Below are 57,671 nucleotides of genomic sequence, written 5' to 3'. Positions count from 1 at the left end.
GTTGCAAAACATAACGGGTTTAGTGGTCAGTGAGTTCTCATCATTACATCCCGCGGTTGGGCTATTAGGTGGATCTGTATCTTTAAGTGGCGGGCATGGCACAGCTATTGCCTGGGCTGAAATTTTTGAAAATAAGTTTGCAATTACTAATGCCATCGAGATTGGTATTGCTTGTGCTACTTTTGGACTTATTTTTGGCGGTATTATTGGCGGCCCTATCGCCAAGTTTTTAATTAAGCGCTATCAGCTCAACCCCGCAGGCAACGCTGCTATTGCCCTTGGCGGTGAATATAGTCAAGGAGAAAGGATTCATGTTGATACGGTATTGCATTGCATTATAGTCATTAGCATTGCGATTGGTATTGGCTTAGAGCTTAACCAAATTTTATTATCTTTTGGTTTAATTTTACCAGAGTTTGTTACTTCCTTATTTGCAGGCATTATATTAACAAATACAGTTCCTTTTATTTTAAAGAAATGGAGTTGGCCATCAGGTACGCATTCTTTAAATTTAATCAGTGAATTAAGTTTAGGGTTGTTTTTAGCAATATCGTTAATGAGTTTGCAGTTGTGGACACTGCTTGGACTGGCTGTTCCAATATTGCTGATACTTTTAGCGCAGGTTTTTGTTATAACAATATTTGTTATTTTTGTGGTATTTAGATTGTTAGGTAAAGATTATGATGCAGCAGTTATTGCTGCAGGCTATGAAGGCTATGCAGGTTTAGGTGCAACGCCGACTGCTATTGTTAATATGAATGCCGTTACCGAGCGGTTTGGCCCATCAGAAAAAGCATTTATAGTTGTTCCTTTAGTAGGTGCTTTTTTTATTGATATAGCAAATACATTTATTATTCAATTATTTATAAGTATATTATAAATAATTACAGTTAAAATATATTAATGATATGACGTGCTATAGCATAGTCATTATAGAGCTTTAAAAAACTCTACCGAACTGTTTGATTCTTACTATAAGCATATTTTTATTTAAATTATCCTGTGATCGAATCATGTTAAGTATAAAAGAAAGTAATACATGGTTGCTCAACCTCAAAGTATTAATTCATTACCTCGAAAGTGGCTAAAAATAGTCGTTTTATCACCTTTATCACCTTTATTAAATTTAATACCAAGTAGGGCATAACTCATCTATAGCAGGTAGGTGTATATTCCTGCTATATAAATTTATTCAAGAGTTTACATATTGTTTTGTATAAAATATCCTAACGGTGTAGCATTCCTGCCCGCTCAGGCTGATAGACAACTTCCTTTATTTTCACTTTAAGTACACCGCCACCTGGCTTAGACCACTCAATTTCATCACCTTGTGATAGACCAAGTAAGGCGCTGCCAACAGGGGCTAAAATTGATATTTTATCAGTACTTGCATCAGCATTTTTTGGATACACTAAGGTCTTAGTAAATTTTTCTTTAGTTGATTCAACGATAAAGTTTACGGTTGAGTTCATTGTAACCACTGTCGAAGGCATATCTTTTGGCTCAACAATTGTTGCACGACCAAGTTCAGCTTCAAGTTCTTTTTCGCCAGCGAAGCTTCCTGCTGGTAATGATTCCATTAAATCATACAATCTATCTGCATCGAGTGATGAGATGATCAGTTCAGGCTTTTTATTCATCTTAATATCCTTAATTATGTTAAATAAAATTTACTCTGAGTATAGTTTGCTTCGTAGTTCAGGTACTGCAATACGCTTAAGTCATTTTATTTGCTACTTTATCGTTGCTCTTAAAGCTAAAAACCCAGCCGAAGCTGGGTTTTATTTGAGCTAGATGGTTAGGGGATGAATTACATCATGCCGCCCATACCACCCATGCCGCCCATACCACCCATATCAGGCGCACCCGCATCATCCTTAGGGATTTCAGCGACCATTGCTTCGGTAGTGATCATTAACCCAGCAATCGAGCCTGCAAACTGAAGAGCAGAGCGCGTTACTTTAGTAGGGTCTAGGATACCCATTTCAATCATGTCGTTGTATTCGCCAGTGGCTGCGTTGTAACCGTAGTTACCTTCACCAGCTTTAACTGCATTAATAACGACGGATGCTTCATCGCCTGCGTTTGTAACGATTTGACGAAGTGGTGCTTCCATTGCACGAAGTGCCACTTTAATACCGTGGTTTTGATCTTCGTTATCGCCAAGTAGTGCTGCTAGTTTACTTGCTGCACGAACTAGAGCAACACCACCGCCAGGGACTACGCCTTCTTCAACCGCTGCGCGCGTTGCATTTAATGCATCTTCAACGCGATCTTTTTTCTCTTTCATTTCCATTTCGGTTGCAGCGCCAACTTTAATTACCGCAACACCGCCAGCTAATTTAGCCATACGCTCTTGCAGTTTTTCTTTGTCGTAATCTGAAGTTGCTTCTTCAATTTGCGCTTTAATTTGTGAAACGCGACCATTAATGCCATCTTCTTCACCAGCACCGTCGATGATAGTCGTATCATCTTTAGTGATAATGACGCGTTTAGCAGTACCTAGGTCTTCAACCGTTGCTTTTTCAAGCTCTAGGCCGATTTCTTCAGAAATTACAGTACCGCCAGTTAACACGGCGATGTCTTGCAGCATAGCTTTACGACGATCGCCAAAGCCAGGTGCTTTAACCGCTGACACTTTAACAATGCCGCGCATGTTGTTAACTACTAGTGTTGCAAGCGCTTCACCCTCAAGGTCTTCAGCAATGATTAGTAATGGCTTACCTGCTTTAGCAACCGCTTCTAATGTTGGTAGTAATTCGCGGATATTAGATATTTTTTTATCTACAAGCAAAATATACGGGTTATCTAGTTCAACCGTGCCTTTTTCTGCGCTGTTAATAAAGTAAGGAGATAAGTAACCACGGTCAAACTGCATGCCTTCAACAACATCCAATTCGTTTTCAAGTGATTGACCTTCTTCTACAGTGATAACACCGCTGTTACGGCCTACTTTTTCCATTGCTTGTGCAATGATGTCGCCAATCTCTTTATCAGAGTTAGCTGAAATAGTACCTACTTGTGCAATGGCTTTGGTATCAGCACATGGTACAGAAAGCGCTTTAAGTTCTGCCACTGCAGCAATGATTGCTTTATCAATACCGCGTTTGAGATCCATTGGGTTCATACCCGCAGCAACCGCTTTAAGCCCTTCATTTACAATAGATTGAGCAAGCACTGTTGCCGTAGTTGTTCCATCACCCGCAGCGTCATTTGCTTTAGACGCTACTTCTTTAACCATTTGCGCGCCCATGTTCTCAAACTTGTCTTCAAGTTCGATTTCTTTTGCCACAGATACGCCATCTTTGGTGATAACTGGTGAGCCAAATGATTTGTCTAGTACGACGTTACGACCTTTAGGGCCTAATGTTACTTTTACTGCATTAGCTAGGATATTTACGCCAGTTAGCATTTTAGCGCGTGCATCACCTGCAAAAAGTACTTCTTTTGCTGTCATTTTTATTTCCTCTAAATTCTTAAATGTATGTTAAATGAAAAGTAGCTTTAGCCTACAATGCCTAAAATATTGTCTTCACGCATGATCAGGTACTCTTGACCTTCGATCTTTTCAGTTTTTTCAACATATGAGCCAAATAACACAGTGTCACCGGCTTTCACTTCTAATGCTCGAACGTCACCGTTTTCTAAAACGCGACCATTACCAACGGCAACAACTTCTCCGCGAGTTGATTTTTCAGCTGCAGAGCCAGTTAGTACAATACCGCCAGCAGACTTGGTTTCTTCTTCTAGACGCTTGATGATTACGCGATCTTGTAAAGGACGAATGTTCATGTTTTTAGTTCTCCTAACAGTTTCTGAACAATACAGAAAAAAGTGTTTCTAAGTTGCATTCAATAATGGGGGTGGAGTCAAAAATTCCAAGAGAAAAAACGATAAATTTTTAATCTTTTCGCTCAAATTCGCCATCTATTGTTTTGGGGCGTTTTTCATCTTGCTCATGGTGCATTGATTGATGAGGTTGTGAAAACCCTGAAGAGCTCGTTTGATGCATGCTGGCGCTCATTCTCACTGTTGCTTGGCTGGCAAGTCCTGCAGCTAGTTTGTTACGAATAGCAGGAGTAAGAAGGAGCAAGCCAAATACATCAGTCATAATGCCGGGTGTTAATAAAAGTACCCCAGCAATAATGACACAAATACCAGTAAATAATTCTTTCGCCGGCATTTGTCCTTGAGCCATTTGTATTTGTACGTTTTTTAGTGCGTCCATTCCTTGCTGTCTCACCATTTTCGCACCCACAATGGCAGTTAATACCACCAAGGCAATTGTTGCAAAGCCACCTATCACATCACTAACCTGAATTAGTAAAGCAATTTCAATAATAGGGATGATGATAAACAGCAAAAATAAAATTCTAAACATAAGACTCTCTAAAAATGACACTCATTAAGGTGTTAATGAAATATAAATGAGGGTTGTCGGGTCTATTTTCAAGCAAATACAGCCAAATTATAAACTTTAATGTCAGTTAAGTTATAAATAGTGGGTTTAAACCAATTTATAACAACAACCTAAAACGTCAACAGTGTTAGTGTCTACACATTACACCCGCTATCAGCTACTATGGGGCTAGACCCCTGTAAACAAGTAAAGGTTCACTATGACAACGCAATTTAAACTTATTTTTACCACTTGCAAAGATAACGATGAAGCCCGTTTATTGGCTACGGCACTAATTGAAAAAAAATTAGCTGCTTGTGTAAACATTTTACCAGCCATGACTTCTATTTACATATGGGATGGTGAAGTAGCCGAAGCAACAGAAGTGAAACTGCTAATAAAAACAAAGTCTGACAAGATGAACGATGTATTTTTAACTTTAAAAGATCTTCACAGCTATGAAGTGCCTGAGATACAAGTAGTCGATGTATCAACTGGTAATTTGGCTTACTTTAACTGGATGGACGAGGTGCTTCATTAATGCGCTTTATTTTATTTTTTTTATTGAGCATTTTAATGGCGCCTGTTTGGGCAACACAAAATAGCCTAGATGATTTTTTAAAACCAGCGCAGCATAGTTTTTTACCGGTAAATGAAGCGTTTGTATTTGATTTTGATCAGCAAGGCAGTACATTATTTATTGGCTGGGATGTTGCTGATGGTTACTACTTATACAAAGACAAAGTAGAAATTATTGCCAAAGGTGCGAACATTGAAGTCCCAGAGCTAGGCGCTGGTGAAATAATTGAAGATGAGTTTTTTGGTAAAACCGAGGTGTTTTTTAATTCCCTCAGTATCATCAGCAAGCTTAGTAATGTAAATGAAAATGCCGTTGTAAAAGTGCGTTACCAAGGCTGTGCAAAAGCAGGGCTGTGTTATCCCCCAGAGATTATTAATGTTCCATTAAGTGCGCTAGCAAGTGAAGCTAATACTGAAAAAAATACAGCAAGCAGTGCATTTGCAGCACTTAGTCAACCTGCAGAAAAACCAACGACTGCCGCATCACCTAAAAAAGAACTCACATTTACAGAGCAGTTAGCCAGTCAGAGCTTAATGGTTAACTTAGCGATATTTTTTGCTGTGGGTGTAGGTTTAGCATTTACGCCCTGCGTATTTCCGATGTTTCCTATTTTATCTAGCCTAATTGCAGGTCAAAAGAATCTGTCTACCAAAAAAGCATTTGCGCTATCATTTGTTTATATTCAAGGTATGGCAATGACTTATGCCGCATTAGGGTTGGTGGTTGCTGCATTAGGCGGCCAAGTGCAAGGATACTTACAACACCCATATGTATTAATAAGCTTTAGTTTGTTGTTTGTATTGCTGGCTATGTCGATGTTTGGTTGGTACCAAATTAAATTACCCAGTGGCATGATGAATAAACTGACCCAAGTAAGTAACAATCAAAAAGGCGGTAATTATATTGGGGTGTTTTTGATGGGGGTTTTATCAGGGCTTATTGCATCACCCTGTACCACTGCGCCTTTATCAGCTGCGTTATTATTTGTTGCGCAAAGTGGCGATTATTTAGTCGGCGGGCTAACGCTTTACGTGCTCAGTTTAGGAATGGGGTTACCACTGTTACTTCTTGGTACATCTGGAGGTAAGTTATTACCTAAGGCTGGCGGCTGGATGGAGCAGGTTAAAACCTTGTTTGGTTTTATTATGTTAGTTGTACCACTTATTTTACTAGAGCGAATTATTGATATTGAAATAATTATGCTACTTGCTGGGTTGTTAGCTATCGCTACAGCGCTTTATTTACATTACTGGCAAAGTGCTCAATCGCAAGGGAAGTTAAAGACCTTATTGTGGTTTATGGCTGTTTTATTAGTGCTTACGGGCTTTAACTTAACCAAAAGCTATTTTTGGCCAACACCCGTCGTGAGCTTACAAACAACCGCACAAAGCAATGAGTTTAAACACGTTGCTAACTTAGCAGAGCTAAAGCAAGCGGTATCACAAGCAAATAGTGAAGGGCGCATGGTAATGGTTGATTTATATGCTGACTGGTGTATTGCGTGTAAAGAGTTTGAACATTACACATTTCCTGACTCGCAAGTGCAAGCTGAGTTTAGTCATTATCAACTGATTCAAATTGACCTAACTCAAAGCAATAATGACACAATTGAGCTGATGGAAGCTTATTCTGTATTTGGTTTACCAAGTATTTTATTTTTTAATACTCAAGGTGAAGAGCTAAGTTTACAACGTGTTACCGGTTTTTTAAATGCTGATGATTTTGCTAAGCACCTTGCTGCAGTGCGTGCCAGCGCTGAATAATCTTTTTATATGGCACAACATGATTATTCATGTTGTGCCGTTATTCCTCCCTTAAAATCCGTCCCCAGAATAGAGATTAGACCAGTATTTTGCTGCTATTTACTTCGAAATCACTATAATAGTTGGTTAACGTGAGAAATTGTTGCTATCTTGCTTTTTTCAGCTTACTTTTTAGTGAAAAATTAGCTGGTAACCGCTTAACTCATTACTTATAGGATATATCGCGTATTATGACTGCAAAATTGAAGATTTTAGTTATAAATGGCCCAAATTTAAACATGCTAGGAAAGCGTGAACCCGATAAGTACGGTTCGCAGTCTTTAGAGCATATTATGAGCGAGCTAAACAGCGCTGCTAATAGTTTAGATGTGGCGCTAACGCATTTTCAAAGTAATAGTGAGCAAGCGCTCATTGAACGCATTCATGATGCTTGGCAAACGGTTGATTACATAATAATTAACCCAGCAGCATTTACGCATACAAGCGTCGCATTACGTGATGCATTGCTAAGCGTTGATATTCCGTTTTTTGAAGTGCACTTAAGTAATGTGCATGCACGTGAAACGTTTCGTCACCAGTCTTATTTTTCTGATGTGGCGCAAGGCGTTATTTGTGGATTAGGTGCAATGGGTTATCACGCTGCTTTAAATGCAGCAGTAAGTCGATTGCAAAACTCAAACTAAATTTAAACTAACAAACTAATAGGCGGGCCGTTTATGGATATTCGCAAGATCAAAAAACTAATTGAATTAGTAGAAGAATCAGGTATTGCAGAGCTAGAAATCACTGAAGGTGAAGAATCAGTACGTATTAACCGCAACAATATGAGTGCCGGTCCTGCTTATGCACAATTTGCACCACAGCAATACGCTCCAGCACCTGCGCCAGCAGCGGCTGCACCATCAGCACCTGTAACCGCTGAGCCTGAAGCACCAGCAGGCCCTTCAGGTTATCAAGTTAAATCACCTATGGTGGGTTCTTTTTATGCGGCAGCTTCACCAGAGGCACCAGCCTATGTGGAAGTGGGTTCTCAGGTTAAAGTTGGCGATACATTATGTATCGTTGAAGCAATGAAAATGATGAACCAAATAGAGTCAGATAAAGCCGGTACAGTGAAAGCAATTTTGGTAGAAAACGGCGAGCCAGTAGAATTTGATCAACCTTTATTCATTATTGAATAATAGCGCAACGTAAAAGGTCAACTCTTATGTTAGATAAAGTAGTCATTGCAAACCGAGGTGAAATTGCACTTCGTATATTGCGCGCCTGCAAAGAGCTTGGGATCAAAACAGTTGCTGTACATTCAACGGCTGATCGCGATCTTAAGCATGTATTGCTAGCAGATGAAACCATTTGTATTGGTAAACCTGCGGCAACTGATAGTTACTTAGACATTCCTCGTATTATTGCTGCCGCTGAAATTACTGATGCGGTTGCTATTCACCCAGGATATGGTTTTCTTGCAGAAAATGCAGACTTTGCCGATCAAGTTGAGCAAAGTGGTTTTGTATTTATTGGTCCTCGTGGCGATACAATTCGTCTTATGGGCGATAAAGTATCGGCAATCGAAGCAATGCGTAAAGCCGGTGTACCGTGTGTACCTGGTTCTGATGGTCCAGTATCGGATGATAAAGAACGCAATATGCAAATTGCCAAGCGCATTGGTTACCCAGTGATCATAAAAGCAGCTGGTGGCGGTGGTGGTCGTGGTATGCGTGTTGTTCGTAATGAATCAGAGTTAATCGATTCAATTGCGCTGACGCAACAAGAAGCTAAACAGTTTTTTGGCAACAGCATGGTTTACATGGAAAAATTCCTTGAAAATCCACGCCATATTGAAGTGCAAGTATTGGCTGATGGTCAAGGTAATGCAGTTCACTTAGGCGAGCGTGATTGTTCAATGCAACGTCGCCATCAAAAAGTAGTGGAAGAAGCGCCAGCACCGGGTATTACTGCAGAAGTGCGTAAGTTTATTGGTGAGCGTTGTACGCGTGCATGTATTGAAATTGGTTATCGTGGTGCGGGTACGTTTGAGTTTTTATACGAAAACGGTGAGTTTTACTTCATCGAAATGAACACCCGCATTCAGGTTGAGCACCCAGTGACTGAAATGGTTACCGGTGTTGATTTAATTAAAGAGCAGCTAAAAATTGCTGCTGGTCAGCCTTTATCATTTACGCAAGACGATGTTGTTATTCGTGGCCATGCTATTGAGTGTCGTATTAATGCTGAAGATCCAGAAACCTTTATTCCATCGCCTGGTAAAATTACCCGTTTTCATCCAGCAGGTGGGTTAGGTATTCGTTGGGATAGTCATATTTACGCTGACTACACAGTTCCTCCGTATTACGATTCAATGATTGGCAAGCTGATAACGTATGGTGAAAACCGTGATGTGGCGATTGCCCGCGCCCGTAATGCACTTAACGAACTGGTAATCGACGGGATTAAAACCAATACTTCACTGCATAAGCGTATTCTTGCAGATGAAAATTTCAAAAACGGGGGGACTAATATCCACTACCTCGAGAAGAAATTAGGGTTATAATTTTTTAGTGATTAAAAACCGAACCGGCTTAGGCCGGTTTTTTTATCTTTAAAAACGAGGCGGTATCACCTTAAATAAATAATCTGGTATGATTAACAAATATGCGCTTTTCGTAAAATTTTGAGGTAATCATGTCGTGTAGTTTTGATTTTCATTTAGTTGATGAAATTGCCACTGTTACTATGGGTAATAAATTAGCTGCCATAATAGAGCAAGGGGCAGTTATTTATTTGCACGGTGATTTAGGGGCCGGTAAAACGACATTTACTCGCGGTATAGTGCAAGGCTTTGGTCATACAGGTAAGGTTAAAAGTCCAACATATACATTAGTGGAGCCTTATGAGCTTGCGCGCGGTAATGTTTATCATTTTGACTTATACCGATTAGGTGACCCTGAAGAACTTGAATTTATGGGTATTCGTGATTATTTTTCAACGGATGCAACATGTATCGTCGAATGGCCAGAAAAAGGTGGAGAATTTATTCCTGTTCCTGATTTAAATATTACGCTAAGTTATGTCGGTGATGAGCGTCACATTGTAATTAACAGTGCCAGTAAGCGTGGTGCCGCAATTGTTGAAAAACTAAAGTATATAATCAAATAGTTAAGGCAGTAATTATCAAAATGACTAGTGGTTTAGTTAAGCTCTTTATTTACCTCATGGTGTTAACAGTGAGTTTGCCATTGTGGGCGCAAAACACGATTAATAGCGTGCGGGTATGGCCATCACCTGATAGTACACGGGTGGTATTTGATTTAGATGATAAGCCTGACTTTAGTTATTTTATGTTAAAAAATCCAAGTCGCTTAGTCGTGGATTTAGAAAACACCGATAAACTAAAAATATTGCCAAAGGTGCCAGCTAAGCATCAAATTGTGAGTAAATTACGTTACTCTAAGCCTAAAAATAAAGACAGTGTTCGCTTAGTGTTTGAATTAAGTGGTCCAACAAAACCGGTTATATTTGCACTTGCCCCCACAGGCCCTTATAAAAACAGATTAGTGGTTGATATATACGATAAAAGCCAGGCAAGCGATACAGTAACCCCCGCACAGACGGCAGCTAAAAAACGTCGATTAAGCCAAGAACGCGACATCATAATTGCAATCGATGCAGGGCATGGTGGCGAAGATCCGGGTTCAATTGGTCCTTCGGGTACTTATGAAAAAGATATTACATTACAAATAGCTAAACGTTTAGAGCGAATGATTGATGCGGAACGTGGCATGATTTCGCGCATGGTTCGCAGTGGTGATTATTTCGTTAAGCTTAATACGCGAACAAATCGAGCGCGTGAGAAAAAAGCCGATTTTTATGTTTCTATTCATGCTGATGCTTTTACTAGTCCCGGACCTAATGGTGCCTCGGTGTGGGTTTTATCGCTGCGACGCGCTAATTCAGAGATTGGTAAGTGGATGGAGGATAAAGAAAAGCACTCTGAGCTACTAGGCGGGGCTGCGGATGTAATTAAAGACACGGCTAACGAAAAGTATCTAGCGCAAGCACTGCTTGATATGTCTATGGATCATTCTATGAAAACAGGGCTAAGTGTTGCTGACGAGGTAATAAAAGAATTAAAAAAAGTAGCCAAAATGCATAAAAAAGCACCTCAACATGCAAGCTTAGCCGTGCTTAAATCGCCAGATATTCCGTCTATTTTGGTTGAAACTGGGTTTATATCTAACCCAAATGAAGAGCGGTTACTCAAAAGTGCTAACCACCAAGAGCGTCTCGCTAAGGCGATGTTTACTTCTATTAAAAACTATTATTTGCGTAACCCGCCCGATGATTCATTGTTTGCTAAATTAAAGTCACAATACCCCACAAAACATAAGGTTCGACCCGGTGAATCATTAAGTATGTTAGCTGGGCGATATCGCGTTAGCATTCATCAAATAAAGCAAGTTAATAAACTCAGTTCAGATACTTTATTCATTGGTCAGGAACTTGATATTCCACAAAGCTAATTTACAAGCGCATAACATTTAAGGTTTTTATGAGTATTGAAATATTACCTGCGCGCTTAGCAAACCAAATTGCGGCGGGTGAGGTTGTCGAACGTCCTGCTTCGGTGGTTAAAGAGTTAGTCGAAAATAGCCTTGATGCAGGTGCAACGCGAATTCAAATTGACATTGAGCGTGGCGGTCATAAGCTTATTCGTATTCGGGATAATGGGGTGGGTATTGCAAAAGAGGAGCTTACTTTAGCGCTCTCTCGTCATGCAACCAGTAAATTAAAGTCACTCGATGATTTAGAAAATATTTGCTCTCTTGGTTTTCGAGGTGAAGCTTTAGCCTCAATTAGCTCCGTTTCGCGTTTAACTTTGAGCTCTAAGCCCGAAAAACAAGAAACTGCATGGCAGGCTTTTGCACAAGGCCGCGATATGGCGGTTGAGGTGAAGCCTGTAGCTCACCCTGTCGGTACTACTATCGAAGTAAAAGACTTATTTTTTAATACCCCAGCACGGCGTAAGTTCTTACGTACCGAAAAAACGGAATTTAGCCATATTGATGAGCTAATTAAACGCATAGCGCTGAGCCGGTTTGATGTATCTATTACGCTCACTCACAATGAGAAAGTAGTCAGGCAATATCGCGCTAAAACAGACCCAGCTCAAGCAATTAACCGCGTAGCACAAGTCGCGGGCAAGGCATTTGCAGAGCAAGGGTTACATATCCAATCGGGTGAAGGCGGGCTGCAGCTACATGGCTGGGTACTGCCTGTCGGCTCGGCTAATACCACTCAATATACCTATGTTAATAATCGCATGATGCGCGACAAGCTTATTTTGCATGCCATTCGCCAAGCGTTTGAAGAAGTCAGTGGTGAGCAAGAGCTCCCTGGGTTTGTGATTTACATTGATATAGACCCACGCCAAGTGGATGTTAACGTGCATCCCGCTAAGCATGAAGTGCGCTTTCATCAAGGGCGCTTAGTGCATGACTTTATTTTACAAGCCATTAAACAAGTTGTGGTGCCGCTTCAAACTGAATGTGCACATTCGCCAGTAGTGCAAACCAATGACTCATCCTTGGCACCATTTAACTCACAAAATACTGCCAGTAGTGAACTGTTCGATTACCCCAAGTCGTCATTACAATCTAATCATACATCATCGAAGAGTGGTTCCTCTTATGGTGGCAGTCGTCAGGGCGCGAGCAATCAGTCGCGTGCTGAAAGTCAAAATTATCATGATGTAAATGCGTTTTATCAAGGCGTGAGCGAGCAACAAGCACAGCACTTTGATAATGCGGCCACAATTGTGCAATCTAATAAGACGCAAGTATCAGATACCGCATTTAACACTGTCGATATAATTAGTATTGAACAGGGCGCTTGTGTATTTAACGATGAAAACCAACTTTATTGCTCACATTTTAAATATGCGCTTACTGATGATTGGCTTACACAAATTAAAGAGCACGGCAGCCTTGAAGGCAAAGCACTTTTACTGCCAGTACGTGTTAATCTATCAAAACAAGACACTGAGCTACTTGTATCTCAACAGTCTTGGTTTACGTTACTTGGTTTTGAGTTATTAATAGAAAAACAATTCGTTATGGTAAAAAAACTGCCTATTTGTTTGTATTTACTCGATGTTAGTATTGCAGTAGATGCATTACTTGATGGGTGTCAGTCTCAATTTGAAAATGTTGAACAGTGGCTCGCATGGCAGGCAAATGCAACCCCTACACGGTTTTATGCAAGCAATGCTTTTTTAGAGCAGCAAACGCGCTTACAAAATAATGTGCAAACAATTGAACGTTTACGGCAAAAAGCAGTTAAAATAGACTTAACGTCTTATTTAGCGCAATTTAATTAAGGTATTCGTGTTGAGTAATTTACCGGTCATATTTTTAATGGGCCCCACTGCTGCTGGTAAAACAGCATTAGCAATGTCATTGTGTGAACACTTAAATACAGAAATTATTAGTGTTGATTCGGCACTGATCTACAAAGGTATGGATATTGGCACCGCTAAACCTAATTCTGATGAATTAGCACGCGCTCCGCATCACCTAATTGATTTACTGGATCCAAGCGAAAGTTATTCAGTGGCTGATTTTAGACGCGATGCAATAGAAAAAATTGATAAATTTCATCAACAAGGTAAAGTGCCTGTACTTGTTGGAGGTACAATGATGTACTTTAAAGCCTTAATTGATGGATTATCTCCTTTACCTGAGGCTGATGAGCAGATAAGAGCCGAGCTTGAAATGCAGGCAAATCAGCATGGCTGGCCGCATTTGTATCAAGAGCTACTAGCAATAGATCCACAAGCTGCGCAAAAAATGAGTGAAAATGACTCACAAAGAATTAATCGCGCTTTAGAAGTCTTTCGTATAACAGGTAAGACAATGACTGAGTTGCAAAAGCAAAAGCAGCCACCTTTATCTTATACTTTTTATCAATTTGCTATTGCACCAGATGATCGTAGTGAACTACATGATCGAATTGAAAAAAGGTTTAAAATAATGATTGATCAGGGGTTTGAAAATGAAGTTTCGGCCCTATATCTACGTGAGGATTTACATCCCAATATGCCTTCTATTCGTTGTGTAGGTTATAGACAGATGTGGGATTACCTTGCGGGTGAAATCGATCATGATGAAATGGTTTTTCGCGGTATAGCTGCCACTCGTCAGTTGGCCAAGCGTCAATTAACATGGTTAAGAAGTTGGCCAGATGTTACATGGTTAACAACCGGTGATGAAGAAAACTTGCATCGTGTAGTAAGTTCGCTAAGCTAGTAGTAGTTGGACAAAATTTAGCTTTGTTAAATCAGTTCAATCACTTAATTATAATAACACCTAGAACGAAGGAATAATAACATGGCAAAAGGCCAATCGTTACAAGACCCATTTTTAAATGCACTGCGCCGTGAGCGTATTCCAGTATCAATCTTTTTGGTAAATGGCATAAAATTACAAGGTAAAATTCAGTCATTTGACCAATTTGTAATTTTACTGGAAAACACTGTAAATCAAATGGTGTATAAACACGCAATTTCAACAGTTGTACCTGCACGCGCAGTCAACTTCCAAGGTGTTCTGGGAAGTGAAGACACTGAAGAACCTGAAGTCGGAAATTCTTAAATTAGGAGCGTAATGCTTGTTTGACCGCTATAAATCTGGCGAACAGGCGATCTTAGTTCATATTGACTTGCCTAAAGAGGGGGATCGCGAAGATCTTCACGAATTAGAAATGTTGGTATCTTCTGCTGGTGTTAGTAGTTTGGCGGTTGTGCAAGGCAGCCGTCAAGCACCACATCCGAAATTATTTGTCGGTACTGGCAAAGCAGAAGAAATAGCTGAAATCGTCAAAATCCACAACGCCGATGTTGTCATTTTTAACCATCAGTTAAGTCCGTCTCAAGAACGCAATTTAGAGCGTGTTTGCCAATGTCGTGTACTTGACAGAACTACACTTATTCTTGATATTTTTGCTCAGCGAGCGCGTACTCATGAAGGTAAACTTCAGGTTGAGTTGGCGCAACTTCGTCACATGTCAACGCGTTTAATCCGCGGATGGACTCACCTTGAACGTCAAAAAGGCGGTATTGGTTTGCGTGGTCCGGGTGAAACACAGTTGGAAACCGATCGGCGCTTATTACGAGCACGTATAAAAAATATTCGTGCACGGCTTGCTAAAGTGGCTGTACAGCGAGAGCAAGGACGACGCGCTCGTACTCGTAACGAAATACCAACAGTGTCGTTGGTAGGTTATACTAATGCGGGTAAATCAACGTTATTTAATTATATTACCCACTCAGATGTATATGCAGCCGATCAGTTATTTGCAACACTCGACCCCACACTGCGTAAGTTAGATATTGGTGATGTAGGTTCGGTGATTTTAGCGGACACAGTAGGGTTTATTCGTCATTTACCCCACGATTTAGTGGCTGCATTTAAAGCAACCCTAACCGAAACGCGAGAGGCTGATTTACAACTACATGTGATTGATGCAGCTGATGCTCGTCGCAAAGAAAATATCGAGCAAGTACAAGCTGTACTTAAAGAAATTGAAGCCGATGAGGTTCCACAATTATTAGTTTATAATAAAATCGATGCCATGGATGATGTGAGCCCTCGTATTGATCGTGATGACCAAGGCCAGCCTATAAGAGTATGGTTGTCAGCAAAAACCGGTGAAGGCTGTGAATTACTCAGTAAAGCAATAAGTGAACTGTTGGCAAAAAAAATGCTTAACGAAACTCTATTACTTACGCAAAAGTATGGACGTTTAAGAGCATCTTTATTTAATTTGAACGCAGTTCAGAATGAGCGTTTTGATGAGCAAGGTAATTGGCTGCTAGATGTGCGCTTACCTGTGATTGAGTGGAACCGATTGCTTAAAGATTTTGGTCCTGAAATTGATGGTTTTATCAACAGTGACTAAAAAAATAAAAGATTAATGTCGGTTTTAGTATAAGAAATGCGGAAGATTTGTTAGATTTAACACAATTTCCTAATTTATTTAGATAACAATGGAGTATAGCTATGGCCTGGAATGAACCGGGTAATAATGGCAATGATAAAGATCCGTGGAATAAAAAAGGCGGACGAGATCAGGGCCCACCAGATTTAGACGAGGTGTTCCGTAAATTCAGTAACAAGTTCAACGGGCTATTTGGCGGTAAAAAATCCGGCAATAGTGGCGGCGGGCTTGGTGGAGCTGGTATTTCATTCATACTTGTTATTGCCATTATCGTGTGGGCATTAAGTGGTATTTACACCGTTAAAGAATCTGAACGAGGAATTGTGTTGCAGTTTGGTCAGTACGATCGCATTGCAGAACCAGGTTTACGCTGGAAAATGACATTTATCGAAAAGGTTGTGCCAATAAACATTGAAGCAGTTCGTTCGTTATCTACATCTGGTTTTATGCTTACCGAGGATGAAAACCTGGTAAGCGTTGAATTTGAAGTTCAATATCGTGTGATAGACCCATTTACCTATAAGTATAGTGTTACAAATGCTGATAGTAGTTTAGCTGAGGCATTAGATAGTGCGCTTCGCTATGTTGTCGGTCACTCTAAGATGGATCAAGTTTTAACTGACGGAAGAGAAGTTGTTCGCCAAAATACGTGGGATGAGCTTAGTAAAATCATTGAACCATACAGCTTAGGTTTAATTGTAACTGATGTTAACTTTAAAGACTCTCGCCCTCCTGCTCAGGTTAAAGATGCGTTTGATGATGCGATTGCTGCTCAAGAAGATGAACAACGTTTTATCCGAGAGGCTGAAGCGTATGCACGTGAAATTGAGCCGCGCGCGCGCGGTCAAGTTACCCGCATGACTCAAGAAGCTATAGGTTATCAAGAGCGTATAACGCTTGAAGCACAAGGTGAAGTGGCTCGTTTTGAAAAGCTTTTACCGGAATATCAAGCGGCGAAGCAAGTAACACGTGAACGCTTATATATTGATACTATGCAAGAAGTGCTTAGTAACAGTTCAAAAGTGATAGTTGATGTTAAAGGGGGTAATAATATGATGTACCTACCGCTTGACAAAATAATGGAAAAGCAGGGTTCAGCAACACGCGTAGCACTACCAAGTTCAAGCGACATTAATGATTTACGTAATAAAGTAGATACGTCGCAAAACAGTAGTGTAAACAGTGGCGGTGACCGCTTTAACAACGACCGCTTTAATGATGGGAGATAAGCACAATGAAAAACTTTAGTTTAGTCGTCTTATTGGTTGCTATTGTTATGTCATTCTCATCAGTATTTGTAGTGTCTGAAGGGGAAAGGGCAATTGTACTGTTGTTTAGCAAAGTACAAAAAGACAGCAATGATGAAGCGGTTGTTTATGAGCCTGGCTTAAATTTTAAAGTACCGTTTTTTAGCCAAGTAAAAATTATAGATGCACGTATTCAAACCCTTGATGGTGCACCGGATCGCTTTGTAACTAGCGAGAAAAAAGACTTAATCGTTGACTCGTATGTGAAATGGCGAGTAGTCGACTTTAGCACTTTTTACTTGCGTGCTCGTGGCGATAAACAATACGCTGAAACCTTACTTAAACAAAAAGTAAATAATGGTTTACGTACTAACTTTGGTACCCGTACTATTCGCGAGATTGTGTCTGGCGAACGTAGTGAGCTGATGGAAGAGGCGTTAGTGCAAGCTTCGGAAAGTGCTGGCGAATTAGGGATTGAAGTACTTGATGTGCGCGTTAAGCAAATTAATTTACCCGATGAGGTAAGTAGCTCTATTTATCAACGCATGCGTGCTGAGCGAGCAGCTGTTGCTAAAGAGCACCGATCTGAGGGTAGAGAGCAAGCGGAAATAATCCGTGCCAATGTTGATCGTCGGGTAACGGTTATGCTTGCTGATGCAGAGCGTAATGCTCTTACCGTGCGTGGTCAAGGTGATGCTGATGCAGCTGGTATTTATGCAAATGCTTACAATAAAGATCCTGAGTTCTTTAGCTTTGTCCGATCTTTAGAAGCGTATAAACAAACTTTTAAAGGCAAGCAAGACGTTATGGTGTTATCACCCGATAGCGACTTCTTCCAATATATGAAAGGCGCTAAAGTACAGTAAACACTGCTTTGCTAAATTTTGAAAAGCCCTGCAAGTGCAGGGCTTTTTGTTATCTGCATTTTAAGCCTATAAATTATTGTTATTTATGTGATTATTAGCCAAACATTGATGTTGACTACGTGCGCGAGGAAAAAATAAGCTAAACGGGGTGAACTTTGCTTTAGTTTTCTGGTAAAATCTCGTCCTAATTTTCTCTAAGTGAATTTGCAATGGGTAAAAACGTTGTTGTACTAGGCACCCAATGGGGTGACGAAGGTAAGGGTAAGGTAGTTGACCTCCTTACAGATAAAGCATCTTTAGTAGTTCGTTATCAAGGTGGTCATAACGCTGGCCATACCTTAGTGATCGACGGTGAAAAGACAGTTCTACACCTTATTCCATCGGGTGTATTACGTGACAATGTTAAATGTGTGATTGGTAATGGTGTTGTTTTATCACCAGAAGCGCTAATGAAAGAAATTGGCATGCTTGAAGAGCGCGGTGTACCTGTACGCGAGCGCCTTTTAATCAGTGAAGCATGTCCGCTAATTCTACCTTTCCATGTTGCATTAGATGTAGCGCGCGAAACTGCGCGTGGCGATAAACCAATCGGTACAACGGGTCGTGGTATTGGTCCTGCGTATGAAGATAAAGTAGCACGTCGTGGTTTACGTGTTGGCGATTTATTCAATCCTGAATTGTTTGCTGCCAAGTTAAAAGACGTACTGGAATACCACAACTTCACATTAGTGAACTACTACAAAGTAGATGCAGTAGATTTTCAAAAAACGTTTGATGATGCAATGGCTGTTGCTGATATTTTAAAAGCCATGGTGGTTGATGTAACTGAGCTTTTAGATCAAACGCGTAAAACTGGCGACAACATATTGTTTGAAGGTGCACAAGGCACACTGCTTGATATTGATCATGGTACGTATCCTTATGTAACCTCTTCAAACACTACCGCTGGTGGTGTTGCTACCGGTGCGGGCTTTGGTCCATTACACCTTGATTATGTACTAGGTATCATTAAAGCGTACACAACACGTGTAGGTTCAGGTCCTTTCCCTACAGAGCTATACGACGGCCTTGAAAAACAAGATCCAGTAGGTAAGCATTTAGGTGAAAAAGGTCATGAGTTTGGTGCGACTACGGGTCGCCTGCGTCGTACTGGTTGGTTAGATGCAGTGGCAATGCGTCGTGCAGTCCAAATCAATAGCATTTCAGGGTTTTGTTTAACTAAACTTGACGTTTTAGACGGTTTAGAAACACTTAAAATCTGTACGGGCTACAAACTTGAAGATGGCACTATGACCAACGTCACGCCATTAGCTGCCGAGGGTTACGAAAAAGTAACTCCCGTATATGAAGAGATGCCTGGCTGGTCTGAAAATACAGTAGGTGTAACATCGCTTGAGGGTTTACCTAAGGCTGCAATTGATTACATTAAACGTATCGAAGAAATTACTGGCGTGCCTATAGATATTATTTCTACCGGTCCAGATCGAGTTGAAACCATGATACTGCGTAGCCCATTTGCATAATTGGCTATATATTGAAAAAAGCTGCCAAGTGCAGCTTTTTTTATGCTCATAAAAAAGTGTCGCTGTTAATAGTGGAACAATCTTTGTATATTATTTGGTAAGTTTATTTTTAAAGTGGTTAATATGCATTTATCTTCTCATTGTTTAGTTTGCTCATTGTCAATGTTTGTATTTTCTTTATTTAATATAAGCAATAGCTTAGCCGAAGAAAGTCCCGCAGCGGTGCCGTTGTATACGGAATCTGAGTTAATAGCTTTAATTAATGAAAATACCCATTTAGCCCGTGTAAAGGCAGATAATTGCCAGTTAGTGCAAGATATTGAAGCGCGAGCCAATAAAATGGCATTGCCATCCTATCAATTTTTATATGGTGATATGCTCGCTTATAAGGTATGCGTTGACCGTGATGTGGCTCTAGGTGTGTATTACATGAAAAAAGCGGCTGAGCAGGGCTTAGCGGCTGCATTAGAGCAGCTAGGTCGTTACTACGATGTAGGGCAATTAGTCCAACAAGACAAAACCATGGCAATAACCTACTTACGTGAAGCATCAGCGCAAGGTAATTTAAAAGCGCAGCTGAGGTTAGTTGGTTTGTTTAATCAAGGCTATGGCAGCCCTAGAGATTTTGAAGATGCTTATCGTTGGTTGTTTAATTCGACGGTAGCCGATAAAGCGACACATAAAAAAATAGAGTACGCATTAGCTAAGCTTGCTGAAAAAATGCCAGCCAGTGTGGTTACCCGCGCGCGCTTACCTATGTAAATAAAAGGCGAGAGCGCTTTTTGCTGCACTCTCGCTTTTTGTTTGCCCAGCGAAGCTGGCAAACCCGTCAGGTTGAAAGAAATCTGAATCACCCCGACTGAGGGGAAGATAATCCGAATCGTAAGGGCGTTGCTGGCCAACGGCAGGGTCTGAAGGAAGCGATAGGAAGTTAACAGTACACAACGCAAGTGAACCTGTTTCGGCAGTGTAGGTGGGTAAGCGTGCAAAATAGCGCAAAGCCCGATACTCAGTCAGACCTATACTGTGCTTGAGGGTGGGATTGTTAACAGGGAGCCAGCACAGTAACTGGGGAAGCCTGGCATCTAAACTTAGTGTAAATAAGTGGCCTAAACTCAAGGGGAAACCCAAGGTTTAACGTCGGTGTGAGGTGGCAGATGAACCCGTAGTAGTGAGTAAGGCTAGGCCGATGAAAGCCAGTAATGGTGTGGAGGGCAAAACCAAGCCGACTATCAGCAGTGTGTCTGATAGGGTCAATTTAAATCAAAAGTTTTAATTGATTGCGAAGGGGGGAAGTATTCTTTAAGAGTATGAAAATCAGGAATATCGACGTATAGGTTCACATGTATTTCGACGGAAATAGGCAAGAGATGACGGCTAAGCAGGAATGTGGACGCTGAGAATTAAAGGCCGAGCACGGGAGTAATGATTGACCACTTAGGCAGATTGCCACTGGGCTAGCACACCTAATGTCATCATGAAGGACACCACTATACATCAATGTGAAACGACAGACATACCGCAAGCAAAGGCAATTGATGACAGTTTACTACAGCTTGTATGGGCAATTATTAGATATTAATAACCTGTACAAGGGATTCAAAAAAGTGAAAACAGCAAAAGGAGCTGCCCCTTTTTATTGAAGAAAGTGATGGGCAGTCCATAGCCGCGTTCGCCTTGAATTTAGAAGAAAACTTGAAACAACTGCAACGTGAACTGCAGAGCAAGCAGTATCGCGCGCAGCCGGTCAAACGGATAGAAATACCGAAAGACGATGGCGGCGTGAGATTGCTGGGCATTCCAACAGTTCGCGATCGCATAGTACAACAAGCGCTATTGAACATTCTCCAACCGATCTTCGACATCGACTTTCACCCATCAAGTTATGGGTACAGGCCGAAACGAAGCTGCCATGATGCCATCAGCAAAGCCACGGTATTTATTCGTAAATATCAGCGTGAGTGGGCGGTTGATATGGATCTGTCGAAGTGCTTTGACCTGTTAGATCACGATTTAATTATTAGCAGCGTCAAACGTAAAGTGACAGACGGTAGCATTTTAAAGCTGCTCAATCAGTTTTTAAAAAGTGGGGTAATGATAGGCAATCACTGGGAAGCGAGTGAGGTAGGGAGTCCACAAGGAGGGGGTTATTAGTCCATTGTTGGCGAATATCTACCTAGATGCGTTCGATCAAGAAATGAAAAAGCGAAATCACAGAATAGTGAGGTACGCCGACGACATTTTGATCTTATGCTGCAAAGAAAAAGCAGCGAAACATGCACTCACTGTAGCAACTCAGATACTGGAGAAAGACTTGAAGTTAACAGTCAACCAAAAGAAAACCCATATAGCGCATAGCAGTGAAGGGGTAAAATTTTTGGGAGTGGAGATAGGATGTAATTGGACATGGATCCAAAGGTCAAAACTCAAAGGCTTCAAACAAAAAGTTAAACGATTAACAAAACGAAATAGCGGCATGAACTTAGTTGAAATAATAAAAAGACTAAACCCAGTGGTGCGTGGTTTTGTAAATTATTTCAGTATAGCCAATTGTAAACGAGCATTAACTCAGCTGGCGGGGTGGTTAAGACGCCGATTAAGGGCCATTCAGTTAAGGTTGTGGAAAAATCCAGCGAGATTGCATAAACGACTAAAACAATTAGGGAAAAAGCCGCCATGTAAGTTTATAAAAATGAACTCATGGCGAAACTCCCTAAGTCCATTATCGAGTGTAGCAATGCCAAACCAATGGTTTGAAGAGCTAGGTTTATATTCAATGGAAAAAGTAAGTACAGGATGGCTTGCTCAATCGGCGTTTAGTAAATAAGCCGAAGGGATAGAAGAATACAGGAGCCGTATACGAGGTCCGTACGTACGGTTCTGTGAGAGGGATGAGGCAAAAGCCTCACCCTACTCGATAGGGTCTGTTTACCTTTGCAAATTTAATCTTGAAAGGTAAACCGACCCAGTTATTGCTCGTCTTTTTTATTGTCTTTAGCTTTACTATTGGCTGGATCTTTTAATAGCGATATTTTAGGGGGTTGTAATGCAATTACGCGCTCACCTTCTTGGGGTGGCTTTTCCATATCACTGGTAAAAGGTCTAATTTTAATAGGCGCATCTTCATCACTGTCTTTATCTCCTTTGAGAATAAACAGCGGGATGGCTTCAGAATTCATTTCTAGATACTGTTGCCAGCTAAACTCTTCTGATATTCGCGTTGAACTTACTTTGCCGCCTTTGGCAATTAAACTGCTTAAGCGGGCGTAGGCTCCGTTTTCACCAAATAGAATTTGTCTTGATAAAAAAGTGGCGCTGTCTTTATTTGCTTTAGCGTGAAAAGAGGATGAGCGCAGTGAAAACACATTTTTTTCATTTAATAAATGAGAAAAATATTGTACACCTAGTGCATTATGATGACGATTAGGTGAAAGCGCTAAAACACTGCGGATGGTAGTCAAAGGTAAATAGCGTTCGGCATGTTCTGACTGTGGGTTACCATAATAGCAAGGTAGGCCATCCATACGCGCCATTTTACAGTTTTCCCATGCCGGATCTGATAGATAAACGGGAATGTTTTGCTCTTTTAAACCACGCGCTATGGCGCGGGATACATGATTTGCGCCAATAATTAAAATAGTGTTTGGAGAGGGTTGACGTACCCCGAGTAACTTAGCAAGCGGAATAGCGGTTAAACTTTGTAATACCACAGTAACAATAATGACAGTAAATATGAGTGGCACCATTTTTTCGGCATCGGCCACTCCTGCTTCCATCATACTTAGCGCAAATACAGATCCTACTGCTGCGGCAACTATACCGCGAGGGGCAATCCAAGCAAGCACTAAACGCGATTTCATCGGTAAGTCTGTGCCAAATGTGGATATGGCAATACACAATGGCCGCGCAATAAACAACACAATGGCTAAAAATATAAATACCTTGCTATCAAGCATCATTAAATCAGAAAGCTGTAGCCTTGCCGCTAATAAAATAAACAAGGTTGAAATTAAAATCATCGACAAATCTTCTTTAAACTCAAGTACTGAGTCTATTTCTAAGTCATCTTGATTAGCCAACCAAATACCAAACACAGTTACAGCGAGTAAACCTGACTCATGGCTAATGTAGTTTGAAATAGAAAAACTAATTAACACTAAGGCTAAAATACCAAACTTATGCAGTTCAAATGGCAGCCACTGCCGGCGTATCAATTGCGTTGTAAGCCAGCCTGAAAAAATACCGATACTTAGACCTACGCCAACGGTTTTAACCAGTGCAATTATAGTATGGCTCAATACTTCACCTTGACCTACTAGCATAACGGCTTCAAACACTAACACGGCGAATAAAGCACCAATAGGGTCTATTACAATTCCTTCCCAACGTAATATGCGATCGATATCTTGAGTTGGGCGCATTGAGTTAAGTAACGGGGCAATAACGGTTGGTCCAGTTACAACAAGCACGGCGCCTAGCACAGCAGCCACTCGCCAATTGAGCGCCAATAACCAATAGGCGCTCAAACTGATAACAATACACGTCATGAGCATACCTATAGAGCATAGGTTCCTCACTACTTTGCTTATTCCTTTGAGTTCTCGAAAATGAAGCGTTAATGACCCTTCAAATAAAATCACAGCGACACTTAAAGACACCACAGGAAAAAGTAAATCACCTAAAAGTGCATCAGGGTCTAAAACGCCACTAAATGGCCCCAATAAAAGCCCTGTAAGCAACAAAAACAGAATAGCGGGTACTCTGAATGCCCAAGCTATCCATTGGGCTAGCACTGAACATAGTGCAATACCGGCTATAAAAATTGCTGACATAGAGTGAAAACTCCTTAATGTTAATAGTATTTAAAAGTATAACTGTAAGCTCACAGTAATGCAGCGGGTATATGGGTGTAAATTAAATTCAATTAATAAATATATTTAGTGTTAACGTCTGTTTTTAAAATGTTATCAAATTTATAATCTGTATAATTACTATTTATAGTAGTCTAACTTTATGATTTTTATCATAAAAAATACTTCCCTTACCAATGGCGACCCACTTAGATTGAATTTTAGCCTTGATCTAAACAGCTGTTTTAGCGTATTATACTTCGTGTTCGAATAATTAGTTATCTAAAAAAAGTTTATTGTTAAATAAAGTAAACGTGTTAAAAATAAACATCTTAACCTTCTTAGTTATTGTTTCATCGATGTTTTATATTACTCGAACATAAATTATCATTTACCGAACTCTTTGGTATAGTTTTGCTCAAGGTGTTTATTTGCTAATAGCGTATAAATTAAAGTTTGAGTTGAATTATTGCCTTTCAATATTTAATCCCCATCGTGGCGGTTAAATCTCGGTCCTTAAGTCATCACCCTATCTGTTGGTGTATCAGACTTAAGAGGCTCTATGTATGTTGTTAATAAAAAAGCCACACACAGCTTTTTACAGCGATACATAAACAACACTTTATATTCTTTTAGTTAGTTCGATTCAATTTTTTATTGGATTGATACTATTTATTTTTTGCATCTTAATCTAAATTAAATGTTTTAGAGGTGGTGAACGTGTGTCTGATAAAAGTGTGAGCAATGATAAATAAATTCGACGCTGTGTTTTAAACATAGCGACTTAGTTTCATTCATCTGTGTGATGAATACAAATAAAATGGAAAGTTGAGCATTTATGCAAAAGTTAAATTGGCGACGTATCGTACTTAAAGTGGGCAGTGCCTTGATAGCACCCGATCAAGATGGCTGTCGTTCACGTTACATATTAACCATCGCACAGTTTATTGTTCATTGCCGATCGCGTGGTATTGAAGTTATTTTAGTTTCATCAGGGTCTGTGGCGGCAGGCTCACATTTATTCCCATCAGACAAACCACGCTCAGTGGTAATGAAAAAAGCGATGGCAGCAGCAGGACAAACCGAAATGATAGCCATGTGGGATCGCTTCTTTGACTTCCCTTCTGCGCAATTACTACTGACGCATGCCGACTTGCGTGACCGTGAACGTTACCAAAGTATTCGTGAAACTGTATTTACATTACTTGAACACGGAGTACTGCCTATCATTAATGAAAATGACGCGGTAACAACGGAAGACTTAAAAGTAGGTGATAATGATAACTTATCAGCGATGGTTGCCGCTGCAGCTGATGCCGATGCGTTAATGATTTTTTCAGATGTTGACGGTCTTTTTGATAAAAACCCAAATTTGCATGATGATGCAATATTACTGCCTGAAATAAAATCAATCGATGATTCTATTTATGCCATGGCCGGGTGCGCTACCAGTGCCGTTGGTACAGGTGGTATGAAAACCAAAATTGAAGCGGCGGAAAAAGCCACATCACATGGTATTGCAACTTATATTATTAATGGCTTTAAAGAAGAAACCTTCACCCGTTTATTAGCAGGCGAGAATCCTGGAACTGTATTCTTGCCTTATGAAAAACCAATGCAAGACTCTATCCATTGGATGACACACACCGCAAATGAGCAAGGTGAAGTCGTTGTTGATGGTTCATTTGACGAGTCATTGGAAGGAGAAACCGGGTGTTTACGTGGCGACGAGATAAAAGAGGTTCATGGTGAGTTTGCCGTGGGTGACACTATCTTAGTACGTAGTGAAGATGGTACGCGTTTAGCGAAGGCTACGGCAAATTACAGTAGCTGCTTGTTAAACTTTATTGCAGATAACGAGCAGAGTGAGTTCAGCGAAAAAATGCAGGACTCAATTGGACCAATTATTTCAGAAAAAGACATCGCATTATTGGAGAAGTCATGAGTTTAATTACGGATATATCACGCCAAGCTGCAAAAGCGGCACATACACTTGCTTTACTCGATACCGAGACTAAAAATAAAGTGCTAATTGACATGGCAGCAGCATTAAGAGAACAAAAAGAATTTATTATTAAAGAAAACGAAAGCGATTTGAGCGCAGCTCGCGACAACAATTTAGCAGCGTCAATGATAGATCGCTTAACACTCAATGATGAGCGCATTGAGGCCATAGCTGAAGGCATTGAAGTAATCGTTTCGCTTGATGACCCTGTTGGGCAGTTACGTGATATTACTGAGCGCCCAAATGGGATTAAAATTCGTAAAATGCGTGTGCCACTAGGTGTGGTATGTATGATTTATGAAGCACGTCCAAATGTAACCGCTGACGCGGGTGCATTGTGTTTCAAATCAGGCAATGGCGTTATTTTGCGCGGTGGTAAAGAAGCGCTTAAAAGTTCACAAGCGATTGCGAGCGTAATGCATAGCGTATTGGTTAAACATGGTTTACCAACAGCGTTAATTTCTGTGATACCAGACCCTGACCGTGCATTATTAATGGAATTGATGCAACAACGCGATAGTATTGATTTAATTATTCCACGTGGTGGTGAGGGTCTAATCAACTTCGTAACAGAAAACAGCACAATTCCTGTTATTCAGCATTACAAAGGTGTATGTCATTTATATGTAGATAAAGATGCTGATTTAGAAGTGGCAGTCAATTTATTGCTTAATGGTAAAACCCAGCGAACTGGCGTATGTAATGCGTTAGAGGGGTTAGTGGTTCACCAAGACGTTGCAGATGAATTTTTAAACCTGTGCGCAGTAGTACTTCGCCAAGAAGGTGTAAAAATTAATGCAGATGCAAAAGCAGCTACGTATTTTGATAATGCCACTGTGCTTGCTGATAACGAATTTGGTGAAGAGTACTTAGACTTAGAAATTGCTATTCGTATCGTCCCAAGTTTTGATGCTGCTGTTGAACACATTGATCAATTTGGTTCAAATCATACAGAAGTTATTTGTACTAAAAATAGTGCAGCTGCCGAGTTGTTCCAACGCAGTGTTGATGCGTCAGTTGTAATGGTCAATACATCATCTCGTTTTTCTGATGGTTCGCAATTAGGTTTAGGTGCAGAAATTGGTATTGCAACTTCTAAACTTCATGCTTATGGGCCTATGGGCTTAGAGTCATTAACGACAGAAAAATACTTAGTGAACGGCGAAGGCCAAATCCGCGAATAACGCGTAGTAAATTAATATTAATGCCGAGCTATGCTCGGCATTTTTGATTTAGTGGTGAAAGGTGGCTAGTTTTAAAGCACAAGCTGAAAGGCGAAAAATACAAGGTAGTAATATACAAGTTGCTGATTTTGAATGCGAGATAGGAGTATCGAGTCGAGGTATTAATATAGATGTCAGACGGTATAAATAATAAAGCCTAGGAAAATGGTGGAGCTAAGCAGGATCGAACTGCTGACCTCCTGCGTGCAAGGCAGGCGCTCTCCCAGCTGAGCTATAGCCCCACATTCCTATTTACATATGCTGTAAATGCTTAAATGCTTAAATGCTGAGTCTTAAGCGTACAAACTTTAAATATTTTTCCGATTTTGGTCAAGTATTTTTTCACAAATTTTTCTGTTTTCGCTAATTTTTGTTAAACTGGGCCAATATTTACTAAAACGACAATATAAAATGAAAAGATACGCTTTAGTTTTCATGGTTTTTCTTTTTGGCTGCGCCAGCTCGGTTGAAGAGCCACCATACGAAATTAATAATAAACAATTTTATGATACGCTCGATGAGCAAGGCAATAAGCTGTTTGCCTATGTTGTTTCTGTAAAGGCTAAAAGCCGTGAGCAAATTAATATTAATAAAAAGCTAACCCGAAGCGATATAAAGCATTTTGCTGAGCAAGAGCATTTTGAAGAGTCGAGTGTATTAAAATTGCAGTTAGAAGATCAAGCGGTAGAGTTTCTTAATAAAGAGCTCGCCCAGCGTGACTACTGTACTGATAAACATGAAATAAACGAAGTGCTATGGCGTGATTTAAGTGTGCAATTAAGAGGACGTTGTTTGTAGTATGTTGGTGGATAAACAAAAGTTAGCGGCTGTGTTAGCTCAACTAAATATTGAATATGACGTGATTGAACATCCAGCATTACAGGGTAGTCTAGATGCCGATGAACTGATGGTAAGCCGCCCCGGAACACGTTTAAAAAATTTATTTTTACGTGATAACGAAGGTCAACGCCATTTTTTAGTGATCACCGCCCATGATAAACAGCTCGATTTAAAATCACTTTCTAAACAGCAAGGTCTATCGCGTTTAGGGTTTGCTTCTAATGAGCGCTTAGCGAAATACCTTAAGGTAGCGCCGGGTTGTGTATCGATGCTCAGCTTAATGAATGATAAGCAACGAGATGTAACACTTTGGCTTGATCAAGATATTTGGTTTGGCGACTTATTTCATTGTCATCCGTTTGAAAATACTCAAACATGGTTACTCACTAAGGCTAATTTGCTACGCTTTTTTGATTTTACAGAGCATCAGCCTCGAGTAATGTTTTTGCCCTCTCGCTGAGCCCACAAAATAAGCCCCAGCCCACATAAGCAAACTGTGAGCAGTGTTACCATAAACGCGGTTTGCCCGTGTGCTTGATAAACGATACCAGGCAATAATGATCCTAGTGCGCCGCCGCTGTAATAGAATGAGACGTAGCAGCCATTGGTAACACTGGCCGGGGCGTGACTAATTTTATTAACCAAGGGTGCTGCAGTGGAATGAATCACAAACATAGCGCCACAAAATAGCGTAAATGCAATCAAAAATAAGGGCAGTGAATGACTCATCAATAGCACAATGCTGAGGTTGTAAAACACGAACACCGCAACCAACAAGTACCAAGCTGAGGTCATTTTTTTTAATAACCAAGGGGTGAAAAATGAGGCTAAAGCACCGATTAAATAACCACTATAAACCAAGCCAATATCGCGAGTATTATTAATTAAAAAGGTATTTTTTAAAATAAAGGGCAAGTAGTTTAATAGTGCGGCAAAACAAAAAAACATACAAAATATGGCACCATATAGTTTAAGTGCTGAGCCCTTTTTAAGCTGTTTTATGTAATCCAATGGCGATAATACTTGGTCTGATTTGGCGAGATTAAAGCGTTTATGGGGAATACTGAACGCGAGTATTATTAACATGCTAGCAATCAAATAATAAAAACTTTGCCATGACCAAAAATCACTAAAAAGCGCCGCCAAAACACGACCAAAATAGCCACCGACAATCGTGCTGCCAATATACAAAGTCATGTTCTTTTGTAATATATCTGCTTGATAAGTAATGCCAATATAGCTTGTCATGGCGGTTAGTGCTGCGGGCAAGGTTAACCCTTGTAAAAAACGAACCAATAATAGTAATTCAAAGCTCGGGGCAAAAATAAACAATAAACATCCGATACCCAGTAGTAGCATAGCAAAGCGTAATATTAATAAAGGGTTTCGCTTGGTTAAAAAAAGTCCGTACACTAAAGGGGCAATGGCTAAAGGGAGCATAGTGGCTGTCATTAGGCTGCCCGCAATGGCAGGGGCTACATTAAATTCAGTGGCAAATAAACTCAATAATGGCTGTGGTGCGTATAAAACAAAAAAAATAAAAATAGAACAAATCAGTAAGTGAGGTAAGCGCATTAGCTATCATTTACATTGCTTATTAGTTGTGCTGTATTATATGCAAAACTAACAAGACTTTCATAAATTAATCTTTATTGCGCTAAATCACGCTTTGTTTTTAACAGTTTGTTAGATTAATACCGATAGCGCTGTTATTTATGCTCGTTGGTGATTAAAATAACGTTAATATTCGTTTTTAGTGGGAACACGCCATGGGGTCACTACAAGAGCAATTGCTCCAAGCAGGTTTAACAACATCACATAAAGCTAAAGTTGCTAAATCAGAAAAGCGCAAGCAACAAAAAAAGCAAAAGAAGGGAGCCACGAGCAACCCAAATGATCTGCAAAAGCATATTCAGCAAACTAAGCAGGAGCAGCAGCAAAAAGCCGAAGAGCTTAATAAAGCGCGCCAAGAAGAGTTAAAGCAGCGCGAGCAAGTAGCGCGTGTTAAACAAATTTTAGAGCATCATAATCAAGAGTCCATTCGTGGTGAACGCACCTTTAACTTTACTTATGAGAATAAAGTAAAAGGACTTGATGTTAATGAGCAAACGCAAAAGGCGTTATCGGGCGGTCGCTTGGCTATTTGTGTGTTAGAAGGCTTATTTTATGTATTAGATGACGAGCCTGCACGCAAAGTGGCTGAGGTTGATGAAAAATATATTGTTTTTCATGTTGAACCTGAGAACAAAGCCAAAGATGAAGACGATCCGTATGCTGATTTTGAAGTGCCAGACGATCTAATTTGGTAAGCTGTTATTAAGTACCTGCTCAGCTGGGACAAGCTAATGTTACCGTTGCGAGGGATACGTGTATTTGTTCTGATTGATCGTCAAACCTCATCAAGGACGTATGCTTTTTAAAGATTTATTGACTACAATTATCACAACCGTTTTTTTAACCGTTAAAAGAAGAGTAAATACAATGAGCAAGATAAAAACACTTTTATTAGGCGCGGGTATTAGTTTAGCCGCAAGTTTTTCATTTTCAGCAGCCGCTGCAGACGGCGCTGCACTTTACACAGCCAAAAACTGTCAAACATGTCATGGTGCAGAGGGTAAAGCACCTATTATGGCGATGTACCCTAAACTAAATGGTCAAAACAAAGAGTATTTAGTTGCGCAAATGCAATATATCAAGTCAGGTGCACGTAATAGCGGTATGTCTATGGCCATGAAAGCCATGGTTGCAACTGTAACTGATGAAGAGTTTGAAGCGATTGCCGATTACCTATCAAAAGTACAATAATCGCTAACGCTACTTAAATAAGAGCCACACTTTTGTGTGGCTTTTTTATTTGGTGATTGCCATCGTACCAATACTCATTTAGACTTCTAAACATCTGCAATCACTAGCGCTATGCTGTGTTTTAAAAGGTTAGTTATGTTTGATTTACCCCAGCTCGATTTAAAAAATAAAGTATCAGAACAAGAGTGGCAACTACGTGTTGATTTAGCTGCATGTTATCGATTGGTCGATTATTTTCGTTGGGGAGATTTAATTTATACGCATCTTTCTGCTCGCCTACCGGGTACTGATCACTATTTAGTCAATGCCTTTGGTTTAACATTTGATGAGATCACCGCATCTAACTTAGTCAAAGTAGATTTAAATGGTCGAATTATTGACGATACACCGTTTGATATTAATCCTGCAGGGTTCACCATTCACAGCGCTATTCATGAAGTACGTGAGGATGCCCATTGCGTTATACACCTGCACACCAAAGAAACCATTGCGGTTGCAACACAAAAACAAGGGCTGTTACCGCTAAGCCAGTATTCGATGTTTTCATTACCCTCATTGTCTTACCATGGCTATGAAGGTTTAGCGGTGAATAATGATGAGCGCAAACGCTTACAAACAGACTTAGGCACCACCAATCATATGCTACTGGTTAACCACGGTGGTTTAACTGTGGGCCCAACGGTCGGCGATGCATTTATGCGCTTTTACGATTTACAACGTGCCTGTGAAATACAGCTAGCCATTCAATCAAGTGCACAAGCAGCGATTGCTGTGCCGCAAGCTATTATTGATAACATTTATAACCAAGCGAACGTGGTTCACAGCGGCAGCACCGGAGGGCAGTTAGCATGGCCTGCTATGTTACGAAAAGCGTATCGTCTTGACCCAAGTTTTGCAACATAACCTACGATGGTTAATAAGGAATTTTTATGAAAGTAAATCGCGTTGAAGTCTTTGATATTCATTGCCCAGAACGTCCAGCATGGACACCGGTATTCGTTCGAATTCATACCGATGAAGGAATTAGTGGTGTGGGTGAAGCAGGTCTTGCATACGATTTAGGCCACAGTGCCGCAGCGGCTATGATCAAAGAAATGGCCGATGCCTTTTTAATTGGCCATGACCCGTTTCAAACCGAAAAGCTTTGGTCGCGCATGTTACGTGAAAGTTTTTGGGGTTTGGGCGGTGGGCCGGTGGTTTACGCTGCAATGAGTGCCATTGATACCGCACTTTGGGATATAAAAGGTAAAGCACTTGGTTTACCTGTGTACCAATTACTGGGCGGCAAAGTTAACGACAAACTACGCACCTATGCATCACAGCTACAATTTGATTGGGATAGTGAATTTAAAGCGCTGGTACAACCACAAGAATATGCAGAAGCGGCACTTAAAGCGATTGCTGAGGGTTACGATGCAGTAAAAGTTGACCCCATTCAATACGATAAAGACGGCAATACCTATTACGACCGCACAAATATTATTTCTCGAGCTGAAATGAAACTATATCGTGCACGTATGCAGGCTATTCGTGAAGCGGTGGGTGACGAAGTGGATATTATTTTTGAATGTCACAGTTTACCGGGTGCAACATCAGCAATTCAAATTGGCAAAATTGCAGAAGAATTTGACTGCATGTACTTTGAAGAGCCTGTTAATTATTTAAATCATTCATTACATGCCAAAGTGGCTGACAAAGTCGCTGTACCTATTGCCGGTGGTGAGCGTTTATATAACCGTTGGGGTGTGCGTCCTTATTTAGAGGATCAAAGTATTGACGTATTACAGCCCGATATTGGGTTATGTGGTGGCTTTACTGAAACTAAAAAAGTATGTGATTACGCTGATATTTTTGATGTGCGTATTCAGGCGCACGTATGTGGTGGGCCGGTCGCAACTGCGGCAGCACTGCATTTAGAAACAGCGATCCCTAACTTTTTAATTCATGAGCATCACACTTACGCGATTAAAAAGTGGAACAGGGAGCTTTGTTTACAAGATCCACAACCTAAAAATGGCTTTTTTGAAGTATCAGAAGAGCCAGGACTTGGCATTGAGCTTAACGATGAAATTGTGATGCGCTCACAACGCGTAGAGATTAAATAGCTTCGGGTCGGGAGTGCCGAGCTACGAGAAGCGAGCTGCCCCCAGCTCGCTGCTCATTAAGTTTATCTACTTCAGCGTTGCCAAAATTTAAAGCTATTTTTATCCCATTCACAGCGCGACAATCTTGCCCGAAACCCGAAACCCGAAACCCGAAACCCGAAACTCGAAGCTCGAAGCTCGAAGCCCCTAGTTGTTAATTTTGCACTTTACATCCGGCAACGGCTGGGTGGCTTTGCTATCAAGGTGGCGAACAAAACAGCGCTCATTTTTAATCATTAGTTCAAATTGATCCGGCATATTAAGCTGCTTGCCCATAATAGGATTACCTTGAGGGTCAGTGTGGTTCAATCGCTCAACAGTGACAGTGCTTGAGGTTATAAAAACATCGTCTGCTAGCTGTACCTGTGAGCTATGCAATAGCTGCGCAATGGCATTGGCGACTTTACTGCTACTTGGTTCAATCAATAACGCATGTTGCAACTTAGGCGTGGGTTCGGGGCTTTGTGCTAGGCAGCCTGTTAACACTAGCATCGCTGCTGTCATGCTTATTGCTAATAATGTGTTCATTACTTATCTCATGTTATCGTTAAGAATGGTGTTTTGTTTTAGCATGGTTTGAATGCGCGTATCTTTCACTTCGGGTATATCGGTGGCAATAGCTGGTGCAAAACCACGAATACTGTTTATCGAGCTTGGGGCTGGGCAACTGCCAGTTGCTCTATAGCTAAGCGCGGTATTAAGCAGTGCTTCACTTGCATCACCTAGGGGGTTAGTAAAATCATCGGCAACAGCACAATCTGCAATACGCACTGGCTGGCGTTCATCATCAATGGTATTTTGCGGTGCAAAGCCATCTGAATACTCACCAAACCCTTGGTTATTTTCGCCCGTAAATTGAATGGAAAAATAAGTAGTGTCGCAGTTATCGGTAGGGTAAAAGCCATAGGGCTTGCCACAGGTGCCTGAGCCTATTTGAATAATGTCTACATCTGCACCACGCAAGCCATTAATAATTGCTTCGCTAGCTGAACAGGTACTGCTGGTAGTAAGTACAAATACCCGGTCTAAATTTAATGTTGGTAATGGAGTGCCTACGGTTATTGCAGGGTTATTTTCAAAGCCAACATAGCGGTTTGTAAACGGCATGGGTGTCAGTGCTTTCCCAGTTATCGGGTTGATATTGGGGTACTTATCGTTAAAAATGGTGCGCTCAAATATTTTGCCTTGGGTGTTGCTGCCCGCTACCATGTAGCCTACTTGACTGGCCATTTGTAATAAACCACCGCCGTTATAGCGCACATCAATAACGAGATCTTTAATGTTACTGGCAGCAAGTTGGTTAAAGGCATTATAAAGCTGTGTTTCGGCTACTGCGTTGTGACTATTAAATTGAAAGTAACCGACATCGCCATTTTCTAAATCAGTGCGTACATTCATCACGGGTTGTGATTCAATGTTTTGCGAGGTCAGCGTTATGGTTCGACTTTCATTGGTATTGATATCCCGAAAGATAAACTCGGTAGCTTTACCAGTTTGCTCGGGGAATAAGCCTGCATTAATAATACCGACCTCACTTGCTGAGGTGGTGTTAATAAAATCAACGCCATCAATTGCTATAAGCTCATAACCCCGAAAAATACTTTGGTTACTGGCTGGCGTGTTTGGCTCCACGTAACTAACAATTGCTTGGCGCGGCGCACTGCGGGCTATTATTTTTATGTTAAAGCCATAACCAAAGCTTAGTCCTGATTGACTTTTTTTTTGCCACTCATCCGTTGGCAAGCTAAAGTGAAAGTTATCTTTTTTTGCGCCCGAATCGGTTAACTGCTCAGTTTTTAAAGTATTAAAGTATGCAAGTACGCCATTTGTTAATGCAGGGTTGGTATCAATAATTTCGTCATACCATAAATAGGTTTCGTTACTCCAAGCGCGCAGCCAGTTTTTTTCGTTGCTTGCTTGGCATTGACCTTTAAATTGTCCTGAACTGGCAAATACACCAGAAGTCCAGCCACTGTTATTTGTGGTTGGGTTAGTATTATTATCGCTACCACCATCACCACCACTACTACCGCCACAGCCACTGAGTATAGTCGCTAGTGATAAAGAGAGTAATGTGTATTTAAAAGAAGCTGAATTAACAATAGCCATACGCATGCTCGTTTTTTAAACTGTTGGGCTAAATATAGCGGTTTTCATTTAGAGTTGATAGAGGCGCGCTGCATTTTTGTAACTCAGGTACTGCCATGTAAGCGCATCGTGGCATAGAGTGTGATAATAATGCCATAACGTATTGTAGTTACTATTAATTTGGCAAACAGGGAAGTTGCTTGCAAGCATCACTCTGTGCATACCAAAATGCTTTAAAATATGGGCAAAGCAGTGCACTTGCTGCTCATTATTAAGTGTTAGTAATTCAAACCCAGAAAACTTAATTGCAATATTCGGTTGTTGTGCGAGTAATTCAATAGCGCGTTGCCAATCAGTTATATTATTTGCAAGTCCCGCGTGATTAACGATTATTTGTAAATTAGTAATTTGGCTAGCATAAGAGATGAGCTGTTTGGTGATGTTGAGGTTTTCTACTTCAAATTGCGCTTCAAAATGCAGCTTTAATTGACTCAAATGCCGCAGGTTATCAATACAATGTGGACTGAGTAAACGCGTGGCATCATTACCCTCAGTGATGTCTCTTATACCTACAAGAGACGAATGTGTTAGTTGCTCAAGTGCTATATTAAATGCGCTATTTGGCTGGTTAATTTGTGCAAAGCCAACGGCTTTATAAGGTATGCTTTTAATGTGTTTGGCTAACCAGTTTAGTTCATTAACGGGTTGATCATTATCAAACCCCGCTTCTATGTGTACTAAACCAGCGAGTTTAAAGTCAGTACTTTTTATAAGTTCGGCAACGCTTATCGGCTGTTTTATTTTATCTAGGTTAGGCCAAACAGGTGGGTTGGCACCTTGTAGCCACGCATATTGACCCTCCAGCAAATTAAAAAAATGCAGATGCGGGTCAATAATTTTAGTACTCATTGCGCTGTGTAGCCGCCATCAATACGTTGTAAGCTACCAGTAATAAAACTGGCTTCATCATTGGCTAAAAAGTTTACCAGTGCGGCAACTTCATCGGCTTGGCCTAAACGATTAAGCGGTTGTAAAGCGGCTTCTTCTGCCACAATATCGGCTTTGTTTGCGCCGCTTTTTTTGCAGTATGCATCAATCGCATTATGAAATAACGGTGTTTCTATGGTGCCAGGGCACACTGCATTAGCGCGGATATTGTAGCTGGCGTAGTCTAATGCAGTGGTTTTAGCCATCGAAGCCAATGCATGTTTAGTTAAGTTATAAGCAAATGAATTTTGCTTACCAATAATGGCCTGATCTGAGGCAATTAACACAATAGCGCCATTTTGTTGTGCTTTCATGGCCGGTAATACGCTTTGTATAGCCGCGTATGCACCTTTAACATTAAGTGCCAGTAACGCATCGAATGTCTGGTCATCGGTTTGCTCTATCGTGGCACTTAAATGCTTACCAGCGTTAGAAACAAGTACATCAATTCGTTGTGTTTTTTCAATAATACCTTGTATACATTGGCGTACGGCGGTCACATTACTAACATCACATTGATGAAAAATGCCACACTCACTGGGCTCAATATCTAAGTTATGAACCTGATAGCCACTTGCCAATAATCGCTTTACTACAGCAAAGCCAATACCTTTAGTCCCACCGGTGACTATTGCAACTTTTGACATACTCACTCCTTTAATTACTAATTAATGTGCGTGGCCGCAACCGCCTTCAGCATGAACATGGCCATGAGAAACCTCTTCGCTGGTGGCCTCACGAACTGAGACAACTTCAACGTCAAAGGTCAGTGTTTTGCCCGCAAATGGGTGGTTTAAATCACAATCGGCATTAAAGCGGCCTACTTTTACAATAGTTACTTGGTGACGACCTTGATTTGATTGCACCATCGCAGTCATGCCTGGTTTCCATACTTTTACATCACCTTGAAGGTGCTTAAGTGGAATGCGCTGAATTAAATCATCTACACGCTCACCATATGATTCACTTGGAGATAACGTAACGCTAAATTTATCATCCGCGGCTTTGCCCTCAAGGGCTGCCTCTAAACCAGGTAGCATGCCTTCGCTGCCGTGAATGTAACTTAATGGCGCATCGTTTAGACTACTTTCTATTTGTTCACCGGCTTCGCTTAGGGTGTAATGAAATTCAACGGCCGAGTTTTTACTGATTTGCATGCATGTCTCTTTGAGTGTTAGCTAAATTAAAAACAATTTTACGTGAAATAGTGCGCTTTATAAACTTAAGGTGAATTATTTAATGCATTTTATAAGTGGGCAACCGATTTTTTAGTTGGCGATGCTTTTGGCGCGAAGTAATCCCGATTGTAAAAATAAGTTACTTGATTTTATATTAAGTGGATCCTGCTGATAAGGTTTCAGAGCCTCGCTGGGGAAGCTTTTTAGTAATTGCTCAATACTGGCATCGGGGTTGTTTTTAACATGTCCCGTAATGGTTTGTAAAAATGTGAGTGACTGTTTTAGTTTACTTTTATTAACTAAATCACCATGTCCGGGAATAAACACTGTCAATGTATTATTGTTTATATATTTTTTTAATAAATTTTGCCATTGCACGAGCTCACCATGACCGGGGTAGGGAAGCCAGTCGATAATATCACCCCCAATTAATGTTTTACCCTCGTCAGCGAGTAGTGTTAAATCGCCATTGGTGTGTGCCTGATGTGGGTTTATAGTAAGCTTATAGTCACCTAAGTCTAATGTTTTAGAGTCACTAATGCTTATGTTAACGGGGGCTAATTGATAGTTTTGCCAGCGAAATAAGCGTTTTTTAGCGCGGGTGAGCTTTTCTCGCCATTGAGCTTGCTCTGCGTCAGGTAGAGTGGCTAATCGTTGATAGCTCAGCTCAATGCTTTTTTCGAATCCCTCCAGCTTGTCAGTTAAGGCGTGTTGATAACGCGAAAAATTGTTTGTCACTTGTTGGTGCGCAATGAGTTTTGCATCTGGATAATAATGTTGTAAAACCGCCATGCCCAGTAAGTGGTCGTCATGAAAGTGGGTAGCCACTAAATAACATAAAGGCACTTTTAAACGTTGTTTTAACGCCTTTACTAATTGCTCTACTGCCGCGAAGTTGCCACTGGCATCAACAAGTAATGCACATTCATTGCCTTCAATTAATACTTGGTTAGAGTCGTAAAAGCGCAGTCTTTCTGGTTGTTTAATAAATTGAATATTAGCTGATAACGGTTGAAACTCAATGGCTGCATCACTTTTTACATGCACAAACAAGCAAATTAAAGGTAGTAAGCACTTACCTATTTTTTGAGCTTTATTTAAAAATAGTTGCATCTTTATCTCTAGCTGTATTTTGACGGTAAAAACAATAAAAGCGCAAAATGCGCTTTTATTTAGTGTGCTCAGCGTTAGAGCTTAAGTATTTACTCAGCTTATCAATAAGTTGATCTTGATACTCTTGCTCAACTGTTTTTTGATTGTTTGCTTCAAGCAATTCGTGGCTTAAGTTTAAAGCAGCCATAAGTAATGCGTTTTGATCGTTTCTGACTGTTGAACGTTGTTTCATTTGTTCAACTAAATCATTCAGATTTTTAGCGGCCGCCTTTAGTGCCTCTTCTTGCCCAGGTGGACAAGCAAATTGCTGCTCTTTACCAAGCAATTCAACAGTGACTCGCTGGTTTTGCAGCTCAGACATTAGCTTGCCTGTTGTGCGCTTTGTAATTTATCTAACAATGATGACAAGGTGGTACTCGCATCTTTTTGTTTTTCTTCGTTTTCAAGGGCTTCTAATTGTAATAACTCATTTTCATCAAGTAGTTTGTTATTTTGTTCTTTAAGCTCTGAAATGTCAGCTTGTAAGGTATTATTACGGGTAATTAGTTGATCGATCAGTTGTTCGAGTTGAGAAAGAGTGTCGTTGTTCATAAATGCGCTCATATAACTGTAATTAATGTCATGCAAATGTAAAGCAAAGTGTGTTTATTTGCCAGCATTTACGCTGGTTTTAGGTGATTTTTATTCTATGTTAAGGGATAATTCATGCTATTGGCTTTTTCATTCAGAAATTGTTCACGTAAGCACCTGCTTTTGCTGCTTATGGTTCACTCATTTTATTAAACAGCGTATGGCGAAAATAAATAATGCTTAGTTACAGACACTCCTTTCATGCAGGTAATCCTGCCGATGTACTTAAACATTTAGTATTAGCGCAGGTATTAGGCTATCAAACAACTAAAGACAAGCCGCTTGATTATATTGATACCCATTCGGGTGCTGGTTTTTTTGAGCTGGCAGCCCCAGACGCGCAAAAAACCCAAGAATACCAAGATGGTATTGAAAAACTTTGGCAGCATACCAGTCAACATAGAGCTCTAAATGACTATATTGAGTTAATAAAATCATTTAATCAAAGTTCATCTTTGATGTTTTACCCCGGTTCACCAAAAATTGCTGAACACTTTTTACGTCGTCAGGATAAGGGCTGGTTTTTTGAATTACACCCGCGAGATTTAGTCTTACTTGAAGAAAACATGCAAGGCAAACGCTCTATTCGGGTACGTGGTGAAAATGGATTTGCCGGCTTAGTTGGCTTGTTACCACCGGCCTCACGCAGGGCATGTGTGCTAATAGATCCGCCTTATGAAATAAAAGACGATTACAATACGGTGGTAGAAACCATTGTGAAGGCGCATCAACGTTTTGCCACGGGTACCTATATGATTTGGTATCCGGTTGTAGATAGAGAGCGCATTGATAACATGGAACAGGGGTTAATTGACGCGGGAATTAGAAACATCCAATTATTTGAACTAGCAACCGAGGCTGATACAGATGTACATGGTATGACCGCCTCTGGAATGATAGTGATAAACCCACCATGGAAATTGAAGCAAGCAATGGATAACGTGTTGCCTGAACTAGTAAACTTGTTAAGCAAGCCTACTGGCTTTTATCGCAGTGAGCAGTTAGTTGACGAGTGACAGTAAAAAGCCCAGTTTAGCTGGGCTTAAAATTTGTTTATTTTTTTGGCGCTTTTAAGCTACTTTTTAACGTATTTGGTTAAAATTACAATACGTTGTCCATCAACACGCCCTTCAATATGTTCTGGGTTGCTGGTTAAGCCAATATTGCGCACAGCAGTACCACGCTTAGCCGTTAAGCTGCTGCCTTTTACATCTAAGTCTTTTATTAAGGTGACGGTATCGCCAGCTTGCAGTATTACGCCATTGCTATCAATATGCTTAATATCATCATCTTCAGCCAGAACTTGCTGGGCCCATGTTAAAGTGTCTTCTTCAAGGTATATCATATCAAGCGCGTCTTGTGCCCAGCCGTTGTCAGCAGCGAGTTGTGTCAGCATCCGATAAGCAACAACTTGTACCGCCGGTGTTTGGCTCCACATACTGTCATTTAAACAATGCCAATGGGTAGGGGTTAAGTCGCTGCTGCCTTCAATTTGATCTTTACATGTTTGACAGGTGTAAATACATTTATCTGAATGAGCTTCTATAACAGGAGGGACTTCGTATACAGTTAAATTGTCTGTTGCTGTGCAGAGTTCACATTGGTTGTTACTACGCGTTATTAAGGCTTTTTCAATGCTCATGGAAGATGGCTCTTGTGAGTTTATAAAAATTAGTGCTCTATTATACCTTATAACTCTAATCTTTGGGTATAAAGCCTTATAAAAAACAAGGGTACTAATTTAAACCTATTTATTCTTTGATGAGTGAAAATAGCTGCGAGTGTTTACAGTTTCACTATACTGATTAAAAACAACGATGACATCACTGTTAAACAGGAAGGGTAATGCCAAATAACCAAGTCGTAAAAAATTCATCTATTTTGGTCACTCAGTATATTGCTAGGCAACCCATTTTTAATGGTGATAAAAGTATTTTTGCTTATGAGTTACTTTATCGAGATTCAGTCAATAATGCCTTTCCCATGGGAACAACCGACGGGCAAGCCACTGGACGACTTTTTTTAATGCGCTAATGCTGGTTGGCATTGAAAAGCTGGCGCTTGGTCAAACTGCGTTTATAAACTTATCTAGCGAGGGGCTTTTAGAGGACTTACCTAAGTTATTAGAGCCTAAAAATACCGTGATTGAAATTGTTGAGCGCACAGAAAACATAGAACAGGTTGCAGAGCGGGTTATAGAGCTTAAAAAGGAAGGGTACATATTTGCACTTGATGATTATGACACTCACGAAAAATGGCAACCTTTGCTCAGTTTGGTTGACTATATAAAACTCGAAGTTGAAATGCCGATAATAAAAACCTGCATGCTGCTTAAAAAATTAAAACGCAATCACCCTGATGTTAAAATAGTGGTAGAGCGAATTGAAACCTATGAGCAATTTAAGCAACTAAAAGAAGTTGGTTGCGATTACTTTCAAGGGTTCTTTTTTGCACGCCCAGAAATGCTTAGCTACAACAATGTTGAGCCATTGAAATTAGCAGTGTTAGATTTATTGCGTTGCACATCACGTCCTGACTTAGATTTTAATGAAATTAACCAACGCATTTCCAAAGATGTGGGTTTAACTGCACGTGTTCTTAAATTAGTAAATGCTCGCTCAGCCAATAAAAACTTAGTGATCACGTCAATTCCCCAAGCGGTTGTGTATTTGGGGGAAGATTCTATTCGCAAGTTTGTACGCGTTTTAGCGCTCAGCGAGCTTGGCTCAGACAAACCCAGTGAACTTACTCGTTTAGGGCTAAACCGAGCGCAGTTTATGCAAATAATTTTAGAACCCGGCGGAAAAATCATTGCTGAGCAAGGTTATTTAGTCGGTTTAATGTCGGTGCTTGATGCTATTTTAGATATGAAACTGGAAGCTATTGCCAAAGAGTTTAGTTTAGGTGCTGAGTTATCTGGTGCACTATTAAGTTTTGATGGCATGATGGGCAGCTCATTACATTTAATAAAAGCAGTAGAGGAAGATAACTGGCAACTAGCTACAAAATTGTTAGAGATTATTCGCCCTGCATCAAATATAGAACTGGTATTTAGAGCCATGCTGGATGCGCGCCAATATGCCGATGAGCTATTAACCACCATTATTGAGCAAGACTAACGCGAGACGTTTGGGTATGATTGGTAAATATTGACCTTACTTAGTATTACACCATGCGTATATTTTTACCGATCACGACTATTTTAATTGCTTTAGCTTTATTAATTCCCGGGGTAACACAGCCGGTGCTGAGTATGGAGGGGAAAATTGATAAATCAAAACTTGCACAAGCTGGCATTGAAATGCTGGCAGATGAAGGAAATCAAAACACCCGAAATATGTTAATGATGGTCTCGGGTATGCTGGGGTTAGACAGGCTTGAGGGTGAGATCAGCGCTTATCAAAAAACACGCAGTATTTGGGGCGCTGTGACTGAACTGGCCGATAACAAAAATTACTTAGTGGCGATATTAGTGGCGTTTTTTTCTATGGTGATCCTAACAATTAAGCTGCTGCTTCAATTGTTATATTGTGCACTGAAGGAGACGTCGTTTAAGTACAAGTTTGGCAACGTCATTATTGGCTTGAGTAAATGGAGTATGGTGGATGTGTTTGTAATTGCATTAATTGTGGCTTATCTTGGCGGTAATGCTGATGGCCAAGTGAGTGAACTGATCAACATGCACGCCGAACTTGGTACTGGTTTTTGGTATTTCACCGGTTATTGTTTATTTGCCATCGCCGCGAGCAGCTTAATAAAAAAAAATATAAAAAGTAGTTAAAAGTTTGTATTAACTAAGTAGTTATCATAAACTTCGTTAGAACCTAGAACCTAGAACCTAGAACCTAGAACCTAGAACCTAGAACCTAGAACCTAGAACCTAGAACCTAGAACCTAGAACCTAGAACCTAGAACCTAGAACCTAGAACCTAGAACCTAGAACCTAGAACCTAGAACCTAGAACCTAGAACCTAGAACCTAGAACCTAGAACCTAGAACCTAGAACCTAATTTAAAAAGGCATTGTGTTGCAACGTATCCACCTTAGTTTATTGGCCATAGTTTTGTTACTCACTTTAGTGGGTCAAGCTGTTGCGTCTGTAACTATGTTGTGCGAAATGCCGCATATGAGCCAATCTCAGTCACAACCAGCTGATGCTGTTGATATGCACCATGGCATGTCGGCAGGTATGATGAACATGGATTGTTGCGATGATGATGCAACAAACAACCAAGAATGTAGCTGTCCAATAAGTGTATGTAGTGCTCAATCAATGTTAAGCATGAGTGCGTTAGTTTCCATCAAGTTGACTAAACCTGAAAAAGTACAGCTTTATATCCTGAAAAATAAACACCGTATTGCCAGTTCTTTTTATCGCCCTCCCATGTATGGTTAATTGCAGGATTGGTGCATCTAAAATTTATCTAAATCACCTTTTCTGCCTTTAAATTAATCATTTTTTAATTTTTAGTGGAGTAAGTGATGAATCACTTCGCAGTACTTAAAGTCAGTTTTTTAGCGTTAATGCTAACAACTGCAATTCCAGCACATAGTAATGAATTAAGCCTTGAACAAGCGCTCAGCTATGCTCTTGATAATGAGCCATGGCTAACCGCCAACAAATATCAGCAAGCCGCGGTGCAAGCACAAAGCCTAGCTGCAGGTACGTTACCTGATCCGGTATTAACCCTTGGGCTAATGAATTTACCTACCAACGGCTTTGCTTTTGACCAAGAAGGCATGACCCAATTAAAAGTTGGCGTGAGTCAAACTTTTAGCCGTGGTGATAGTTTAGCGCTTAAGCAGCATGCGTTAGCACTGTCAGCGCAGCAATATCCTTGGCTACGAGCTGACAGACTCGCTCAGGTAAAAACCATTGTCACTGAATCATGGCTTAATGCGTATCGCGCCCAGCAAAGTATTGCGTTAATTGAGCAAGATAAAGCATTGTTCTCGCAGCTTATTGATATTACTGAATCAAGCTATGTCAGTTCAATCGGCAAAACACGCCAACAAGATATTATTCGCGCCCAGTTAGAACTAACCCGCCTTGAAGATAAACTGGTGATGCTGGAGCAACAGTTTGAAAGTGCCAAAAAGCGTTTATCGCAATGGCTACCGATGAGCATGTTAGCTCAGCCTGTCAGCGCTAAACGTCATGATGTAGCGCCTTTAGTTGATTTTGCACAGCTTAAATTTGCACAGTTGATGCCATTATTAATGGCGCACCCAGCGCTTGTCGCGATTGATAAAACAATAGCAGCTAAACAAACCGAAGTTGAGGTGGCAAAACAAGGTTATAAACCGCAGTTTGGCGTAAATATGGGCTATGGCTATCGTGATGATACGCCAATGGGGGAGTCCCGTGCCGATTTGTTTTCAGTTGGTGTGAGTATTGATTTACCACTATTTACTGATAACCGACAAGACCAACAAGTCAATGCAGCTATTGCCATAGCTGAGTCGGTGAAAACAGAGAAATTGATCACATTACAAAAGCTAAAAGGGATGTATTTTAAAGAGTTTAGCCAGCTTGCACGGCTACAACAACGAGACTCACTGTATCAAACTAAGCTATTGCCACAAATGGCCGAACAAGCGCAAGCCACCCTGAATGCTTATACCCGTGATGATGGTGATTTTTCAGAAGTAATGCGTGCTCGTATCAGCGAACTGAGCGCCAAAATTGATGCGCTGAATATCCAAATTGATCAACAAATTATTATTGCTCGCCTGAATTATTACGCCAGTAGCAAAGATGCTGCTGTGATGGTTGAGCAATTAGCAGGAGAGCACAATGAACATTAATTTAAAATTACTTATTGCAGTACTTACAGGTGCAGGGATATCGGCTAGCAGCTTGTATTTTTTTGGTAGTACTACAGAGCTTAAAAGCACCAATGCAGAGAAAAAACCGCTTTATTGGGTGGCACCTATGGACAGTAATTATCGCCGTGACGAACCGGGTTTATCGCCTATGGGTATGGATTTAGTGCCTGTTTATGCGGAGGATGAAAGCAATGACCAAGATAGCCCAGGTGCGGTGACAATATCGCCCGCAGTGATCAATAACCTTGGTGTCAGAACGGCTAAAGTACAGCTCAAGGCTCTGCAAAGTGAAGTAAATACTGTGGGCTACGTGCAATACAATCAAGATCAGTTGGTGCACATACACCCGCGTGTAGAAGGTTGGATAGAAACGTTGTACGTTAAAGCCGCCGGCGATCAGGTAAAACAAGGGGCACCGCTGTATACCTTATACTCACCACAACTGGTAAATGCTCAAGAAGAATTTGTACTGGCTGTAAACCGTAATAACACCGTACTTATTCGTGCGGCCAAGGCGCGCTTAAAAGCACTGAATGTGTCGGATGGTTTTGTCGAGCGCCTACAAGCGAATAAAAAGGTGATGCAAAACATTACCTTTTATGCCCGCCAAGGTGGTGTGGTTGGTGAGCTTAATATTCGTGAAGGTTTTTATGTTAAACCTGGCACCTCGATGATGAGTATCGCTCAATTGGATGAAGTGTGGGTAGAAGCCGAAGTGTTTGAACGCCAAGCGCAGCTGATTGAGATTGGTTTACCAGTGACCATGACGCTTGATTATATTGCCGGACAAAGCTGGCGCGGTAAGGTCGATTATATTTACCCTACATTGGATGCCAAAAACCGTACTTTGCGGGTGCGTTTACGCTTTAATAACCAAGATCACCAGCTAAAACCAAATATGTTCGCGCAAGTGAGTATTCATGCCAAAGCCGCTGAGCAACAACTTATAGTACCTAAAGAAGCAGTGATCCGTACAGGCAGCCAAGACCGCGTTGTGGTTGCGCTCGGTGAAGGGCGCTTTAAATCGGTGGCAGTCGAACTGGGCCGTAGCGATAGCCATAATGCCGTTATTTTAGCGGGCGTTAAAGCCGATGATGAAGTGGTGACCTCAGCGCAGTTCTTATTGGATTCCGAATCCAGCAAAAGTGCTGATTTTAAGCGCATGCAAACACCAGCAGCTACCACCAGTGTGTGGGGCAAAGGGGTGGTTAATAGTGTAATGGCCGATCAGCGTAGGGTGAATATCAGCCACGACCCTATCCAAGAGCTCGATTGGCCTAGTATGAAAATGGACTTTACGGTTGCACAGAGCGTTGATTTTCAAGCGCTGCAAGCTGGGCAAACACTGCATTTTGAGTTGACTAAAAATGCTGATGGCAGTTACACGATAAGTGGCATTCATATTATGGATTCCACCCATATGATGAATGAAGCTGACAACATGGCCACCGTAATAGGCACTATTAATACTATTGATAAAGACAAACGCACTGCCAATATTAGCCGTGGTGCAATTGAAAAATGGCACCGAGATCCGGCCACTATGGACTTTATATTTGCTGAACATATTGATTTAAGTAGCCTTGAGCCAAAACATCAGCTGACATTTACTTTTAGTGTGCAAGACGGTGAATTTGTGATCCAGCGTATTGATGCTGAATCAAACATGCGAATGAATGACAATAGTGCCATGTCATCGCATGACGGACATTAGGAGGCATTATGATAGCAGCAGTTATTCGTTGGTCCGTGACTAATCGCTTTTTTGTGTTATTGCTAACAGCAATACTCATTGGCAGTGGTTTATTTGCGGTAAAAAATACCCCAGTTGATGCCTTACCCGATTTATCCGATGTACAGGTGATTGTAAAAACCTCCTACCCAGGGCAAGCGCCGCAAGTGGTGCAAGATCAGGTGACTTTCCCGCTTACCACGGCGATGCTCTCAGTGCCTGGGGCTCAAACAGTGCGGGGCTTTTCATTTTTTGGTGACTCCTACGTGTATGTCATCTTTGATGAAAACACCGACCTTTACTGGGCGCGCAGCCGCGTACAAGAATATTTAAGCCAAGTAGCGAGCCGCTTGCCCGACACCGCAACCGCAGAGCTTGGCCCTGATGCCACTGGTGTGGGTTGGATTTATTTATATGCGCTGGTGGATAAAACCAACCAGCACGATATTAGCCAGTTACGCAGCTTGCAAGATTGGTTTTTAAAGTTTGAATTGCAAACCGTCCCTGGGGTGTCAGAAGTGGCCTCAGTGGGCGGGATGGTAAAGCAATATCAAGTCAATGTAGAGCCAGATAAGCTGCGTGCGTATGGTATTCCGCTGAGTTTGATTCAAACCGCGATTAAGCAGGGTAACCAAGAAATGGGCGCTTCGGTGGTGGAAATGGCCGAAGCCGAATACATGGTCACCAGTACCGGTTATATCAAAAGCGTCGCCGATTTAGAGGCAATTCCACTGGGGGTGAATGCCAACGGCACACCGCTGCAATTACGCGATGTCGCCGATATCCGGCTTGGGCCACAAATGCGCCGCGGCATTGCTGAGCTAAACGGCGAGGGCGAAGTCGCTGGTGGTATAGTGGTGATGCGCTATGGTGAAAACGCACAAAAAACCATAGAGCTGGTGAAAGAAAAGCTCGAATCACTCAAAAAGGGCCTGCCTGATGGCGTAGACATTGTGCCTGTGTATGACCGCTCTAATTTGATCAAAAACGCAGTAGATAACCTCACCAGTAAACTGCTTGAAGAGTTGGTGGTGGTGGCACTTATCTGCGTGGTGTTTTTGTTTCATGTGCGCTCATCTCTGGTGGTGATTATCACCTTACCGCTGGGGATTTTAACGGCATTTATTGTTATGTACTGGCAAGGCGTTAACGCCAACATTATGTCGCTGGGCGGCATTGCCATCGCCATTGGCGCGATGACCGACGGCGCGATTGTAATGATCGAAAACATGCATAAGCACATGGAAAAAAACCCGTTAACTAATGAAAACCGTTGGCAAGTTGTCACCGATGCCGCCAGTGAAGTCGGGCCTGCGCTGTTTTTTAGCTTAATGATTATTACTGTGAGCTTTATGCCGGTGTTTATTTTAGAAGCCCAAGAAGGGCGAATGTTTGCCCCGCTGGCATACACTAAAACCTATGCCATGGCCGCCTCTGCGGGCTTGGCAATCACCTTAGTACCGGTATTAATGGGCTATTTTATTCGCGGAAAAGTCATTTCAGAGCAGAAAAACCCCGTTAACCGCTTACTGGTCAACGCATATAAGCCATTGCTGGATCTGGTTTTACGCTTCCCTAAAATGACCTTAGTGTTAGCGGTGGTGGTCGCTGTTATTGGTTTTTATCCGGTCAATAAAATTGGCAGTGAGTTTATCCCTCCGTTGGATGAAGGCGATTTAATGTATATGCCAACCACTTACCCTGGCTTGTCGATTGGTAAAGCGCGGCAGATTTTACAACAAACCGATAAACTCATCGCCACAGTACCCGAGGTGTTAACCGTGTTTGGTAAAGTAGGCCGAGCAGAAACCGCCACCGATCCTGCGCCACTGACCATGATTGAAACCTTTATTCAGCTTAAGCCAAAAGATCAATGGCGTGAAGGCATGACCTTAGAAAAGTTGAAAAAAGAGCTTGATGGCTTAGTGACGTTTCCAGGGCTTACCAATGCATGGGTGATGCCAATAAAAACCAGGATAGATATGCTGGCCACCGGAATTAAAACGCCGGTGGGCATTAAGGTCGCGGGGCCAAATTTGAGTGAAATTCAAAAAATTGGCCAACAGATTGAAGTGTTACTTAAAGATGTACCTGGCACGGCTTCCGTTTACTCAGAGCGAGTAGCGGGTGGGCGTTATATCAAGGTGGATATTAACCGTGAAAAAGCCGCCCGGTATAGTTTAAATATTGCCGATGTGCAGCAAGTGGTTGCTACCGCCATTGGCGGTATGAATGTCACGCAAACGGTTGAAGGGCAAGAGCGTTACCCGGTAAACTTACGTTATCCGCAAGAGTACCGCGATTCGCCAGAAGAGTTAATGCTATTGCCCATAGTCACCCCAACAGGGCAACGTATTGCGCTTGCCGATGTGGCCGATGTATTTATTGAAGACGGCCCAGCCGGGATTAAAAGTGAAAATGCCCGCTTAAACGGCTGGAGCTTTATTGATATAGATGGCATTGATATTGGCAGTTATGTAGACAATGCGCGCCAGGTGCTCGACGAGCAATTAGTGCTACCAGCGGGTTACTCAATAACCTGGGCGGGGCAATATGAGTATATGCAGCGCGCCAAAGAAAAGCTCGCTTATGTATTACCGCTCACTTTAGCGATTATTATTGTGCTGCTGTACTTAAACTTTAGAAGCTTTGTGGAAGTGGCGATTATTATGGCTACTCTACCATTGGCGATGATCGGCGGCATCTGGCTCATGTACTTAGAAGGCTTTAACTTCTCAGTCGCCGTGGGAGTGGGTTTTATTGCGCTTGCCGGGGTCGCCGTTGAAATTGGCGTGATCATGCTGGTGTATTTAAATCAAGCCTATCAAGAAAAATGTGCTCAGGCGCAGCAAGCAGGTACAACGCTTAGTTTTATTGAGCTTAAACACGCCATTATCGAAGGCGCAGGCCTGCGAGTACGTCCAGTAATGATGACAGTGGCCACCATCATCATCGGCTTACTACCTGTACTTTATGGCACCGGCACCGGCAGTGAAGTAATGAGCCGCATAGCCGCCCCCATGGTCGGCGGCATGTTCAGCGCCATCGTATTAACCTTGTTAGTACTCCCCGCCGTGTATTTGTTATGGCGAAAGCGAGGTCTATAAAATAGATAATAAAAAGGAGTGAAAAGAATTACTTGCTCCTTTTTTCTTAATTTGCTCATTCAAGCAATAAGCAATTAACTCGGCCCATTATTTATTTCCTTGTTGAGCTATTACAATAAAGGTTAAATGCTCTGGAATTTGGATGTTATGGCAAACTTTATATGTATTTAGAGTTTCTAATAGATTGTTGAACAGAGTCCATCCATTGATATAGCAGACATTGATTAGACCAAATTCATAAACTTTTATTTAATGTTAGGTTAAAAAAATCCTAAGTTTGCTGTAATTTGATACAATAACACCTCAACTTCGAGGTGTTTATGAACTTAAAAATCAAACGGTTAGATCATCATGGTATTGTTTCAGGTGTCATTGCAGACTTAAAAATAGTGTCCCTTTTAGACCAATATTTACCTCAAGATGAAAAGCAAGAAATTACCCCAGGTGAAGCGGTTAAAGGCATGATTATGAACGGCCTTGGGTTTGCCAATCGTCCTTTATCTCTCAGTCCTCAGTTTTTTACTAATTTGCCTCTTGAACATTTGTTCCGTAAAGGTGTTCAAGCATCGCATTTTAATCGTCATAAATTGGGAAGAACCCTCGACCAATGCTTTGATTTTGGTTGTGAAAGCTTATTTTCACTCGTCTCAGAGCAAGCATGTCAACTTGAACAGGTTGATCGTACATTTGAATCATTAGATACAACGAGTCATTCTCTTACTGGTGAATATGCCGTTGACGAAGAAAATACCGATGAAAATATAATAAGAATCACGCACGGCTATAGCAAAGCTCATCGTCCTGATTTGAAACAAGTAGTACAAGAAATTATCGTTAGCCAAGATGGTGGTGTGCCACTTGCGTGTAAAAACTGGGATGGCAATAGTGCTGATACCGCTATTTTTGAAGCACGCAGCAAAGCCCTTGTTAATGAGTTCAAGAAAAGCAAGACCCCGAAATTTCTTGTCGCTGATTGTAAATTATATCATCAAAATAACGCCGAGTTTTTATCTAAGATTCAATTTATAACACTCATTCCTTCGACAATTTCGCTCGAGAAATCCTCCATCTCAACCGCTATTAAAAATAACAGTTGGATAAAAATTGATGATAACTATCACTATGTTGTTAATAATGTTGAGCACATGGGAATAAATCAGCGATGGATGGTTGTTTACTCAAATGCAGCAAATAACCGTGCAGTAAAAAGCATCGCTCGACAAGTCGAGCGTGCGCATACCCAGATTAAAAAAGCCCTTTATCACCTACAAGCACAGCGGTTTGCATGTCAAACCGATGCACAACGTGAACTTAATAAGTTAACGAAAAAATTTAAATATCATAAAGTGGCAACGATGCAGTTCAATGAACATAAAGTATACGAAGGGAAAGGCCGACCTAAAAAAGGTGCGCCAGTGAAATGTATAGAATGGCAAATAAGCGCAGAGATTGAAGAGAATGGCACTGCAATTAAAAAGGCAATAGAGCAAAAGTCATGCTTTGTATTAGCAACAAATGCAGATGAAAAAGACCTAAGTCCAGAAGATTTACTCACACATTACAAAGCACAGTCTGAAGTAGAAAAAGGCTTTAGATTTTTAAAAGATCCGTTATTTTTTGTCTCATCATTATTTATAAAAAAGCCAAGCCGAATAGATGCACTGTTGATGATAATGACACTCTCTTTATTAGTATATTCAATAGCTCAAAGACGATTAAGGGCGAACATGGAGAAAGTAAAAGCAACCATTCCAAACCAAATTAATCAGCCAATAGAAAGACCCACATTAAGGTGGATATTTCAATGTTTTGAAGGTATCAATTTAGTTCAGCATGGAGATAAAACCTACTTAGATGGGTTTAATGAGCTACGAGAAAAAATAATAAGATTCATTGGCGGTCACGCTATGCATTTATATAAAATAGAAAAAGTGGTATAGGGGTCTGATCAATGTCTGATATAGAGCAACTTTATTCATTAATGTAAAATTCTCAGCCGCATGTCCGCTTCTAAGTCGGCAGCCGTCTTTGTTAAAACTAACATCAAGCTGTCAATTCGATTTATTTTCCACTTGCCAATGGCTACGTACAGCATGACAGATAAATTCTGCCGTCGCATCTCCGTGGCTACTAATGTAATAATGTCTTTCATTTGAGCTCCCTTTACCGGGCAACTCCCTACTTGAGTCCACCACCGCGATGGCATTTACCGCGCGTCATTTTGGATGGCGTTCAATCAGCCATTTCACCTTAGAGGTAAGCTAAACCTGCCGTTGTTCAATACGCACATGCTCCTCCACGGTAGTAATGGTTGCACCTTGGATATCAAGTAGTGCCAGCAGCTTTGGAATAACGATGATCTGATTTGATTTATCTGATGCCTTAACTTGACCAAAGCACAGATTGTTTTCAACCGTTCAGGCACTTACTAGGTAGATTGCTGGATTACCAAGAGCTTTATCCAAGGTGCAGCGAAGCACTTTGCCATCCAAAACGACAATAGCCATCCAAAGCGACAATATCTTCGTGTAAGTCAGCCAAACCAGCGACCCACTGCGTAAATGCTTGTGCAAACTCAGTGGGTTTAATAAGGTTCAGTTCATCGTTAAAAGTGTTATGACTAAAGAGGTCATACGGCAGATCAAGAAACTGCCTGAACCAATCAATCTTGATTTAGCTATACTCCTCAATGGTTTGAAAGTTATCACAATCACAAATAACCGCGCCTATGGTGATGGTCAGAATATTAACCAACGAGTGGCGCTTGGTTATGTTTACCCGTATGTCTGTGAGGTGTCCGAAAGTTTGGCTGATAATGTTAGATTTTATGTTGATTTATAAATAAAGACTATTATAAGTCACGAATATTTTGATCGGTCAAATGATTTGGTATTTTTTACTGTATTAAAAATTGAGATATTTACAAATCGTATTTTCTTCTTTATTATCCTGGCCCCTGATTAGGTTCATCCTGCATAGGGATGATTTTTAATATAGTTCACGGATCGAATATAATGAATTTTCTAAAGAATATAATAACTTTATCTCTTTTAATGTTTTTAGGGTGTAAAACCCTAACAAAACACTATAAAAAGTATAATTCACAAAGAATTAAAATCATAAAAGTAACAATTTTCATGTTACTTACATTTAAAACGACGGCAGGCACAACATCTGCTCAAGTACCAGGAAATATATAATATAAGTAGCACCTATGTTGATTTGATTACTTATGGTTTCACTGTACTAGTTATTATCTATTTCCAAACCAGCCTAAATATGATGCGTTTTTTTCAATTTCATTTCTGCTTAAATGTTTGAAAAATGAAAGTGTTTTTTTACTATGTTTAATAGCTTGAACCCATAAGGCGAAATTGAGGTGTATCCGATCTTCCGCACCCATTTTAAGAATAAATCCGCTGATATTTTTCACCCAAGCAATCAACAATGGTTTGATTGCGCGGCTGCATGTTCGCCACCATGGGTGGCTTATCAGGCCAATACATTATGATGATATGCTCGAAGCACTGGAACACCCAGCGTGCCGTGGGGCGTTGGCCCGGCTTGTATTTCATTGTGGGGAAGTAGCAGTTTTTCTCGACCAAGGTTTTGCGAATTTGATGCTCTAACCCCGCGTACACCATTAGGCAGCAAGTCATTACCATGAGTAACGCTTCAATGCGCTCAGGCTTTTTCAGGTAAATAGCGCTCGTAAGGAAGTCGGGACTTTTCAAGAATCGAAAGCCTTTTTCTACATTCTGCTGCGCTTTGTAGCTGCTCAGCAAGTTTGCCATGTCAAGATGGTCGCTAACATCATTGGTGGCAATAATAAATAACCCCAGTTGTTGTAAAGCGGCTTTTCTGGATGCCAGTGGTGTGCATAATGCACCCGTAATCTGGTATTCGATACGCTCAGGAGATTGTCCGAGTTTAGGGCGTCCTGCTCCCTTAAAAATGGCTACTTCAACAACATGTGCATCCACATCACATACCGCTTGTTTACCTCGCCATTTTATAAGGGCGCTTTGTGCGTCTTTTTCGCAAGCAAAGCGTTGTTGGCACAGTTTTTTAAAGCTTTTGCGGGCAACTTCTCCGGCTTTTAGCATACGCTTGTTCAGGTTATGCTGCTCTCGCTTATACGCCTGCTCACTGCGAATGAGTAGCCATTTTTGTTTCACACCCCCGTATTCACTGTCATAACTGACGCCTTCATAGCCTGGTGAGATAGGGGTAAAATTCAAGTTAGGGGCTTGCTTAACAAGGGTTTTAGCTTCTTTGAGGGTTTGCGGTACCCGCGTAATGAACAGTTGGCCTTGAGTATGTAAATCTACAATCGTTTCTTGCACATACAAGGCGGCATCGGCCACCAAATAGCGGCTGGCTTGCGCGGCTTTTAAACTGCCAATATGCGCCTTTACAATCTGTTTAAAGCCTTCCATATCATTGCTGTTGCCACTGGCAGGTTTCATATAAACCGGTATGCCGGATTGGTTCTCACAGATAAGATTGAGTATCACTTGGTTGAGCTCAGGGCGATGGTCGCGCGAATAACCTTTCGCGATACGGATAGGTTTTGGTTCGTCATCATCAGGCTCGCTTGTCGCTTTGCCATCGTAATGAAAGCTTGTTGAATCAAGGTGTAAAGCTTCGGTTTGTAACCCTAATTTCTCTACCACCGCCTCATCCAATTGCTGATACAGCTTCGATACGCCGTATTCATATAAGGTGTCTAAACAGCGACCAAGCGCATCGTCGTTGATGTGCTCGGACTTTACGCCTTCACCTATCAATCTATCAAGCGGCTTGCCTTGAAAATACTCGCTGTACATATGCAGTGTGCGACCAGTGAAACCTAGGCCGTTTAGCACCATAGCCAACACTAATTGACCACAACTGATGTTGCGCTCAGGCGCCACGCCACCGAGTGCGTTATCAATAATATCGACAAAACCTAGATCGTGACAAAATCCAGCAACTAAGCCGTGGTGTTCGAGTTTTTGGGCATAAGGGATAGACATAAATACGCGCTCTCAAAAGAGAGTAATAGATCAAATATGGGGATCGCCGTCAAGTATTTTTTAACAAAATTCGATCAACCGCTCATTTAATGAACTAATTTAATTCAGATTTAGGGTGCGGAATGACAGGTGTATAGTTAATTTAAAAAATTTAAAGGAGTGGTTATGTATAAATTTATGTTAGTAATTATGTTGAGTGGAATATCATTTTCTTCAATTGCAGATTCGTATTGCATTGGTAAGGTCAAGCAGCTTGCAATAGGCCGAACAGGCGCGATTGCAGTCAGTGGTCCTGGCGGATTACCTATGACATATCTTTGTAGTGTCCATAGCAAAATAAACGATGTAGGGGCTGAAGCATGTAAAGTAATTTATAGTCAATTACTTGCGGCTAAAACTCAAAATGAGTCTGTGAATATTGCATTCAACCCTTCTACGCCTTGCGCATCAGTGAAAAGTTGGGGATGGGCGACTAATTTTAATTGGGTAATAGTTGGTGGTTATTAACCAAATCTCACTAAAAGTTAGCAAACTAGTAACTTGAAAGTCGGTTTTTTTACTTTGTCATTTAGTCAGGTCGCTTTTTCTTACGAGAGCAACTCATATACAACTTATATTAAATTAGGAGCCGATCTGACTTCTGGATTAGGAAGATCCTAAGTACTGTTTGTTTAGCGTTAACTCAAAGTTAACAATGCTTAAGCTGAAGCTTGAAAAGCGATGTAAGGTAAATTGTTTTGGCATTAGCAAAAAATCTTATATTCAGTCCTGTGATTGTTTCATGTAAAGAAGTAAATTTATCGGTTTAGATCACAAACTTTAATTGGATGATTATTAAAAAATGAACAAATTAATTCGTAAAATTATTTTTATCACCACCTGCATTATAGCTACTGAGGCAAATGCTGAATGGATTAATTCATCAGGGCAAGTAGAGTCCTTGTCAGTATATGATAGAAATAAAATACTCGTTAAATTAAAAGATAATAATGGTTCGCCCATAGCCGCTTGTAGCAATAAAGAATACTTTATAATACCAGCCACATACTCAGAAGAGTCGAGAAACCGTATGTATAGTACACTTTTAGCAGCCAAAATGGCGGGTCAAACAGTAATGCTTGCATACAGTGATGCGGATAATTGTGATGCTTGGGGTGTTACGCCAAATGTTTATAGAATAATTATTCGGATTTCGTTTTAAGAATTAATTATGAAACACCCAAAATTATCCGTGAGGGACTATGAAAAAAATACTAATGCTAATGTTGCTTTTTACAGGAACATTAAAAGCAGAAACTACATGGATACCGATTAGTAATGGCGGTAATTTTATCATCATTCCGTTTATACCAAGTGATAAATATAGCCAACCGAGTAATGTGAGTTTAGTAAAACTTGCAAATGGCGTCACTATTACTTGGGATGATATTCGGCATGCAAGTAAATATCGTGTTGAAGGTCTAGATAGCAATGGTAATTGGGTTTTGTTAAGGGAAGTTGATTCTAATTCAGTCACATTTTCACCTCTACCAGTTGGTATTTCGAGCATTAGGGTTATGGCGTGTAGTTATATATCTTGCGCTAACAGTGGGCTTTGGAGTAATAGCGTGGCTTTGAAAAAACAAACTATATTTATACATACGGATTTGCTAGGTAGTCCAGTTGTAGAGACAAAAGGAGAATAATTTAATGGATAATGACTCTACTCAGTTACATCAAACCGTAAAGGAACTCATTATGAACTGCATTAGAAAAAGCAGGTTAATCTTGTTTACATTGCTTTTTATAAATCAATACTCAATAGCTTCAGAGGAAGATTATCAAGGCTCAAAAGATATTTACTCCAAAACGGTGCAGCAACAGTCAACTGGTGAAATAATTAACTATCTCAGCGGTAAGTTAAGTTATGAAACGGTTGATGCAGTTATACCAGGAAGTCGTGGTATGGATATTATTATTTCTCGAAGTCACAACTTAAATGAACGTGTTTTAGGTTACCACGCTACTTTAGGGTCTATGGTTAATTGGCATTTTGAAATTCCACGCATTGTTATTCCTACCACTCCGTGGGGAATTACTTCGGGTTGGCAGCCAGAAGAGTTTGATAATATCATTGACGTTACTAGTACTACTCGCACGGGTATTTGTAACAATCCTTATCCAGGAGATGGACGGGCCTCGCAAAAAAATACTGGTATGCCAATAGCCAAAAAATATTGGGCTGGAATGCAATTGAAAATTCCAGGACAACCAGCTCAAAATTTACTAAAAAATACAGATACTAGTTCTCGATATCCAGCTAATACAAAGTGGGTAACAACTTCTGACTGGGTAGTTTCATGTACCTCTAATGGCGAAGGTTTTATTGTAAAGTCACCTCAAGGGATTACTTACACAATGGATGTAATGCGTGCATCCTATAATTATCAAGGGCTTTTATATCAATGGAATGAACCTGGGAATAACACGTTATTTGCATCGAAAATTGAAGACCTACACAAAAATAAAATAACTTACAGTTATGAAACTGGTAATGGTTTTTATGAAATTAGGGACAGAGATGGTAACTTAAGAACGAAATATAAACTACCAGTATACTCGACAAAACTAACTAAAATTACTCGTAATGATGCTGCTGGGGAGCAAATAGTTAATTTTGATTATCAAGATAGTGCTGGTTTTGGAGGTTCAATTGATACTATTACTATCAATGGTCGGGAGTGGAATTATAAGTATAAATTGGATGCCCATGT

55 protein-coding genes, 1 tRNA gene and 1 pseudogene (2 of these 57 cut by a window edge) are annotated in these 57,671 nt (G+C 40.8%); 39 read left to right on the top strand and 18 right to left on the bottom strand.

The features are described 5' to 3' along the window. On the top strand, positions 1 to 880 hold the 3' portion of the coding sequence (gene gltS, locus AC6H44_RS13800) for a sodium/glutamate symporter (RefSeq protein ID WP_500736191.1). Its footprint begins 317 nt before the window's first position; the window shows 880 of its 1,197 coding nt (coding positions 318–1,197); the start codon falls outside the window, past its left edge; the stop codon is at positions 878 to 880. Between the two features lie 346 nt (positions 881 to 1,226). On the opposite strand, the gene rnk is transcribed toward gltS, so the two are convergent. The 4 genes from rnk to AC6H44_RS13780 form a co-directional block, all read right to left on the bottom strand. After that, positions 1,227 to 1,640 carry a nucleoside diphosphate kinase regulator gene (rnk, locus tag AC6H44_RS13795; RefSeq protein ID WP_500736189.1) on the bottom strand — a complete coding sequence of 138 codons (414 nt, stop codon included), beginning with the start codon at positions 1,638 to 1,640 and terminating at the stop codon, positions 1,227 to 1,229. A gap of 170 nt (positions 1,641 to 1,810) precedes the next feature. Continuing rightward, the gene (groL, locus tag AC6H44_RS13790; RefSeq protein ID WP_500736188.1) at positions 1,811 to 3,457 is read right to left on the bottom strand and encodes a chaperonin GroEL; all 1,647 of its coding nucleotides are present in this window, start codon (positions 3,455 to 3,457) and stop codon (positions 1,811 to 1,813) included. Between the two features lie 47 nt (positions 3,458 to 3,504). Next, positions 3,505 to 3,792, bottom strand: coding sequence for a co-chaperone GroES (locus AC6H44_RS13785; RefSeq protein WP_008113511.1), 288 nt, complete (start codon positions 3,790 to 3,792; stop codon positions 3,505 to 3,507). 109 nt (positions 3,793 to 3,901) lie between these two features. Further along, positions 3,902 to 4,381, bottom strand: a complete 480-nt coding sequence (locus tag AC6H44_RS13780; protein ID WP_500736187.1) for an FxsA family protein — start codon at positions 4,379 to 4,381, stop codon at positions 3,902 to 3,904. A gap of 238 nt (positions 4,382 to 4,619) precedes the next feature. On the opposite strand from AC6H44_RS13780, the gene cutA reads away from it, so the two are divergent. The 17 genes from cutA (at position 4,620) to AC6H44_RS13695 (ending at position 22,196) form a co-directional block, all read left to right on the top strand. Next, entirely contained in the window at positions 4,620 to 4,940 is a 321-nt protein-coding gene (gene cutA, locus AC6H44_RS13775; RefSeq protein ID WP_500736185.1) for a divalent-cation tolerance protein CutA, read from the top strand. Next, the gene (locus AC6H44_RS13770; protein ID WP_500736183.1) at positions 4,940 to 6,742 is read left to right on the top strand and encodes a protein-disulfide reductase DsbD; all 1,803 of its coding nucleotides are present in this window, start codon (positions 4,940 to 4,942) and stop codon (positions 6,740 to 6,742) included. Before cutA ends, AC6H44_RS13770 begins: the two co-directional genes overlap by 1 nt. A 230-nt stretch (positions 6,743 to 6,972) precedes the next feature. After that, positions 6,973 to 7,425 carry a type II 3-dehydroquinate dehydratase gene (gene aroQ / locus AC6H44_RS13765; RefSeq protein WP_500736181.1) on the top strand — a complete coding sequence of 151 codons (453 nt, stop codon included), beginning with the start codon at positions 6,973 to 6,975 and terminating at the stop codon, positions 7,423 to 7,425. Positions 7,426 to 7,458: 33 nt separating this feature from the next. After that, on the top strand, positions 7,459 to 7,923 hold the full coding sequence (gene accB, locus AC6H44_RS13760; protein WP_500736179.1) for an acetyl-CoA carboxylase biotin carboxyl carrier protein: 465 nt from the start codon (positions 7,459 to 7,461) through the stop codon (positions 7,921 to 7,923). A 26-nt stretch (positions 7,924 to 7,949) separates the two neighbouring features. Next, positions 7,950 to 9,290, top strand: a complete 1,341-nt coding sequence (gene accC, locus AC6H44_RS13755) for an acetyl-CoA carboxylase biotin carboxylase subunit (RefSeq protein WP_500736177.1) — start codon at positions 7,950 to 7,952, stop codon at positions 9,288 to 9,290. A gap of 131 nt (positions 9,291 to 9,421) precedes the next feature. Then, on the top strand, positions 9,422 to 9,895 hold the full coding sequence (gene tsaE, locus AC6H44_RS13750; protein ID WP_500736176.1) for a tRNA (adenosine(37)-N6)-threonylcarbamoyltransferase complex ATPase subunit type 1 TsaE: 474 nt from the start codon (positions 9,422 to 9,424) through the stop codon (positions 9,893 to 9,895). A 20-nt stretch (positions 9,896 to 9,915) separates the two neighbouring features. Then, positions 9,916 to 11,259: an N-acetylmuramoyl-L-alanine amidase gene (locus AC6H44_RS13745; RefSeq protein WP_500736175.1), complete on the top strand. Its 1,344-nt coding sequence runs from the start codon at positions 9,916 to 9,918 to the stop codon at positions 11,257 to 11,259. A 29-nt stretch (positions 11,260 to 11,288) separates the two neighbouring features. Next, the gene (mutL, locus tag AC6H44_RS13740; RefSeq protein WP_500736174.1) at positions 11,289 to 13,115 is read left to right on the top strand and encodes a DNA mismatch repair endonuclease MutL; all 1,827 of its coding nucleotides are present in this window, start codon (positions 11,289 to 11,291) and stop codon (positions 13,113 to 13,115) included. A gap of 10 nt (positions 13,116 to 13,125) precedes the next feature. Next, positions 13,126 to 14,043 (top strand): tRNA (adenosine(37)-N6)-dimethylallyltransferase MiaA, encoded by a 918-nt coding sequence (miaA, locus tag AC6H44_RS13735; protein WP_500736173.1) that lies wholly within the window; start codon positions 13,126 to 13,128, stop codon positions 14,041 to 14,043. Between the two features lie 81 nt (positions 14,044 to 14,124). Then, a complete protein-coding gene (hfq, locus tag AC6H44_RS13730) occupies positions 14,125 to 14,388 on the top strand; it encodes an RNA chaperone Hfq (RefSeq protein ID WP_500736172.1) in 264 nt (87 codons plus the stop codon). A gap of 16 nt (positions 14,389 to 14,404) precedes the next feature. Then, positions 14,405 to 15,694: a ribosome rescue GTPase HflX gene (gene hflX / locus AC6H44_RS13725; RefSeq protein ID WP_500736171.1), complete on the top strand. Its 1,290-nt coding sequence runs from the start codon at positions 14,405 to 14,407 to the stop codon at positions 15,692 to 15,694. Between the two features lie 101 nt (positions 15,695 to 15,795). Beyond that, a complete protein-coding gene (hflK, locus tag AC6H44_RS13720; protein ID WP_500736169.1) occupies positions 15,796 to 16,962 on the top strand; it encodes an FtsH protease activity modulator HflK in 1,167 nt (388 codons plus the stop codon). A gap of 5 nt (positions 16,963 to 16,967) precedes the next feature. Further along, complete coding sequence (gene hflC, locus AC6H44_RS13715) at positions 16,968 to 17,846, top strand: protease modulator HflC (protein ID WP_500736167.1); 879 nt, start codon at positions 16,968 to 16,970, stop codon at positions 17,844 to 17,846. A gap of 209 nt (positions 17,847 to 18,055) precedes the next feature. Further along, positions 18,056 to 19,369 (top strand): adenylosuccinate synthase, encoded by a 1,314-nt coding sequence (locus tag AC6H44_RS13710; RefSeq protein WP_500736166.1) that lies wholly within the window; start codon positions 18,056 to 18,058, stop codon positions 19,367 to 19,369. A gap of 123 nt (positions 19,370 to 19,492) precedes the next feature. Beyond that, the gene (locus AC6H44_RS13705) at positions 19,493 to 20,131 is read left to right on the top strand and encodes a tetratricopeptide repeat protein (RefSeq protein WP_500736165.1); all 639 of its coding nucleotides are present in this window, start codon (positions 19,493 to 19,495) and stop codon (positions 20,129 to 20,131) included. A 915-nt stretch (positions 20,132 to 21,046) separates the two neighbouring features. After that, positions 21,047 to 21,523, top strand: coding sequence for a reverse transcriptase domain-containing protein (locus AC6H44_RS13700; RefSeq protein WP_500736163.1), 477 nt, complete (start codon positions 21,047 to 21,049; stop codon positions 21,521 to 21,523). Between the two features lie 4 nt (positions 21,524 to 21,527). Then, entirely contained in the window at positions 21,528 to 22,196 is a 669-nt protein-coding gene (locus AC6H44_RS13695) for a group II intron maturase-specific domain-containing protein (RefSeq protein ID WP_500736161.1), read from the top strand. Positions 22,197 to 22,338: 142 nt separating this feature from the next. Here AC6H44_RS13695 and AC6H44_RS13690 read toward each other — a convergent pair whose 3' ends face one another. Further along, entirely contained in the window at positions 22,339 to 24,201 is a 1,863-nt protein-coding gene (locus AC6H44_RS13690) for a cation:proton antiporter (RefSeq protein WP_500736160.1), read from the bottom strand. Positions 24,202 to 25,057: 856 nt separating this feature from the next. Here AC6H44_RS13690 and proB point away from each other — a divergent pair. After that, positions 25,058 to 26,164 carry a glutamate 5-kinase gene (proB, locus tag AC6H44_RS13685; RefSeq protein ID WP_500736158.1) on the top strand — a complete coding sequence of 369 codons (1,107 nt, stop codon included), beginning with the start codon at positions 25,058 to 25,060 and terminating at the stop codon, positions 26,162 to 26,164. After that, complete coding sequence (locus AC6H44_RS13680; protein ID WP_500736157.1) at positions 26,161 to 27,408, top strand: glutamate-5-semialdehyde dehydrogenase; 1,248 nt, start codon at positions 26,161 to 26,163, stop codon at positions 27,406 to 27,408. Before proB ends, AC6H44_RS13680 begins: the two co-directional genes overlap by 4 nt. Positions 27,409 to 27,613: 205 nt before the next feature. Here AC6H44_RS13680 and AC6H44_RS13675 read toward each other — a convergent pair. Continuing rightward, positions 27,614 to 27,689 (bottom strand) — tRNA-Ala (locus AC6H44_RS13675). Between the two features lie 169 nt (positions 27,690 to 27,858). Here AC6H44_RS13675 and AC6H44_RS13670 point away from each other — a divergent pair. Next, positions 27,859 to 28,245 (top strand): hypothetical protein, encoded by a 387-nt coding sequence (locus AC6H44_RS13670; RefSeq protein WP_500736155.1) that lies wholly within the window; start codon positions 27,859 to 27,861, stop codon positions 28,243 to 28,245. 1 nt (position 28,246) lies between these two features. Continuing rightward, positions 28,247 to 28,747, top strand: a complete 501-nt coding sequence (locus tag AC6H44_RS13665; RefSeq protein ID WP_500736154.1) for a prolyl-tRNA synthetase associated domain-containing protein — start codon at positions 28,247 to 28,249, stop codon at positions 28,745 to 28,747. Here the strand turns inward: AC6H44_RS13665 and AC6H44_RS13660 are convergent. Then, positions 28,714 to 29,862, bottom strand: a complete 1,149-nt coding sequence (locus tag AC6H44_RS13660; RefSeq protein ID WP_500736153.1) for an MFS transporter — start codon at positions 29,860 to 29,862, stop codon at positions 28,714 to 28,716. The genes AC6H44_RS13665 and AC6H44_RS13660 overlap by 34 nt on opposite strands. Positions 29,863 to 30,056: 194 nt before the next feature. Here AC6H44_RS13660 and AC6H44_RS13655 point away from each other — a divergent pair, with 194 nt between their 5' ends. The 4 genes from AC6H44_RS13655 (at position 30,057) to AC6H44_RS13640 (ending at position 33,197) form a co-directional block, all read left to right on the top strand. Then, positions 30,057 to 30,596, top strand: a complete 540-nt coding sequence (locus AC6H44_RS13655) for a DUF2058 domain-containing protein (protein WP_500736152.1) — start codon at positions 30,057 to 30,059, stop codon at positions 30,594 to 30,596. 172 nt (positions 30,597 to 30,768) lie between these two features. Further along, a complete protein-coding gene (locus AC6H44_RS13650; protein ID WP_500736151.1) occupies positions 30,769 to 31,092 on the top strand; it encodes a c-type cytochrome in 324 nt (107 codons plus the stop codon). Between the two features lie 135 nt (positions 31,093 to 31,227). Then, positions 31,228 to 31,995, top strand: coding sequence for a class II aldolase/adducin family protein (locus AC6H44_RS13645; RefSeq protein WP_500736150.1), 768 nt, complete (start codon positions 31,228 to 31,230; stop codon positions 31,993 to 31,995). Between the two features lie 26 nt (positions 31,996 to 32,021). After that, entirely contained in the window at positions 32,022 to 33,197 is a 1,176-nt protein-coding gene (locus tag AC6H44_RS13640) for a mandelate racemase/muconate lactonizing enzyme family protein (RefSeq protein WP_500736148.1), read from the top strand. A gap of 186 nt (positions 33,198 to 33,383) precedes the next feature. On the opposite strand, the gene AC6H44_RS13635 is transcribed toward AC6H44_RS13640, so the two are convergent. From AC6H44_RS13635 to AC6H44_RS13600, 8 genes are all read right to left on the bottom strand, one after another. Beyond that, positions 33,384 to 33,764 carry a hypothetical protein gene (locus tag AC6H44_RS13635; protein ID WP_500736146.1) on the bottom strand — a complete coding sequence of 127 codons (381 nt, stop codon included), beginning with the start codon at positions 33,762 to 33,764 and terminating at the stop codon, positions 33,384 to 33,386. A 3-nt stretch (positions 33,765 to 33,767) separates the two neighbouring features. Continuing rightward, positions 33,768 to 35,345, bottom strand: coding sequence for a S41 family peptidase (locus AC6H44_RS13630; RefSeq protein ID WP_500736145.1), 1,578 nt, complete (start codon positions 35,343 to 35,345; stop codon positions 33,768 to 33,770). Positions 35,346 to 35,393: 48 nt separating this feature from the next. Then, positions 35,394 to 36,233 carry an amidohydrolase family protein gene (locus AC6H44_RS13625; RefSeq protein WP_500736144.1) on the bottom strand — a complete coding sequence of 280 codons (840 nt, stop codon included), beginning with the start codon at positions 36,231 to 36,233 and terminating at the stop codon, positions 35,394 to 35,396. Then, complete coding sequence (locus tag AC6H44_RS13620) at positions 36,230 to 36,958, bottom strand: SDR family NAD(P)-dependent oxidoreductase (protein WP_500736143.1); 729 nt, start codon at positions 36,956 to 36,958, stop codon at positions 36,230 to 36,232. Before AC6H44_RS13620 ends, AC6H44_RS13625 begins: the two co-directional genes overlap by 4 nt. Before the next feature lie 21 nt (positions 36,959 to 36,979). Beyond that, entirely contained in the window at positions 36,980 to 37,468 is a 489-nt protein-coding gene (locus AC6H44_RS13615) for an FKBP-type peptidyl-prolyl cis-trans isomerase (protein ID WP_500736142.1), read from the bottom strand. A 111-nt stretch (positions 37,469 to 37,579) separates the two neighbouring features. Further along, positions 37,580 to 38,602: an MBL fold metallo-hydrolase gene (locus AC6H44_RS13610; protein WP_500736141.1), complete on the bottom strand. Its 1,023-nt coding sequence runs from the start codon at positions 38,600 to 38,602 to the stop codon at positions 37,580 to 37,582. Between the two features lie 55 nt (positions 38,603 to 38,657). After that, on the bottom strand, positions 38,658 to 38,963 hold the full coding sequence (locus AC6H44_RS13605) for a cell division protein ZapA (RefSeq protein WP_500736140.1): 306 nt from the start codon (positions 38,961 to 38,963) through the stop codon (positions 38,658 to 38,660). Beyond that, positions 38,963 to 39,193, bottom strand: coding sequence for a DUF904 domain-containing protein (locus AC6H44_RS13600; protein ID WP_500736138.1), 231 nt, complete (start codon positions 39,191 to 39,193; stop codon positions 38,963 to 38,965). Before AC6H44_RS13600 ends, AC6H44_RS13605 begins: the two co-directional genes overlap by 1 nt. A 215-nt stretch (positions 39,194 to 39,408) precedes the next feature. On the opposite strand from AC6H44_RS13600, the gene AC6H44_RS13595 reads away from it, so the two are divergent. Beyond that, positions 39,409 to 40,248 (top strand): 23S rRNA (adenine(2030)-N(6))-methyltransferase RlmJ, encoded by an 840-nt coding sequence (locus AC6H44_RS13595; RefSeq protein ID WP_500736136.1) that lies wholly within the window; start codon positions 39,409 to 39,411, stop codon positions 40,246 to 40,248. 59 nt (positions 40,249 to 40,307) lie between these two features. Here AC6H44_RS13595 and AC6H44_RS13590 read toward each other — a convergent pair whose 3' ends face one another. Further along, the gene (locus AC6H44_RS13590; protein WP_500736135.1) at positions 40,308 to 40,874 is read right to left on the bottom strand and encodes a PhnA domain-containing protein; all 567 of its coding nucleotides are present in this window, start codon (positions 40,872 to 40,874) and stop codon (positions 40,308 to 40,310) included. A 203-nt stretch (positions 40,875 to 41,077) separates the two neighbouring features. Between AC6H44_RS13590 and AC6H44_RS13585 the strand changes: the two are divergent. The 7 genes and pseudogenes from AC6H44_RS13585 (at position 41,078) to AC6H44_RS13555 (ending at position 51,840) form a co-directional block, all read left to right on the top strand. Then, positions 41,078 to 42,351 (top strand): annotated as a pseudogene (locus AC6H44_RS13585) (EAL and HDOD domain-containing protein). A gap of 53 nt (positions 42,352 to 42,404) precedes the next feature. Then, on the top strand, positions 42,405 to 43,013 hold the full coding sequence (locus AC6H44_RS13580; RefSeq protein ID WP_500736133.1) for a paraquat-inducible protein A: 609 nt from the start codon (positions 42,405 to 42,407) through the stop codon (positions 43,011 to 43,013). A gap of 243 nt (positions 43,014 to 43,256) precedes the next feature. Continuing rightward, positions 43,257 to 43,628 carry a hypothetical protein gene (locus tag AC6H44_RS13575; RefSeq protein ID WP_500736132.1) on the top strand — a complete coding sequence of 124 codons (372 nt, stop codon included), beginning with the start codon at positions 43,257 to 43,259 and terminating at the stop codon, positions 43,626 to 43,628. Between the two features lie 86 nt (positions 43,629 to 43,714). Further along, a complete protein-coding gene (locus AC6H44_RS13570) occupies positions 43,715 to 45,040 on the top strand; it encodes a TolC family protein (protein ID WP_500736131.1) in 1,326 nt (441 codons plus the stop codon). Beyond that, a complete protein-coding gene (locus AC6H44_RS13565; RefSeq protein WP_500736130.1) occupies positions 45,030 to 46,775 on the top strand; it encodes an efflux RND transporter periplasmic adaptor subunit in 1,746 nt (581 codons plus the stop codon). Before AC6H44_RS13570 ends, AC6H44_RS13565 begins: the two co-directional genes overlap by 11 nt. An 8-nt stretch (positions 46,776 to 46,783) precedes the next feature. Next, on the top strand, positions 46,784 to 49,900 hold the full coding sequence (locus AC6H44_RS13560; protein ID WP_500736128.1) for an efflux RND transporter permease subunit: 3,117 nt from the start codon (positions 46,784 to 46,786) through the stop codon (positions 49,898 to 49,900). 320 nt (positions 49,901 to 50,220) lie between these two features. After that, a complete protein-coding gene (locus AC6H44_RS13555; RefSeq protein WP_500735278.1) occupies positions 50,221 to 51,840 on the top strand; it encodes an IS1634 family transposase in 1,620 nt (539 codons plus the stop codon). Positions 51,841 to 51,878: 38 nt separating this feature from the next. Here the strand turns inward: AC6H44_RS13555 and AC6H44_RS13550 are convergent, their stop codons facing one another. Further along, positions 51,879 to 52,052, bottom strand: a complete 174-nt coding sequence (locus AC6H44_RS13550) for a hypothetical protein (protein ID WP_500736127.1) — start codon at positions 52,050 to 52,052, stop codon at positions 51,879 to 51,881. A gap of 464 nt (positions 52,053 to 52,516) precedes the next feature. Here AC6H44_RS13550 and AC6H44_RS13545 point away from each other — a divergent pair, with 464 nt between their 5' ends. Continuing rightward, on the top strand, positions 52,517 to 52,741 hold the full coding sequence (locus AC6H44_RS13545) for a hypothetical protein (protein ID WP_500736126.1): 225 nt from the start codon (positions 52,517 to 52,519) through the stop codon (positions 52,739 to 52,741). Between the two features lie 563 nt (positions 52,742 to 53,304). Here AC6H44_RS13545 and AC6H44_RS13540 read toward each other — a convergent pair. Then, positions 53,305 to 54,918 (bottom strand): IS1634 family transposase, encoded by a 1,614-nt coding sequence (locus AC6H44_RS13540; RefSeq protein ID WP_500736125.1) that lies wholly within the window; start codon positions 54,916 to 54,918, stop codon positions 53,305 to 53,307. Positions 54,919 to 55,083: 165 nt separating this feature from the next. Between AC6H44_RS13540 and AC6H44_RS13535 the strand changes: the two genes are divergently transcribed. The 4 genes from AC6H44_RS13535 to AC6H44_RS13520 form a co-directional block, all read left to right on the top strand. Continuing rightward, on the top strand, positions 55,084 to 55,425 hold the full coding sequence (locus AC6H44_RS13535; RefSeq protein ID WP_500736124.1) for a hypothetical protein: 342 nt from the start codon (positions 55,084 to 55,086) through the stop codon (positions 55,423 to 55,425). 334 nt (positions 55,426 to 55,759) lie between these two features. Next, positions 55,760 to 56,119 (top strand): hypothetical protein, encoded by a 360-nt coding sequence (locus tag AC6H44_RS13530; protein ID WP_500736123.1) that lies wholly within the window; start codon positions 55,760 to 55,762, stop codon positions 56,117 to 56,119. 40 nt (positions 56,120 to 56,159) lie between these two features. Next, the gene (locus AC6H44_RS13525) at positions 56,160 to 56,603 is read left to right on the top strand and encodes a hypothetical protein (RefSeq protein WP_500736122.1); all 444 of its coding nucleotides are present in this window, start codon (positions 56,160 to 56,162) and stop codon (positions 56,601 to 56,603) included. 4 nt (positions 56,604 to 56,607) lie between these two features. Further along, positions 56,608 to 57,671, top strand: the 5' portion of a protein-coding gene (locus AC6H44_RS13520; RefSeq protein WP_500736121.1) for an RHS repeat domain-containing protein. Its footprint extends 3,694 nt past the window's final position; the window shows 1,064 of its 4,758 coding nt (coding positions 1–1,064); the start codon lies at positions 56,608 to 56,610; the stop codon falls past the right edge of the window.

It is taken from the genome of Pseudoalteromonas sp. TAP-3C (genome assembly GCF_059888565.1).
Note: the sequence above shows the minus strand (reverse complement) of the source record. Positions and strands in the feature narration are given on the sequence as shown.

Excerpts from the sequence above, each read along its gene's own strand:
- rnk (WP_500736189.1), bottom strand. The coding sequence starts at position 1,640 with ATGAATAAAAAGCCTGAACTGATCATCTCATCACTCGATGCAGATAGA.
- groL (WP_500736188.1), bottom strand. The coding sequence starts at position 3,457 with ATGACAGCAAAAGAAGTACTTTTTGCAGGTGATGCACGCGCTAAAATG.
- AC6H44_RS13785 (WP_008113511.1), bottom strand. The coding sequence starts at position 3,792 with ATGAACATTCGTCCTTTACAAGATCGCGTAATCATCAAGCGTCTAGAA.
- AC6H44_RS13780 (WP_500736187.1), bottom strand. The coding sequence starts at position 4,381 with ATGTTTAGAATTTTATTTTTGCTGTTTATCATCATCCCTATTATTGAA.
- cutA (WP_500736185.1), top strand. The coding sequence starts at position 4,620 with ATGACAACGCAATTTAAACTTATTTTTACCACTTGCAAAGATAACGAT.
- AC6H44_RS13770 (WP_500736183.1), top strand. The coding sequence starts at position 4,940 with ATGCGCTTTATTTTATTTTTTTTATTGAGCATTTTAATGGCGCCTGTT.
- aroQ (WP_500736181.1), top strand. The coding sequence starts at position 6,973 with ATGACTGCAAAATTGAAGATTTTAGTTATAAATGGCCCAAATTTAAAC.
- accB (WP_500736179.1), top strand. The coding sequence starts at position 7,459 with ATGGATATTCGCAAGATCAAAAAACTAATTGAATTAGTAGAAGAATCA.
- accC (WP_500736177.1), top strand. The coding sequence starts at position 7,950 with ATGTTAGATAAAGTAGTCATTGCAAACCGAGGTGAAATTGCACTTCGT.
- tsaE (WP_500736176.1), top strand. The coding sequence starts at position 9,422 with ATGTCGTGTAGTTTTGATTTTCATTTAGTTGATGAAATTGCCACTGTT.
- AC6H44_RS13745 (WP_500736175.1), top strand. The coding sequence starts at position 9,916 with ATGACTAGTGGTTTAGTTAAGCTCTTTATTTACCTCATGGTGTTAACA.
- mutL (WP_500736174.1), top strand. The coding sequence starts at position 11,289 with ATGAGTATTGAAATATTACCTGCGCGCTTAGCAAACCAAATTGCGGCG.
- hfq (WP_500736172.1), top strand. The coding sequence starts at position 14,125 with ATGGCAAAAGGCCAATCGTTACAAGACCCATTTTTAAATGCACTGCGC.
- hflK (WP_500736169.1), top strand. The coding sequence starts at position 15,796 with ATGGCCTGGAATGAACCGGGTAATAATGGCAATGATAAAGATCCGTGG.
- hflC (WP_500736167.1), top strand. The coding sequence starts at position 16,968 with ATGAAAAACTTTAGTTTAGTCGTCTTATTGGTTGCTATTGTTATGTCA.
- AC6H44_RS13710 (WP_500736166.1), top strand. The coding sequence starts at position 18,056 with ATGGGTAAAAACGTTGTTGTACTAGGCACCCAATGGGGTGACGAAGGT.
- AC6H44_RS13705 (WP_500736165.1), top strand. The coding sequence starts at position 19,493 with ATGCATTTATCTTCTCATTGTTTAGTTTGCTCATTGTCAATGTTTGTA.
- AC6H44_RS13690 (WP_500736160.1), bottom strand. The coding sequence starts at position 24,201 with ATGTCAGCAATTTTTATAGCCGGTATTGCACTATGTTCAGTGCTAGCC.
- proB (WP_500736158.1), top strand. The coding sequence starts at position 25,058 with ATGCAAAAGTTAAATTGGCGACGTATCGTACTTAAAGTGGGCAGTGCC.
- AC6H44_RS13680 (WP_500736157.1), top strand. The coding sequence starts at position 26,161 with ATGAGTTTAATTACGGATATATCACGCCAAGCTGCAAAAGCGGCACAT.
- AC6H44_RS13670 (WP_500736155.1), top strand. The coding sequence starts at position 27,859 with ATGAAAAGATACGCTTTAGTTTTCATGGTTTTTCTTTTTGGCTGCGCC.
- AC6H44_RS13665 (WP_500736154.1), top strand. The coding sequence starts at position 28,247 with ATGTTGGTGGATAAACAAAAGTTAGCGGCTGTGTTAGCTCAACTAAAT.
- AC6H44_RS13660 (WP_500736153.1), bottom strand. The coding sequence starts at position 29,862 with ATGCGCTTACCTCACTTACTGATTTGTTCTATTTTTATTTTTTTTGTT.
- AC6H44_RS13655 (WP_500736152.1), top strand. The coding sequence starts at position 30,057 with ATGGGGTCACTACAAGAGCAATTGCTCCAAGCAGGTTTAACAACATCA.
- AC6H44_RS13650 (WP_500736151.1), top strand. The coding sequence starts at position 30,769 with ATGAGCAAGATAAAAACACTTTTATTAGGCGCGGGTATTAGTTTAGCC.
- AC6H44_RS13645 (WP_500736150.1), top strand. The coding sequence starts at position 31,228 with ATGTTTGATTTACCCCAGCTCGATTTAAAAAATAAAGTATCAGAACAA.
- AC6H44_RS13640 (WP_500736148.1), top strand. The coding sequence starts at position 32,022 with ATGAAAGTAAATCGCGTTGAAGTCTTTGATATTCATTGCCCAGAACGT.
- AC6H44_RS13635 (WP_500736146.1), bottom strand. The coding sequence starts at position 33,764 with ATGAACACATTATTAGCAATAAGCATGACAGCAGCGATGCTAGTGTTA.
- AC6H44_RS13630 (WP_500736145.1), bottom strand. The coding sequence starts at position 35,345 with ATGGCTATTGTTAATTCAGCTTCTTTTAAATACACATTACTCTCTTTA.
- AC6H44_RS13625 (WP_500736144.1), bottom strand. The coding sequence starts at position 36,233 with ATGAGTACTAAAATTATTGACCCGCATCTGCATTTTTTTAATTTGCTG.
- AC6H44_RS13620 (WP_500736143.1), bottom strand. The coding sequence starts at position 36,958 with ATGTCAAAAGTTGCAATAGTCACCGGTGGGACTAAAGGTATTGGCTTT.
- AC6H44_RS13615 (WP_500736142.1), bottom strand. The coding sequence starts at position 37,468 with ATGCAAATCAGTAAAAACTCGGCCGTTGAATTTCATTACACCCTAAGC.
- AC6H44_RS13610 (WP_500736141.1), bottom strand. The coding sequence starts at position 38,602 with ATGCAACTATTTTTAAATAAAGCTCAAAAAATAGGTAAGTGCTTACTA.
- AC6H44_RS13605 (WP_500736140.1), bottom strand. The coding sequence starts at position 38,963 with ATGTCTGAGCTGCAAAACCAGCGAGTCACTGTTGAATTGCTTGGTAAA.
- AC6H44_RS13600 (WP_500736138.1), bottom strand. The coding sequence starts at position 39,193 with ATGAACAACGACACTCTTTCTCAACTCGAACAACTGATCGATCAACTA.
- AC6H44_RS13595 (WP_500736136.1), top strand. The coding sequence starts at position 39,409 with ATGCTTAGTTACAGACACTCCTTTCATGCAGGTAATCCTGCCGATGTA.
- AC6H44_RS13590 (WP_500736135.1), bottom strand. The coding sequence starts at position 40,874 with ATGAGCATTGAAAAAGCCTTAATAACGCGTAGTAACAACCAATGTGAA.
- AC6H44_RS13580 (WP_500736133.1), top strand. The coding sequence starts at position 42,405 with ATGCGTATATTTTTACCGATCACGACTATTTTAATTGCTTTAGCTTTA.
- AC6H44_RS13570 (WP_500736131.1), top strand. The coding sequence starts at position 43,715 with ATGAATCACTTCGCAGTACTTAAAGTCAGTTTTTTAGCGTTAATGCTA.
- AC6H44_RS13565 (WP_500736130.1), top strand. The coding sequence starts at position 45,030 with ATGAACATTAATTTAAAATTACTTATTGCAGTACTTACAGGTGCAGGG.
- AC6H44_RS13560 (WP_500736128.1), top strand. The coding sequence starts at position 46,784 with ATGATAGCAGCAGTTATTCGTTGGTCCGTGACTAATCGCTTTTTTGTG.
- AC6H44_RS13555 (WP_500735278.1), top strand. The coding sequence starts at position 50,221 with ATGAACTTAAAAATCAAACGGTTAGATCATCATGGTATTGTTTCAGGT.
- AC6H44_RS13550 (WP_500736127.1), bottom strand. The coding sequence starts at position 52,052 with ATGAAAGACATTATTACATTAGTAGCCACGGAGATGCGACGGCAGAAT.
- AC6H44_RS13545 (WP_500736126.1), top strand. The coding sequence starts at position 52,517 with ATGACTAAAGAGGTCATACGGCAGATCAAGAAACTGCCTGAACCAATC.
- AC6H44_RS13540 (WP_500736125.1), bottom strand. The coding sequence starts at position 54,918 with ATGTCTATCCCTTATGCCCAAAAACTCGAACACCACGGCTTAGTTGCT.
- AC6H44_RS13535 (WP_500736124.1), top strand. The coding sequence starts at position 55,084 with ATGTATAAATTTATGTTAGTAATTATGTTGAGTGGAATATCATTTTCT.
- AC6H44_RS13530 (WP_500736123.1), top strand. The coding sequence starts at position 55,760 with ATGAACAAATTAATTCGTAAAATTATTTTTATCACCACCTGCATTATA.
- AC6H44_RS13525 (WP_500736122.1), top strand. The coding sequence starts at position 56,160 with ATGAAAAAAATACTAATGCTAATGTTGCTTTTTACAGGAACATTAAAA.